Source organism: Pseudomonas sp. Con_6 (assembly GCF_059379395.1).
The window spans coordinates 4,645,208-4,702,231 of the sequence record NZ_CM182011.1; the positions used below are offsets into that span (position 1 = coordinate 4,645,208).

The 57,024-nt window shown below is 63.8% G+C and carries 48 protein-coding genes (1 of these 48 running past the window's edge); 30 read left to right on the forward strand and 18 right to left on the reverse strand.

What is annotated here, in order from left to right:
- Positions 1–344, reverse strand: partial view of a GNAT family N-acetyltransferase gene (locus AC5QPF_RS20580; RefSeq protein ID WP_494959642.1) — the 5' portion only. The gene continues 88 nt to the left of window position 1, outside the view; only the first 344 of its 432 coding nucleotides appear in the window; it begins with the start codon at positions 342–344; the stop codon falls past the left edge of the window.
- A 213-nt stretch (positions 345–557) separates the two neighbouring features.
- Here AC5QPF_RS20580 and AC5QPF_RS20585 point away from each other — a divergent pair, with 213 nt between their 5' ends.
- The gene (locus AC5QPF_RS20585; protein WP_494959643.1) at positions 558–2,171 is read left to right on the forward strand and encodes an inorganic phosphate transporter; all 1,614 of its coding nucleotides are present in this window, start codon (positions 558–560) and stop codon (positions 2,169–2,171) included.
- On the opposite strand, the gene AC5QPF_RS20590 is transcribed toward AC5QPF_RS20585, so the two are convergent.
- Positions 2,168–3,238, reverse strand: coding sequence for a sigma 54-interacting transcriptional regulator (locus AC5QPF_RS20590; RefSeq protein ID WP_494959644.1), 1,071 nt, complete (start codon positions 3,236–3,238; stop codon positions 2,168–2,170). The genes AC5QPF_RS20585 and AC5QPF_RS20590 overlap by 4 nt on opposite strands.
- Positions 3,239–3,515: 277 nt before the next feature.
- On the opposite strand from AC5QPF_RS20590, the gene AC5QPF_RS20595 reads away from it, so the two are divergent.
- Both AC5QPF_RS20595 and AC5QPF_RS20600 read left to right on the forward strand, forming a co-directional pair.
- The gene (locus AC5QPF_RS20595) at positions 3,516–4,739 is read left to right on the forward strand and encodes a lipase family protein (protein WP_494959645.1); all 1,224 of its coding nucleotides are present in this window, start codon (positions 3,516–3,518) and stop codon (positions 4,737–4,739) included.
- Between the two features lie 12 nt (positions 4,740–4,751).
- A complete protein-coding gene (locus AC5QPF_RS20600; protein WP_494959646.1) occupies positions 4,752–5,942 on the forward strand; it encodes an LLM class flavin-dependent oxidoreductase in 1,191 nt (396 codons plus the stop codon).
- A 64-nt stretch (positions 5,943–6,006) separates the two neighbouring features.
- Here AC5QPF_RS20600 and hpaA read toward each other — a convergent pair whose 3' ends face one another.
- Positions 6,007–6,894 carry a 4-hydroxyphenylacetate catabolism regulatory protein HpaA gene (gene hpaA, locus AC5QPF_RS20605; RefSeq protein ID WP_494959647.1) on the reverse strand — a complete coding sequence of 296 codons (888 nt, stop codon included), beginning with the start codon at positions 6,892–6,894 and terminating at the stop codon, positions 6,007–6,009.
- A 163-nt stretch (positions 6,895–7,057) separates the two neighbouring features.
- Between hpaA and AC5QPF_RS20610 the strand changes: the two genes are divergently transcribed.
- The 8 genes from AC5QPF_RS20610 (at position 7,058) to hpaI (ending at position 14,365) form a co-directional block, all read left to right on the forward strand.
- Positions 7,058–7,726: a fumarylacetoacetate hydrolase family protein gene (locus AC5QPF_RS20610; protein WP_494959648.1), complete on the forward strand. Its 669-nt coding sequence runs from the start codon at positions 7,058–7,060 to the stop codon at positions 7,724–7,726.
- Entirely contained in the window at positions 7,726–8,502 is a 777-nt protein-coding gene (locus AC5QPF_RS20615) for a fumarylacetoacetate hydrolase family protein (protein WP_494959649.1), read from the forward strand. Before AC5QPF_RS20610 ends, AC5QPF_RS20615 begins: the two co-directional genes overlap by 1 nt.
- A gap of 5 nt (positions 8,503–8,507) precedes the next feature.
- Positions 8,508–9,968 carry a 5-carboxymethyl-2-hydroxymuconate semialdehyde dehydrogenase gene (gene hpaE / locus AC5QPF_RS20620; protein ID WP_494964219.1) on the forward strand — a complete coding sequence of 487 codons (1,461 nt, stop codon included), beginning with the start codon at positions 8,508–8,510 and terminating at the stop codon, positions 9,966–9,968.
- A gap of 141 nt (positions 9,969–10,109) precedes the next feature.
- Entirely contained in the window at positions 10,110–10,967 is an 858-nt protein-coding gene (gene hpaD, locus AC5QPF_RS20625; protein ID WP_494959650.1) for a 3,4-dihydroxyphenylacetate 2,3-dioxygenase, read from the forward strand.
- 15 nt (positions 10,968–10,982) lie between these two features.
- On the forward strand, positions 10,983–11,375 hold the full coding sequence (locus tag AC5QPF_RS20630) for a tautomerase family protein (RefSeq protein ID WP_489013381.1): 393 nt from the start codon (positions 10,983–10,985) through the stop codon (positions 11,373–11,375).
- Between the two features lie 52 nt (positions 11,376–11,427).
- Positions 11,428–12,732 carry an MFS transporter gene (locus AC5QPF_RS20635; RefSeq protein ID WP_494959651.1) on the forward strand — a complete coding sequence of 435 codons (1,305 nt, stop codon included), beginning with the start codon at positions 11,428–11,430 and terminating at the stop codon, positions 12,730–12,732.
- A 12-nt stretch (positions 12,733–12,744) separates the two neighbouring features.
- A complete protein-coding gene (hpaH, locus tag AC5QPF_RS20640; RefSeq protein WP_458978046.1) occupies positions 12,745–13,548 on the forward strand; it encodes a 2-oxo-hept-4-ene-1,7-dioate hydratase in 804 nt (267 codons plus the stop codon).
- Positions 13,549–13,561: 13 nt separating this feature from the next.
- Complete coding sequence (hpaI, locus tag AC5QPF_RS20645) at positions 13,562–14,365, forward strand: 4-hydroxy-2-oxoheptanedioate aldolase (protein ID WP_494959652.1); 804 nt, start codon at positions 13,562–13,564, stop codon at positions 14,363–14,365.
- A gap of 93 nt (positions 14,366–14,458) precedes the next feature.
- Here the strand turns inward: hpaI and hpaR are convergent, their stop codons facing one another.
- Positions 14,459–14,884: a homoprotocatechuate degradation operon regulator HpaR gene (gene hpaR, locus AC5QPF_RS20650; protein ID WP_494959653.1), complete on the reverse strand. Its 426-nt coding sequence runs from the start codon at positions 14,882–14,884 to the stop codon at positions 14,459–14,461.
- Positions 14,885–15,061: 177 nt separating this feature from the next.
- Between hpaR and AC5QPF_RS20655 the strand changes: the two genes are divergently transcribed.
- Positions 15,062–15,427 (forward strand): cupin domain-containing protein, encoded by a 366-nt coding sequence (locus tag AC5QPF_RS20655; RefSeq protein ID WP_089266669.1) that lies wholly within the window; start codon positions 15,062–15,064, stop codon positions 15,425–15,427.
- Between the two features lie 116 nt (positions 15,428–15,543).
- On the opposite strand, the gene AC5QPF_RS20660 is transcribed toward AC5QPF_RS20655, so the two are convergent.
- The 6 genes from AC5QPF_RS20660 to AC5QPF_RS20685 all read right to left on the reverse strand — a co-directional run bounded on the left by AC5QPF_RS20660 (position 15,544) and on the right by AC5QPF_RS20685 (position 21,475).
- A complete protein-coding gene (locus AC5QPF_RS20660; protein WP_494959654.1) occupies positions 15,544–16,122 on the reverse strand; it encodes a TetR family transcriptional regulator in 579 nt (192 codons plus the stop codon).
- 28 nt (positions 16,123–16,150) lie between these two features.
- Positions 16,151–17,374, reverse strand: a complete 1,224-nt coding sequence (locus AC5QPF_RS20665; RefSeq protein WP_494959655.1) for a Bcr/CflA family efflux MFS transporter — start codon at positions 17,372–17,374, stop codon at positions 16,151–16,153.
- A gap of 142 nt (positions 17,375–17,516) precedes the next feature.
- A complete protein-coding gene (feaR, locus tag AC5QPF_RS20670; RefSeq protein ID WP_494959656.1) occupies positions 17,517–18,476 on the reverse strand; it encodes a transcriptional regulator FeaR in 960 nt (319 codons plus the stop codon).
- 186 nt (positions 18,477–18,662) lie between these two features.
- On the reverse strand, positions 18,663–19,250 hold the full coding sequence (locus AC5QPF_RS20675; RefSeq protein ID WP_494959657.1) for a DUF3156 family protein: 588 nt from the start codon (positions 19,248–19,250) through the stop codon (positions 18,663–18,665).
- A complete protein-coding gene (locus AC5QPF_RS20680; RefSeq protein WP_458978053.1) occupies positions 19,210–20,712 on the reverse strand; it encodes an APC family permease in 1,503 nt (500 codons plus the stop codon). Before AC5QPF_RS20680 ends, AC5QPF_RS20675 begins: the two co-directional genes overlap by 41 nt.
- Before the next feature lie 277 nt (positions 20,713–20,989).
- On the reverse strand, positions 20,990–21,475 hold the full coding sequence (locus AC5QPF_RS20685; RefSeq protein WP_494959658.1) for a hotdog domain-containing protein: 486 nt from the start codon (positions 21,473–21,475) through the stop codon (positions 20,990–20,992).
- Between the two features lie 183 nt (positions 21,476–21,658).
- Between AC5QPF_RS20685 and AC5QPF_RS20690 the strand changes: the two genes are divergently transcribed.
- Positions 21,659–22,063 carry a DUF7832 domain-containing protein gene (locus AC5QPF_RS20690; protein ID WP_494959659.1) on the forward strand — a complete coding sequence of 135 codons (405 nt, stop codon included), beginning with the start codon at positions 21,659–21,661 and terminating at the stop codon, positions 22,061–22,063.
- Positions 22,064–22,275: 212 nt separating this feature from the next.
- A complete protein-coding gene (locus tag AC5QPF_RS20695) occupies positions 22,276–22,854 on the forward strand; it encodes a TIGR04211 family SH3 domain-containing protein (RefSeq protein WP_494964220.1) in 579 nt (192 codons plus the stop codon).
- On the opposite strand, the gene AC5QPF_RS20700 is transcribed toward AC5QPF_RS20695, so the two are convergent.
- Positions 22,851–23,795 (reverse strand): LysR substrate-binding domain-containing protein, encoded by a 945-nt coding sequence (locus AC5QPF_RS20700; RefSeq protein WP_494959660.1) that lies wholly within the window; start codon positions 23,793–23,795, stop codon positions 22,851–22,853. The two genes, AC5QPF_RS20695 and AC5QPF_RS20700, sit on opposite strands and share 4 nt — an antisense overlap.
- Positions 23,796–23,886: 91 nt before the next feature.
- Between AC5QPF_RS20700 and AC5QPF_RS20705 the strand changes: the two genes are divergently transcribed.
- The 10 genes from AC5QPF_RS20705 to fusA all read left to right on the forward strand — a co-directional run bounded on the left by AC5QPF_RS20705 (position 23,887) and on the right by fusA (position 38,246).
- Positions 23,887–24,939, forward strand: coding sequence for a Gfo/Idh/MocA family oxidoreductase (locus tag AC5QPF_RS20705; RefSeq protein ID WP_494959661.1), 1,053 nt, complete (start codon positions 23,887–23,889; stop codon positions 24,937–24,939).
- Positions 24,940–25,151: 212 nt separating this feature from the next.
- Positions 25,152–26,528 carry an MFS transporter gene (locus AC5QPF_RS20710; protein ID WP_494959662.1) on the forward strand — a complete coding sequence of 459 codons (1,377 nt, stop codon included), beginning with the start codon at positions 25,152–25,154 and terminating at the stop codon, positions 26,526–26,528.
- Positions 26,529–26,543: 15 nt separating this feature from the next.
- Positions 26,544–26,990, forward strand: coding sequence for a type II 3-dehydroquinate dehydratase (gene aroQ / locus AC5QPF_RS20715; RefSeq protein WP_494959663.1), 447 nt, complete (start codon positions 26,544–26,546; stop codon positions 26,988–26,990).
- Positions 26,987–28,153 (forward strand): Gfo/Idh/MocA family protein, encoded by a 1,167-nt coding sequence (locus tag AC5QPF_RS20720; RefSeq protein WP_494959664.1) that lies wholly within the window; start codon positions 26,987–26,989, stop codon positions 28,151–28,153. The genes aroQ and AC5QPF_RS20720 overlap by 4 nt, the downstream gene beginning before the upstream one ends.
- Positions 28,154–28,373: 220 nt before the next feature.
- A complete protein-coding gene (locus tag AC5QPF_RS20725; RefSeq protein WP_494959665.1) occupies positions 28,374–30,497 on the forward strand; it encodes a type VI secretion system tip protein TssI/VgrG in 2,124 nt (707 codons plus the stop codon).
- Positions 30,494–31,402: a DUF4123 domain-containing protein gene (locus tag AC5QPF_RS20730; RefSeq protein WP_494959666.1), complete on the forward strand. Its 909-nt coding sequence runs from the start codon at positions 30,494–30,496 to the stop codon at positions 31,400–31,402. The genes AC5QPF_RS20725 and AC5QPF_RS20730 overlap by 4 nt, the downstream gene beginning before the upstream one ends.
- A complete protein-coding gene (locus AC5QPF_RS20735) occupies positions 31,395–33,956 on the forward strand; it encodes a T6SS effector BTH_I2691 family protein (protein WP_494959667.1) in 2,562 nt (853 codons plus the stop codon). Before AC5QPF_RS20730 ends, AC5QPF_RS20735 begins: the two co-directional genes overlap by 8 nt.
- Positions 33,956–34,951 (forward strand): DUF6708 domain-containing protein, encoded by a 996-nt coding sequence (locus AC5QPF_RS20740; protein WP_494959668.1) that lies wholly within the window; start codon positions 33,956–33,958, stop codon positions 34,949–34,951. Before AC5QPF_RS20735 ends, AC5QPF_RS20740 begins: the two co-directional genes overlap by 1 nt.
- Before the next feature lie 49 nt (positions 34,952–35,000).
- On the forward strand, positions 35,001–35,993 hold the full coding sequence (locus AC5QPF_RS20745) for a DUF6708 domain-containing protein (RefSeq protein WP_494959669.1): 993 nt from the start codon (positions 35,001–35,003) through the stop codon (positions 35,991–35,993).
- A gap of 147 nt (positions 35,994–36,140) precedes the next feature.
- Entirely contained in the window at positions 36,141–38,246 is a 2,106-nt protein-coding gene (fusA, locus tag AC5QPF_RS20750) for an elongation factor G (protein WP_494959670.1), read from the forward strand.
- Between the two features lie 54 nt (positions 38,247–38,300).
- On the opposite strand, the gene AC5QPF_RS20755 is transcribed toward fusA, so the two are convergent.
- Positions 38,301–39,503: a hypothetical protein gene (locus AC5QPF_RS20755; RefSeq protein WP_494959671.1), complete on the reverse strand. Its 1,203-nt coding sequence runs from the start codon at positions 39,501–39,503 to the stop codon at positions 38,301–38,303.
- A 127-nt stretch (positions 39,504–39,630) separates the two neighbouring features.
- The gene (locus tag AC5QPF_RS20760) at positions 39,631–41,094 is read right to left on the reverse strand and encodes a SulP family inorganic anion transporter (RefSeq protein ID WP_494959672.1); all 1,464 of its coding nucleotides are present in this window, start codon (positions 41,092–41,094) and stop codon (positions 39,631–39,633) included.
- Positions 41,095–41,286: 192 nt separating this feature from the next.
- Between AC5QPF_RS20760 and AC5QPF_RS20765 the strand changes: the two genes are divergently transcribed.
- From AC5QPF_RS20765 to AC5QPF_RS20785, 5 genes are all read left to right on the forward strand, one after another.
- The gene (locus AC5QPF_RS20765; protein ID WP_494959673.1) at positions 41,287–42,564 is read left to right on the forward strand and encodes a bifunctional O-acetylhomoserine aminocarboxypropyltransferase/cysteine synthase; all 1,278 of its coding nucleotides are present in this window, start codon (positions 41,287–41,289) and stop codon (positions 42,562–42,564) included.
- A 240-nt stretch (positions 42,565–42,804) separates the two neighbouring features.
- The gene (locus tag AC5QPF_RS20770; RefSeq protein WP_494959674.1) at positions 42,805–44,574 is read left to right on the forward strand and encodes an FAD-dependent oxidoreductase; all 1,770 of its coding nucleotides are present in this window, start codon (positions 42,805–42,807) and stop codon (positions 44,572–44,574) included.
- Positions 44,571–46,256 (forward strand): thiamine pyrophosphate-binding protein, encoded by a 1,686-nt coding sequence (locus AC5QPF_RS20775; protein ID WP_494959675.1) that lies wholly within the window; start codon positions 44,571–44,573, stop codon positions 46,254–46,256. Before AC5QPF_RS20770 ends, AC5QPF_RS20775 begins: the two co-directional genes overlap by 4 nt.
- 12 nt (positions 46,257–46,268) lie before the next feature.
- Positions 46,269–48,263, forward strand: coding sequence for a hypothetical protein (locus AC5QPF_RS20780; protein WP_494959676.1), 1,995 nt, complete (start codon positions 46,269–46,271; stop codon positions 48,261–48,263).
- Positions 48,264–48,398: 135 nt separating this feature from the next.
- Positions 48,399–50,354 (forward strand): DNA topoisomerase 3, encoded by a 1,956-nt coding sequence (locus tag AC5QPF_RS20785; protein WP_494964221.1) that lies wholly within the window; start codon positions 48,399–48,401, stop codon positions 50,352–50,354.
- Between the two features lie 142 nt (positions 50,355–50,496).
- Here the strand turns inward: AC5QPF_RS20785 and AC5QPF_RS20790 are convergent, their stop codons facing one another.
- Positions 50,497–51,318, reverse strand: coding sequence for a methyltransferase (locus tag AC5QPF_RS20790; RefSeq protein ID WP_494959677.1), 822 nt, complete (start codon positions 51,316–51,318; stop codon positions 50,497–50,499).
- Positions 51,319–51,434: 116 nt separating this feature from the next.
- On the opposite strand from AC5QPF_RS20790, the gene AC5QPF_RS20795 reads away from it, so the two are divergent.
- Positions 51,435–51,824 carry a VOC family protein gene (locus AC5QPF_RS20795; protein ID WP_494959678.1) on the forward strand — a complete coding sequence of 130 codons (390 nt, stop codon included), beginning with the start codon at positions 51,435–51,437 and terminating at the stop codon, positions 51,822–51,824.
- A gap of 36 nt (positions 51,825–51,860) precedes the next feature.
- Here AC5QPF_RS20795 and AC5QPF_RS20800 read toward each other — a convergent pair whose 3' ends face one another.
- The 4 genes from AC5QPF_RS20800 to AC5QPF_RS20815 form a co-directional block, all read right to left on the reverse strand.
- Positions 51,861–52,586 carry a DUF4198 domain-containing protein gene (locus AC5QPF_RS20800; RefSeq protein ID WP_494959679.1) on the reverse strand — a complete coding sequence of 242 codons (726 nt, stop codon included), beginning with the start codon at positions 52,584–52,586 and terminating at the stop codon, positions 51,861–51,863.
- 18 nt (positions 52,587–52,604) lie between these two features.
- Complete coding sequence (locus AC5QPF_RS20805) at positions 52,605–54,698, reverse strand: TonB-dependent siderophore receptor (RefSeq protein WP_494959680.1); 2,094 nt, start codon at positions 54,696–54,698, stop codon at positions 52,605–52,607.
- 123 nt (positions 54,699–54,821) lie between these two features.
- On the reverse strand, positions 54,822–55,766 hold the full coding sequence (locus AC5QPF_RS20810) for a p-hydroxyphenylacetate 3-hydroxylase reductase component (protein WP_494959681.1): 945 nt from the start codon (positions 55,764–55,766) through the stop codon (positions 54,822–54,824).
- Between the two features lie 71 nt (positions 55,767–55,837).
- On the reverse strand, positions 55,838–57,007 hold the full coding sequence (locus tag AC5QPF_RS20815; RefSeq protein ID WP_494959682.1) for a p-hydroxyphenylacetate 3-hydroxylase oxygenase component: 1,170 nt from the start codon (positions 57,005–57,007) through the stop codon (positions 55,838–55,840).
- Positions 57,008–57,024 lie beyond the last annotated feature (17 nt).

The following is a 57,024-nucleotide window of genomic DNA, read 5'->3' on the forward strand; positions in this document are numbered from 1 at the left end:
TTGGACTTGAACACTGTCAGTCGCAACAGCGGCAATCGGCGCTGCCCCGCCCAACCATTCAATTCACGCAACACCCAGGTGCCCATCCCACGATTGCGCGCTTCGTCGGATATATGCAATTCGCGGATATACAACGCACGACTGTCCTGGCTCAAGCTGCAGAATCCCGCCAGCTGTTCACCGTCCATCACCCGCCATTGCTCGCGCCAGCCCCAGGCCTGGTCGAAGGCTTCGTCCAGCCAGAGCAGGTCGTACTGGCAGTAGTAACGCAGCATGCCGCGGCGGGTGAGATCGCGGGCGAAGGGCAGGTCCTGGTCGGTGGCGGGGGTCAGGTGCGGAGGCACGGTGGGGTCTCTTGGCGAACGAGTGGTTGTGTTTTTGAAGTCTGGCAGGAAATCGCATGAGGGTGGCGATGCGCCGCACGCTCTCCCCAATAAGCCCCGTGAATAAAACAAACCACCCGTATTCATTGACTGGCGTCATGGTCGCCCGCGCCTATGCTAGTACGCTGCACTGGTACAGGCAGGAGCCTGAAAATGTCACCCCCGGACCCTTTCATGACTACCCAGACCAGCGCCGTCCCGTCTTCGGACGCGCTTGCAACATCCCCCTCCGACTCGCGCGCGAGCCGTACCCCCGCCGTGGTCTTCTGCAGCCTGCTGATCGGCGCACTGCTCTATACCGCCTGGAGCGTGATCAGCGATATCCACGCCAGCGGCACGGTGATCACCACCTGGACCCCCTTCCTGCTGCTCGGCCTGGCACTGCTGATCGCCCTCGGCTTCGAGTTCGTCAACGGCTTCCACGACACCGCCAACGCGGTGGCGACGGTGATCTACACCCACTCCTTGCCGGCGCGCTTCGCGGTGGTCTGGTCGGGGTTGTGGAATTTCCTCGGCGTGCTGTTCTCCAGCGGCGCGGTGGCCTTCGGCATCATCGCTCTGCTACCGGTGGAACTGATTCTCCAGGTCGGTTCCTCCGCCGGTTTCGCCATGGTCTTCGCCCTGCTGCTGGCGGCGATCATCTGGAACCTCGGCACCTGGTGGCTGGGCCTGCCCGCCTCGTCCTCGCACACCCTGATCGGCTCGATCATCGGCGTCGGCGTGGCCAATGCCCTGATGCATGGCCGCGACGGCACCGCCGGGGTGGACTGGGCCCAGGCCAGCAAGGTCGGCTACGCCCTGCTCTTCTCGCCGCTGCTGGGCTTTGCCTGCGCCGCCCTCCTGTTGCTCGGCCTGCGCAAGCTGGTGAAGAACCGCGCGCTGTACCAGGCCCCCGTGGGCAACCAGCCACCGCCCCTGTGGATCCGCAGTCTGCTGATCGTCACTTGCACTGGCGTGTCCTTCGCCCACGGCTCCAACGATGGCCAGAAAGGCATGGGCCTGATCATGCTGATCCTGGTCGGCACCCTGCCCATGGCCTACGCGCTGAACCGCAGCGTGCCAGCCGACCACGCCCAGCAGTTCGCCATCGTTGCCGAAGACACCCGCCAGGCACTCTCTGCCTACACGACCCAGCCGCTGTTGCAGGCCCAGCCGCGGGAGGTGCTGACCACGTTCATCCGCGAACCCGAAGACAATCCGCTGCTGATTCCAGCCCTCGCCGAACTGGCCGGTACCATCGGCCAGCAGGTCGGCGGCTACGGTTCGCTGGCTGCGATTCCCGCCGAAGCGGTGGGCAACGTGCGCAACGACATGTACCTGACCAGCGAGGCGATACGCCTCATGGACAAGCACAAGCTGCTGGAGGTCGATGCGAAGACGCGACAGACGGTGCAGGCCTTCAAGCAGGAAATCGACAACGCCACGCGTTTCATCCCGGTCTGGGTCAAGGTCGCCGTGGCCCTGGCCCTCGGCCTGGGCACCATGGTCGGCTGGAAACGCATCGTCGTGACCGTCGGCGAGAAGATCGGCAAGACCCACCTGACCTACGCCCAGGGCGCCTCGGCAGAGCTGGTGGCAATGTTCACCATCGGCGCGGCAGACCATTTCGGCTTGCCGGTATCGACCACTCACGTCCTGTCGTCCGGAGTGGCCGGGACCATGGTCGCCAATGGCTCCGGCCTGCAGATGCGGACCATCCGCAACCTGGCGCTGGCCTGGGTGCTGACCCTGCCGATGTCGATCCTGCTGGCAGGCGGGCTCTACTGGTTCCTGACCCTGTTCATCTAGGCGCTGCTACTGCTGCGTAACTCGCCGATCTTCTCCAGCCGGGCCCGCACGATATTGCGGCTGATGTTCAGCAGGCGCCCGGTCTGCAGCTGGTTGCCATGGCAGAAGCGGTAGGCGGTGCGGAACACGGCTTCCTCGATGTGCTCGTAGAGGTCAGGGATGTTCTGCTCGAACAACGCGGTCAGCGCCGCCTCCAGGTCCGGCGGCGCGGCCGGCAGGCGCGGCGCGGCGAACACCGGTTCGTCCTGGCGCACGCCGGACGGGCGCATGTCCACCAGGTGCAGGTCGCCCGGCTGCACCAACTGCTGCCGGCACACCAGCAAGGCATGGTGGATGGCGTTTTCAAGTTCGCGAATGTTGCCTGGCCAACTGTGCGCCAACAGCTTGCGCTCGCTTTCCAGGCTCAAACTGGCGCGGTTGTAGCCCAGGCGCTGGCAATGCTCTTCGAGGAAAAACTCGGCCAGCGGCAGGATATCTCCCGGCCGCTCGCGCAGCGGCGGCAGGCGGATGGTCGCGACATGCAGGCGATAGAACAGGTCCTCGCGGAAATTCCCCGCTACCACGGCATCCGCCAGGTTGACGTTGGTCGCCGCCACCAGGCGCACGTTGATCGGTACCGGCGTGCGCGAACCGAGACGCACCACCTCGCGTTCCTGCAGTACCCGCAGCAGCTTGACCTGCATGTTCAGCGGCAGGTCGCCGATCTCGTCGAGGAACAGCGTGCCGCCGTTGGCCGCCTCGAACCAGCCAGCCTTGGCATTGGTGGCGCCGGTGAAGGCGCCCTTCTCGTGACCGAACAGCTCGCTCTCCACCAGGGTCTCGGCGAAGGCGCCGCAGTTCACCGCCACGAACGGCTCGCGGCCACGGCGGCTCAATTGATGGATATGGCGCGCCACCAGCTCCTTGCCGGTACCGGTCTCGCCGATGATCAGCGTATTGGCTTCACTGGGTGCCAGGCGCTCGATGCGGTTGAGCAGTTCCTGGGAGCGCGGGTCCTTGAACACCAGGACGGTGGCGCGGACCGACTTGGTCAGCTCGCGGGCGTTGGGATGGGTAATCAGCGACATGAGGGCATTCCTGGCAAGGGTGGCGCGCCTTCATAGTGCACGAAACAAATTAGAACAAATAATTATTAATTTGCATTTGTATATTCCAAAAACAGCAGTGCTGCTCCAGCAGCAACCCGGCAACAACCGTTGCGTGGCGATCAGCATGGCGGCCTGCACCCGGTAACGGCTGATTCTGCCGTAAGCCAAGCCGAACAAGGCCTGTAGCGCTTTTCCGCACATTTGGCATGGCTTTCGCTCAAGGGCTCTCGACCGTCGTTTCGTTCAAGGACCCCTCATGAAACTGCCTCGCCCCCTCGTCGTCGGCCTCAGCCTGCTGACCCTCTCCATCACTGCCCTGGCCGCTGAAACCCACGCGCCGAAACCCGACCCGCTGCAAGGCGACGGCCGGGTCTCGGCCTTCTACACCTGGGACAAGGCCATCCCCGCCACCCCGGGCAAGCTGCTGCGCAGCGAACCGCTGGAGCAGACCCTGAGCCTGCCCGGCGCCGCCTCACAGTTGCGCATCCTCTACAGCTCCACCGATGGCATCGATGACAAGACCCCGATCGCGGTATCCGGCGCGCTGTTCATTCCCCAAGGCAAGGCGCCGGAAGGCGGCTGGCCGGTGGTCACCTGGGGCCACGGCACCGTGGGCGTGGCGGATGTCTGCGCGCCGTCCTGGGCCGGCCGTTCCTACCGCGACGTGCAGTACCTGGCGCGCTGGCTGAGCGAGGGCTACGCCATCGTCGCCACCGACTACCAGGGCCTCGGCACCCCAGGCGGCCATCCGTTGCTGAACAACCGCATGGCCGCCTACGGCATCCTCGACGCCGCGCGGGCGGTGATTGGCGGCGTGCCCGGCCTGGCCAACAAGGTCCTGGTGCTCGGCCAGTCGCAAGGTGGCGCCGGCGCCTTCGCCTCGGCCGCCTACGCGCCGACCTACGCCCCGGACCTGGGCCTGAAAGGCAGCGTCGGTACCGGGGTGATCTACACCGTCGGCAGCAAGAATGTCGGCGAGCAGGATCCGGACAAGGTCGATGCCTCCCTCGCCTACGGCTTCTACACCCTGCTCGCCGCCCAGCAGTACAACCCGAAGATCGACCCGCGCGACTACTACACCGACAAGGCCCTACCGCTGTTCGAGCAGGCCCGTACCAGTTGCCTGGCGGCGCTCACCGCCGACGTCATCGGCACCGGCCTGACCCCGGCCAACACCCGCAAGGCCAATGACGGCGAACAGCTCAAGGCCTGGCAGGCCCAGGTCAGCTACCCGACGCTGAAGCTGGCGCAGCCGATCTTCATCGGCACCGGCGCGGAAGACAAGACACCCGCCGCCTCGACCCAGGTCGCCCTGATGCAGGACGCCTGCAAGGCCGGCTCCGTGGTGGAAGGCCACCTGTACAAGGGCCTCGGTCACAGCGAGACGGTCAACGCCTCGCTCAAGGACTCCCTGCCCTTCGCCCGCAAGGTCTTCAGCGGCCAGGCGGTCGCGCCGATCTGCAATCCCACCGTGCAATAAGGACATCGCCCCATGAGCATCGAATTCTTCACCCGCCTGCCGCTGCACGGCGAGACCCAGTTCCTCCCAGGGGATCCGCGTAACCGCGGCGACTGGCATCCCGGCGGCGACAGCACCGGCGCCGTCTCCGGCTTCCGTGTCGGCGACCACTTCACCTACATCGACTACCTCGGGCAGATCGCCAAGGCGGCCGAGATCAATGGCTTCGGCGGCGTGCTGATGGTCAACGCGCCCTATGGCGAGGAGCCTTGGACCGTGTGTTCGCTGCTGGCTCGGGAAACCCGCACACTCAACTACGTGGCGGCATTCCAGCCTTACCACTACACCCCGTGGGTGGCGGTGCAGCAGGCCGCGACCTACCAGCGCGCCACCGGTAACCGGCTGATCTGGAACATCATCAATGGTGGCTCGGACGCGGTACAGCGCCAGGTCGGCGATTTCTTCGAGCATGACGACCGTTATGAACGCGCCACCGAGTTCATGGATGTGGTGCGTGGTTACTGGGGCTCGGAGAACTTCCACTACGACGGGCGCTTCTTCAAGGCCGAGGGCGGTGGCTTGCGTGGTCCGCAGAAGAAGGCCGAACTGCCGCTGATCTGCACCGCCGGCTCGTCGATCCCGGCGCGGGAGTTCGCCGCCAAGCATGCAGACTTCTACCTGATGCGCGCCGAGCATCCGGACAAGATTCGCGAACTGATCGCCGATATCCGCGAGCGCGCGCTGAAGCATGGGCGCAGCGAAGTGATCCGCTTCGGCCTGTCAATCGACGTGATCACCCGCGAGACCGAGGAACTGGCGCTGGCTGAGGCCAAGCGTTTCTTCGACGAAGGTGTGGCGAAGAACACCATCAAGGCCGCAGCGGCCCATGCCGGGCTGCGTAGCGCGCGCAAGCTGAGCTACGAGGAAGAGTACGGCAGTCGCGAAGAGAGCAAGCGCTTCGATGAGTTCTTCATCTATCCGAATGTCTGGGCCGGGTTCGGCTATATCGGCATTCCGCCGGGGCTGGCGCTGGTGGGGAGCTACGAGAACGTGGTGGCGCGGATTCGCGAGTACAACGACCTGGGGATTGATGTGTTCTTCCTGGCGGGGTATCCGCACCTGGAAGAGGCTTATCGGCTTGGGGAGCATATCCTTCCGCATTTTCGCGGGGAGCGGGAGGCTTTGAAGCGGGCGGCTTTGCCTGGGTTTAAAGTGGCGGGCTGATCCCCTTCATTGCTCTTTCGGGCCTCATCGCTGGCAAGCCAGCGATAGGGCCCGAGAGAACCCCCTAGCGCAACCCGCCCTGGCGCAACCGATACTCCCCCGGCGTCACCTGCGCATAGCGCAAAAAGAACCGGCTGAAATACGCCGGATCCTTGAACCCCAGGCTATAGCAGATCTCGTTCGCCGAACTCCCGGTGAACAGCAGCAACCGCTTGGCCTCCTGCATCACCCTCTCCAGCACCAGGCGCTTGGACGGCAGGTCGGCGATGCGCCGGCACACGTCGTTCAGCCGTGCCTCGGTCACTCCGATCCCTTCGGCATAGCGCGACAGCGGCCAATGCTCCAGGTAATGCGCCTCGATCAGTTCGTTGAAGCGATGGAAAATCTGCAGGTCCTCATGCCGCGTGGTCCGCGCTGGCAGTGAACGGGCACATAGGCGCAGCAGGTTGATCATCAGCAACCGCGTCAGGCTGTGCAACGCCGCGTCCCTGCCCGCCTCCGTCCCTTCCACTTCCCCGCGCAACAGATCGAAAAGCATCTCCAGCCGCTGCGCCTCGACCAGCCCATCCAGCGCCACGCACGCCGGCGCCACCTGCGCACCCGGCGCCAAACCGGGATCGGCTTCGAGCAACTGCCACACCAGTTGCTGGCGCACCGTCAGCACATGCCCGTCGGCATCCGGCTCGGTGACGAAGGAATGAGGAATGGTCGGCGGGGTGAGGAAGAACATCGGCCCGGATTCGACGTACTGCTGGTCGTCCAGGTACACCCGCACCGTACCCGACTTGACGTAGTGCACCTGGAAGAACCGGTCATGCCGGTGCACCGGCATGTTGCGGCCGAAGAACCCGGCCAGGTTGCCGAGCTTGTCGTAGTGGACTTCCGAGTCGCTGTAGCGCTGGTCGTAGACCTGGCCGATGTTGATGTTGGGGATCGGCGTGCGATCGCTCATGTGCCCTTACCTCGTACCGCTTCTTGTTCTGCCCGCCAGCTTACCGCGCCGTCGAACACACGGCAGCTTGCATTTCGTTAACATCTTAATTATAACGTTAACACATTAACAATTATCCCCGCGGGGCACCCTGTGTCGTCCCGCCCACTGCCAGGAGAAGAGCATGAGCCGTGCCCTGCATGACGCTGCCACCGGCACCCTGTTCGGCGTCGCGCTGAACTACAAGGGGCTGCTGGAACAGCGTCTCGCCGAATTCGAACAGGCGCCGTACCAGAAGCCACCGGTCAAGCCGGTGCTGTTCATCAAGACCCCTAACACCCGCAATGGCCACGGCCAGCCGGTGGTCTACCCGCAGGGCGTCGAACGCCTGCAGGCCGGCCCGGCACTCGGTGTAGTGATCGGCAAGCGCGCCAGCCGTGTCAGCGCCGAACAGGCCCTGGAGCATGTCGCTGGTTTCACCATCGTCAACGAATTCAGCCTGCCGGAAGAGAGCTACTACCGCCCGGCGGTCAAGGCCAAATGCCGCGACGGCTTCTGCGTGATCGGCCCTGAGCTGGTGCCTGTCGCACAGGTCGCCGACCCGCACGCCCTGGACATCCGCCTGTTCATCAACGGCGAAGTCCGCCAGCAGAACAGCACCGCCAACCTGGTGCGCGGTATCCCGCAACTGATCGCGGAAATCACCGAGTTCATGACCCTGCATGAAGGCGACGTGCTGATCACCGGCACCCCGGAAGGCCGTGCCGACGTCAAGCCGGGCGACCAGGTCGAAATCGAAATCACCGGGCTCGGCCGTCTGGCCAACCCGATCGTCGCCGAGGAGGCTCACTGATGAAACACGCTCGTATCCGTTTCCAGGGTGACGTCCACGCGGTGACCGTGGAGGCCGACAACGCCGTGCGCCTGGCCGATGGCCGCCTGATCGCCGAAGACCAGGTCGAGTGGCTGCCGCCCGCCATCGGCAGCATGTTCGCCCTCGGCCTGAACTATGCCGACCACGCCGCCGAGCTGGCCTTCGCGCCGCCGACCGAGCCGCTGGCCTTCGTCAAGTCGCCGGGCACCTACACCGGCCACAACGCCATCACCTGGCGCCCGGACAACATCAAGTACATGCACTACGAGTGCGAGCTGGTGGCCGTGATCGGCAAGCCGGCGCGCAACGTCAAGCGCGAGGACGCCCTGGAGTACCTGGCGGGCTACACGGTCTGCAACGACTACGCCATCCGCGACTACCTCGAGAACTACTACCGCCCCAACCTGCGGGTGAAGAACCGCGACTGCACCACCCCGGTCGGTCCGTGGATCGTCGACGTGGCCGACGTGCCGGATCCGTCCAACCTGACCCTGCGCACCTGGATCAACGGTGAGCTGAAGCAGGAAGGCTCGACCCGCGACATGATCTTCGACATCCCCTACCTGATCGAATACCTGTCCAGCTTCATGACCCTGCAACCGGGCGACATGATCGCCACCGGCACTCCGGAAGGCCTGGCCGACGTGGTGCCGGGCGATGAAGTGGTGGTGGAAGTGGAAGGTGTCGGCCGCCTGGTCAACCGCATCGTCAGCGAAGCCGAGTTCTTCGCTCACTACAACAAAACCGAGGCATGAACAGCATGATCAAGCACTGGATCAACGGCCGCGAGGTCGAGAGCAAGGACACCTTCATCAACTACAACCCGGCCACCGGCGAAGCCATCGGCGAAGTCGCCAGCGGCGGTGCCGAGGAAGTCGCCCAGGCCGTTGCCGCGGCCAAGGAAGCCTTCCCGAAATGGGCCAACACCCCGGCCAAGGAACGTGCCCGCCTGATGCGCAAGCTGGGTGAACTGATCGATCAGAACGTGCCGAAGCTGGCCGAACTGGAGACCCTGGACACCGGCCTGCCGATCCACCAGACCAAGAACGTGCTGATCCCGCGTGCCTCGCACAACTTCGACTTCTTCGCCGAAGTCTGCACGCGCATGGACGGCCACACCTACCCGGTCGACGACCAGATGCTCAACTACACCCTGTACCAGCCGGTCGGCGTGTGTGGCCTGGTATCGCCGTGGAACGTGCCGTTCATGACCGCCACCTGGAAGACCGCGCCGTGCCTGGCCCTGGGCAACACCGCGGTACTGAAGATGAGCGAACTGTCGCCGCTGACCGCCAACGAGCTGGGTCGCCTGGCCGTCGAGGCCGGTATCCCGAATGGCGTGCTCAACGTGATCCAGGGCTACGGCGCCACCGCTGGCGACGCCCTGGTGCGCCACCCGGACGTACGCGCGATCTCCTTCACCGGCGGCACCGCCACCGGCAAGAAGATCATGCAGACCGCCGGCCTGAAGAAGTACTCGATGGAACTGGGCGGCAAGTCGCCGGTGCTGATCTTCGAGGACGCCGACCTGGAACGCGCGCTGGACGCCGCGCTGTTCACCATCTTCTCGCTGAACGGCGAGCGTTGCACCGCCGGTAGCCGGATCTTCATCCAGGAAAGCGTGTACCCGCAGTTCGTCGCCGAGTTCGCAGCCCGTGCCAAGCGTCTGATCGTGGGCGATCCGACCGACCCGAAAACCCAGGTCGGCTCGATGATCACCCAGGCGCACTACGACAAGGTCACCGGCTACATCCGCATCGGTATCGAGGAAGGCGCAACCCTGCTCGCGGGCGGCCTGGAGCGTCCGGCCAACCTGCCGGCGCACCTGTCCAAGGGCCAGTTCATCCAGCCGACCGTGTTCGCCAACGTGAACAACAAGATGCGCATCGCCCAGGAAGAGATCTTCGGCCCCGTGGTGTGCCTGATCCCGTTCAAGGACGAGGCCGAGGCGCTGCAACTGGCCAACGACACCGAGTACGGCCTGGCCTCGTACATCTGGACCCAGGACATCGGCAAGGCGCATCGCCTGGCCCGTGGCATCGAAGCAGGCATGGTCTTCATCAACAGCCAGAACGTGCGCGACCTGCGCCAGCCGTTCGGCGGCGTGAAGGGCTCGGGTACCGGTCGCGAAGGTGGTCAGTACAGCTTCGAAGTGTTCGCCGAGATCAAGAACGTGTGCATCTCGATGGGCAGCCACCACATTCCGCGCTGGGGTGTCTGATAGCCGGTGAACCCGGGACTTGCACCGAACCTGTGGGAGCGGGTTCACCCGCGATTGCAATAGTGGATTCACCACCGCAATCGCGGGTAAACCCGCTCCCACAGGGGTCCGCGTAACGAACAAGAAACCAGGAGTTCCATCATGGGCGAAATCGTCCTGGCAGCCAAAGTCTGCCACGTCCCCTCGATGTACCTGTCCGAGCTGCCAGGCAAGCACCACGGTTGCCGCGAAGCGGCCATCGCCGGTCACAAGGAAATCGGCCGCCGCGCCCGCGAGCTGGGTGCCGACACCGCCGTGGTGTTCGACGTGCACTGGCTGGTCAACAGCGCCTACCACATCAACTGTGGCGAACACTTCGAAGGCATCTACACCAGCAACGAACTGCCCCATTTCATCAAGGACATGGCCTACGAATATCCCGGCTGCCCCGAGCTGGGCGAGCTGATCGCCGCCGAGGCCAACGCTGCCGGAGTACGCACCCAGGCCCACAACATCCCGAGCCTGGAGCTGGAATACGGCACCCTGGTACCGATGCGCTACATGCACATGGGCGTGCCGGACGAAGAAAAACTGCAGGTCGTGTCCATCGCCGCCTGGTGCGCCTGGCACCGCCTGGAAGACAGCCTGGCCTTCGGCGCCGCCGTGCGCCGCGCCATCGAGAAGAGCGACCGCAAGGTCCTGGTGCTGGCCTCCGGTTCCCTCTCCCACCGCTTCTCCGATGACCGCAACGCCGAAGCCAACATCCACAACTGGACCCGCGAATTCGACAAGCAGGTCGATATGCGCGTCGTCGAGCTGTGGAAGCAAGGTCGCTTCAAGGAGTTCTGCGCGATGCTCCCCGACTACGCCGCGCACTGCTACGGCGAAGGCGGCATGCACGACACCGCGATGCTCCTCGGCCTGCTCGGCGGCGCCGACTACGACAAGCCGGTCGAGGTCCTGACCGAAGCCTTCGGCAGCTCCGGTACCGGCCAGATCAACGCGATCTTCCCGCTCTGATTCCCAGGAGTCCCCATGCCTCACTTCATCGCTGAAATCACCGACAACATCGAACAGCAAGCCGACCTGCCCGGCCTGTTCGAGAAAGTCCACGCCACCCTCGGCGCCAGCGGCGTGTTCCCCCTCGGCGGCATCCGCAGCCGCGCGGTGCGCCTCGACACCTGGCGCATGGCCGACGGCAAGCACGACTACGCCTTCGTCCACATGACCCTCAAGGTCGGCCACGGCCGCGACCTGGAAACCCGCACCCAGGTTGCCGAGCAACTGTTCGCGGTGATCACCGAGCACTTCGCCGCGCTGCAGGCCGAACGCCTGCTGGCCCTGTCGTTCGAGATGACCGAGCTGCACCCGCAGTTGAACTTCAAGCAGAACAACGTCCATGCATTCCTGAAAAACCAGGCGGGTTGACCTCCCCGCCTTTCCCTTCAACGGCCCCACTCTGACCAAAAAGAACAAGATCATGAGCACAGCCCATACCGCAGAACCCGTCGCGCTTGCCCGTCAACAATCGACCCACTCCACCGTCACCTGGCGGCTGATGCCGCTGCTGCTGGTGTGTTACCTGTTCGCCCACCTCGACCGCATCAACATCGGCTTCGCCAAGATGCAGATGAGCACCGACCTGCACTTCAGCGACACGGTGTATGGCCTGGGCGCCGGCCTGTTCTTCATCGCCTACGCCATGTTCGGCGTGCCGAGCAACATGGCCCTGGACCGCGTCGGCCCGCGGCGCTGGATCGCCACCCTGATGGTGGTCTGGGGCGCGCTGTCGACCAGCATGCTGCTGGTGGAAAGCGCCAGCGGCTTCTACGTGCTGCGCTTCCTCCTGGGCGTGGCCGAGGCCGGCTTCTTCCCGGGCATCCTGGTCTACCTCAACCGCTGGTACCCGGCCCGTCGCCGTGCCGGCATCACCGCGCTGTTCGCCATTGCCGTGCCCATGGCCGGCGTGGTTGGCGGCCCGCTGTCCGGTGGCATCCTCGAACTCTTCCATGACGCCGCCGGCCTGCGCGGCTGGCAGTGGATGTTCCTGCTCGAAGGCGCGCCGGTGATCCTGCTCGGCCTGGTGGTCCTCAAGTGCCTGCCGGACAACTTCGACAACGTCAGCTGGCTCAGCGCCGAACAGAAACGCGACCTGCGCGAGCAACTGGCCCAGGAAGAAACCCGCAAGCCGATCAACTCCTTCGGCGGCATCCTCAGCGATGCCCGCGTGTGGCTGCTGGTGGCGGTGTACTGCGCGGTGATGCTGGCGGTGAACACCCTGGCCTTCTGGATGCCGACCCTGATCCACGGCGCCGGCATTGGTAGCGACGGCCGCGTCGGCCTGCTCAGCGCCGTGCCGTACCTGGCCGGCTGCTTCTTCATGATCGCCTGCGGGCGTTCCTCGGACCGTCGCCGCGAACGCCGCTGGCACCTGTGCGTGCCGCTGCTGATGTCGGCCGCCGGCATCGCCGTGGCCGGTATCGCCCCGGACAACGCGACCCTGGTCATGAGCGGCCTGATCGTCGCCGGCATGGGCGCCAGCGCCGCGCTGCCGATGTTCTGGCAACTGCCGCCGGCCTTCCTGTCCAACACCACCCAGGCCGCCGGTATCGGCCTGATCAGTTCGCTGGGCAGCATCGCCTCGTTCGCCGCGCCCTACCTGATCGGCTGGATGCGCGACACCACCCACAGCGCCAGCCTCGCCCTGTACGTGCTGGCCGTCTTCATCACGCTCGGAGGCCTGCTGGTGCTGCGCACCCAGGCCGCCACCGTCAACCCTCAGTAAGAGATTCCGACCATGCTCGACCACAGCCAGATCCTCGCCGCCGCGGCCCAACTGGACCGCGCCGAACGCAGCCGCGAACAGGTACGCCAGTTCTCCCTGGAACACCCCGGCATCACCATCGAGGACGCCTACGCCATCCAGCGCGCCTGGGTGGAACAGAAGATCAAGGACGGGCGCAAGCTGGTCGGCCACAAGATCGGCCTGACCTCCCGTGCCATGCAGGTGTCATCGAACATCACCGAGCCGGACTACGGCGCCCTGCTCGACGACATGCTCTTCGACGAAGGCACCGACATCCCGTTCGAGCGCTTCATCGTGCCGCGGGTTGAAGTGGAGCTGGCGTTCATCCTCGGCAAGCCGCTGAAAGGCCCGAACGTCACCGTCTTCGACGTGCTCGACGCCACCGAGTGGGTGATCCCGGCGCTGGAAATCATCGACGCACGGATCCAGCAGGTCGACCCGCAGACCCAGGCCACCCGCAAGGTCTTCGACACCATCTCGGACAACGCCGCCAACGCCGGCGTGGTCATGGGCGGGCGCCCGGTGCGGCCGACCGACATCGACCTGCGCAAGGTCCCGGCGGTGCTCTACCGCAATGGCGTGATCGAGGAATCCGGTGTCTCCGCCGCCGTGCTCAACCACCCGGCCAAGGGCGTGGCGTGGCTGGCCAACAAGCTGGCGCCGTACGACGTCACTCTGGAAGCCGGGCAGATCATCCTCGGCGGCTCCTTCACCCGTCCGGTGGCGGCGCGTCCGGGCGACACCTTCCATGTCGACTACGACATGCTCGGCTCTATCGCCTGCCGTTTCGTCTGATCAGGAGGTTTTCATGGACATGCCCGTCAACCGCTTCAAACAACGCCTGCAGCAGGATCAGGCGCAGATCGGCCTGTGGCTCGGCCTGGCCAACGCCTACTGCGCGGAGCTGGCGGCCAACGCCGGCTTCGACTGGCTGCTGATCGACGGCGAACACGCGCCCAACGACCTGCGCGGCATGCTCTCGCAACTGCAGGCCGTGGCGCCCTACGCCAGCGAGGCGATCATCCGTCCGGTGATCGGCGATACCGCGCTGATCAAGCAGATTCTGGATATCGGCGCGCAGACGCTGCTGGTGCCGATGGTCGACAGCGCCGAACAAGCCCGTCAGCTGGTGCGTGCCGTGCACTACCCGCCCAAGGGCGTGCGTGGCGTGGGTAGCGCGCTGGCGCGGGCGTCGCGCTGGAACAGCATTCCGGGCTACCTGGACCACGCCGATGCGCAGATGTGCCTGCTGGTGCAGATCGAGAATCTGGAAGCGCTGGCCAATCTCGACGAGATCGTTGCGGTAGACGGCGTGGACGGTGTGTTCATCGGGCCGGCGGACCTGAGTGCATCCATGGGGCATCGCGGCAATCCGGGCCACCCGGACGTGCAGGCGGCGATCGAGGACGCGATCCTGCGGATCAACAAGGCTGGCAAGGCGGCGGGGATTCTCAGTGCCGACGAGAAGCTGGCGCGGCGTTATATCGAGCTGGGGGCGAAGTTCGTCGCCGTTGGCGTCGATACCACAGTGCTGATGCGCGGGCTGCAGGGGTTGGCGGCGAAGTTCAAGGAAGGTGAGGTGGTACAACCCACTACCGGCGGCGTCTACTAGTCCGTCATCGCGGGCAACGCCCGCTCCCACAAGGTTCTGCGGTGCACGCAATCCTTGTGGGAGCGGGCGTTGCCCGCGATGAGGCCCTCAAGATCACCGCCGAACCTGCTTCAGCTCATCCAATAGCCCAAGCAACTGCTTCAGCTTTTCCTCCCCAAACTGTCCCTGCAACGCCTGGTAATTGGCCTCCATGCACTGGCTCATCGAGGCAAAGCTCTCCTCGCCCTTCTCCGCCAGTTCCACCAGCACCCGACGTTGGTCATTCTCGGCCTTGCGCCGCTTCACCAGGCCGGCGGCCTCCATGCGCACCAGCACGCCGGTCATGCTCGGCTTGAGGATGCAGGCCTGGTCGGCCAGACGATAGATCTCCATTTCGCCCTGCTGGCGCAGTATGCGGATCACCCGCCACTGCTGCTCGGTCAGGCCGTGTTCGTTGAGGGAAGGTCGGAAGAAGCGCATGGCGGCTTCACGTGCTTGCAAAAGGGTCAGAGTCAGGGACTGACGTGGACGACTGGACATGGAAACTCGGGGTTCTCAGGCTATTTGTTAATACTTTAACAAAAACCGTACCACGCAACAGTGCCCTGCTTCTTCTGGCAACCCGGAACAAATGCCGCGGCACGGGCGATCAAGACTTCATTTCGGCCACGGGTCTTAATGAGCGCATCTTCATTCCCTTGTTCAAGGAACACTGCCATGACCCTTATTGCCAGCCAGCAGAACATCCAGCTCAGCGACCTCGACGCCTGGGGCACCGTTGCCGACCTGGGCTCGGAAATTCTCGAAGGCGAAGTGCGCGCCTTCGGCAAGATGACGTTCGGTGCGCCGACCGATGCGGTTAGCAGCGCCTACTTCGGCGTCACCCAGGGCAAGTTCCGCATGGTCTACCCGTTCAACGAACAGGCCGTGGTGGTGACGGGCGCGGTGCGCCTGACCGATGAGAGCACCGGCCAGGTGACCGAGTACAAGGTGGGTGACAGCTGGTTCGTGACCAAGGGCACGCCGGTGCTGTGGGAGATCCTGAGCGAGAGCTTCGTGAAGCATTACTTCGCAGTCGCCTGATAGCTTTATTTCAGCCTTCAGGGCCTCATCGCAGGCTGTCGCCAGCTCCCACAGGTTTCGCGGTGCACGCGGTCCTTGTGGGAGCTGGCGACAGCCTGCGATGAGGCCCTGAAGCCTTAAACAGCCGCGTCCAGCGAAGCCGCAAAGATCGTCCACATCGCCTTCAGGCGCCGCTCATACGCCGCCTGCCCCGCATAGATCAGCTCAACCGTCAGGCTGTCGATCACCCCCAGATAGGCATCGACGAACAGCTGCCGCCGTGCCGCGTTCAACTGCGGGAACTGCTCTGCCAACTCCTTGCCAAACACCTCGCCCATGCGCAGCAGATAGGCCTCGAAGCCCGAGGAAATCATCGGCCGCAGATCCGCCGGCGGGAAGAACGCCGCCCGCAGCAGAAAACGCAGGTGCGCCGACTCCTGGAAGCGCTCCGCCAGCCGCTGACCGTACAAGGCCCCGGGCAAGCCGGTATCCGCGGCAAAACAACCATCCACATACAGGCGCTCGGCCTCGATGGCGCGCTCGAACACCGCCTCGAACAAATCCACCTTGCTGCTGAAATGCGCATACAGCGACGGCTTGCGCATGCCCACCGCCACCGCGATGTCGTTGAGCGAGGCGGCGTCGTAGCCGGACTCAGCGAACTGCTCGACCGCCACCACGCAAATCTTCTCCGCCGAAGGCGACAGGACTCTCATGCAACACTTCTCCAGGCAAACGGGTGAATCAATGACCGGCCAGGCTGTTCAGTTCAGCCGGCGCATGACAGGTGCTGGCATGTACCAGCGCAGCGACCAGCAAGGCCGCCAGACTCAACAACAAGGCCCAATGCGCCGCGCCCAGGGGCGCCATGATGCCTGACAACGGCGTGGCCGACGACGAAATGATCAACTGCAGGGCACCCAGCAACGCGGCGGTGGAACCCAGGGCGCGGCTCTGCGAAGACATCACCAGCGACATCAGGGTCGCCTCGCACACACCCAGGCCAAACATTGCCAGGGCCATGCCGGCGACGATACCCCACAGCCCCGCCCCCAGCTGGACACCGAGCACGGCAATCAGTGCACCGACCAGCATCGAGCCAGCGCCCCAACGTGCCAGACGCACCAGGCCCTTGCGCGCCACCAGGCGGCCGGCGGTGATCGCACCGAGCAGGATGGCCACGCCGGTGGCGCCGAACAGCGCACCGAAGGCTTCTACCGAAAGACCGAAATGGTGCTGGTAGACGAACGCCGCCCCACCGATATAGGCGAACAGGAAGAAGAACACCGCCGACAGCGCCAGCGCCGGGCGCAGGAAGGCGCCATCACGAGCGATACGGGCGTAGGTCCGCGCAAACTCCGCCGGCTGCCAGGCCATGCGCTTATCCAGCGGCAGGGTTTCCTTGAGCACCAGGGCCGAATTCAGCAGTACCAGCAGGCCCAGGCCGGCCAGGGTCAGCATGATCGCCCGCCAGCCGAAATGGGCACCGATAAAGCCGCCCAGCGCCGGGGCGATCACCGGGGCCAGGCCCTCGATGGTCATCAGCAGGGCGAAGATCTGCGCCGCCCGCGCACCCGAGGCAACATCGCGGACCATGCTCATGATCACTACCAGGGTCAGGGCGCTGCCCAGGCCCTGGACGAACCGTGCCAGCAACAGCGCTTCAAGACTGCTGGCCTGGGCCGCGGCCAGGGAACTGACGACGAACACCACCAGCCCGACGAGCAACGGCCGACGGCGGCCCAAGGTATCCACCACCGGCCCGAACAGCAGCTGTCCGGCGCCCATGGCGAGGAGGAAGACGGTCAGGGTCAGTTGCACCCTGGCATAGGACGCCCCGTACTCCTCGGCGATACCGGGCATGCTAGCCAGGTACATGTCGACCGCCGACGGACCGAGGGCACCGATCAGGGCCAGGGCGACGGCGAATCCGACATGAGGGGTCGGGGCGGATTCCGGGATTTGCATAAACTCGCGTCCAAGTGGGGGTAGAACGAGAAACCGATCGCCAGGTGATTCATTCACCTAACGACCGGTAGGTAGAAAACTTGGGCGAGCCTAAAGGCAACCTTTCATAGGGTCAAGTCAACGACAGATCAAATTCCTTTTCTCAGCTCAGGACCAGGCCCGCGAGACTGCTGCTGCGGAAGTCTTTGGGCGACTGCTCGAACTGCTTCTTGAACGAACGACTGAAGTGCGCCGAATCGGTGAAACCCCATTTGTAGGCAATGGTGGTGATGGACTCGGTCTTGTGGATCGGATTGGACAGGTCATCGGCACTGCGTTGCAGGCGGGCGCGCTGGATATAGCGGCAGACGCTGTCGCCCTGCTCCTCGAACAGGCGGTAAAGATGGCGCACCGAGATGTTCAGGCGGTTGGCCAGGCTGACCGGGGTCAGGCCCGGTTGGCCGAGGGATTCGTCAATGACCTTCTGCACGTAGCTGCGCAGGTCGGCCCCCTGCAACGATGCCGGCAGGCGCGCATCCTCGTCGCTGCCCTCGAGGGCCGAGCCGAGCAGCGACAGGAAGGCACTGTGCAGTGCATCACCCTCGGCCTGTTCGCCTTCGCCGGCCGCAGTCTCCTTGCACAACTGATCCATCAGCAGGTGAAGCATGCGCCCGCAGGCCTTGCTCTGGGAGATCTTGCCGAAGATCTTCTGGTCGCCGCCCAGTTGCCGGCTGACCTGGTCCCGCGACAGCGACAGCGAGGCATGCTCGATCAGGCCGAAGGGCATGATTTCGCAGGCGCCCACGGCGTCCATGAGCAGCATCTCGCCGGGGGCCAGTTGCAGGCTGGTGCCATGTTGGGTGATCTGGGAAAAGCCGGTGCGCTGGCTGACCAGGAAGCAATGCTGGTCGTTGTCGCGGTCGGCCTTGAGGCCATTGCGCCGGATCACCCCGGCGTTGGTGCGCAGGTTGGCCATGCCCAGGCCTCCCCGTGACCAGGTGGAAATCTCGCCGATGAACAGCGAGCGGTTGAACGCAAGTTCGGTTTCGAAACACCCGCACGTTGCCTGCATCGCCGCGTTCCAGCGATCCAGGGCCGAGCCGGTAGCCTGATGGATACTCATACGTACCTCCACAGTGGCATCTTGTTTTTGTCGGGCAATAGTTAACATGTTATCTATATGCGCGCAACAATTCCGTAAGCACAGCTGTGAAAGCATATTGAGTGCCAACCTTTCGTTAGGTTGGTTTGCACCGATCCTGTAGGAGCTGGCTTGCCAGCTCCTACAGGGTTTTGCAGTGTTTTCGGATCAGTGGTCTTCCAGCAGTCTCTTGAAGCCAATCAAAGTGGTCAGCAACAACTCCTTCTGCTGCGAATCCAGGCGGATATAGCGCCGAAACGCCGGCATCCTGTTAACAACTTCACTACCGCCCATATGCTCCAGGACCACCGTCCACTGCCCCTCGGCACGCGCCAGGCGCAGGCGTTTGAAGTCCAGCGGCATCAGCGCCTGGTACAGCGTGGCGTCCTGCTCCAGCCGCTGGCGGACGCTTTCCAGCAAGCCCGCTTCCCCGCCCTTCTGCTTCCAGCCCAGGCCACTGCGGCGAATCGCGCCAGTGTGGTGCAGTTCCAGGGTCGCAGTGCCCTCGGAAGCGGCATCGCACTGCAAGCGAAATTCACAAACCACGATATGCATCAGCAACTGCGATTCGGTCCGCTCGCGCACCTCGAACTCCACCCCGCCGGCCAGGCTGAAACGCGCCCGGCCGGGCTCCAGGACCTGGCACCCGGCCAGGCCCAGGTTGCGCCGCAGGTGTTCCAGGGTCACCCCCGGGCGGTAGCCCGAAGGTGCGCGGTCAAACAGTCTTTGCCAGAGGTTCGGCGTAGTGGCTGCCATGATGCACTCCAGGTTCGTTGGCAAACTCCTTCGCCAGGACTTCCTCGACCACGGCTGGCTTGAACGGGTTGACCCGCTGTACCACCAAAGTCCAGAACAACGCGTAGGCTGCGGTACCGCCAAGCATCCAGGCAAATGGCACATAAACGTCGGCAGGATTCATACCTGGCGGGGTGATGAACCACATGCCCAGCAGGATGCCGGCGCTCGATACGATCTGCGGCAGCGGGAAGAACGGCGAGCGGTAGGCCCGTGGCAGGTCCGGACGGCGGATGCGCAAGATCACCACCGACAGGGTCACCAACAGATAGGCCGTACTCCAGGCACAAACCGCAGCCAGCACCAGGTGCATGATGTTATCGGTGTTGCCGCCCAGGTACAGGGCGTGCAGGCACGGGATCAGCATGGCAACGAGGATGCACACCAGCGGTGTCTTGAAGCGCGGGTGCAGGTAGGTGAAGACCTTCGGCAGCGCGCCGTCCACGGCCATGCCGTAGAGGATCCGCGGCACGCCGGCCATCAGAGTGTTGATGGTCGCAGCGCCAGCGAAGAGGAAGCCGATGCCCAGCCACAGCGGGCCGATGTCGCCCATCACCTGCTCGGCGAATTTCGGGATGGCCATCGGTGTGTCCAGCAGGTGCACACCGCTGGCGGCGTCCAGCACCACGTTTTCCACCTGGCGCTTCATCGCCGCGCCGTAGATGAACATGCAGCTGGCCACGCCCAGCAGGCCGAGGGCCATGGCCCGGGGCATGGTCCGCGCCGAACGGCGCAGGTCCGGGGCCAGCGGGGTGACGAATTCGCAGCCGACGAACATGAACATCGCCATGCCCACCAGGGACAGCACGGTGATCAGGTCGGTGCCAACCATCGATTCGCCGAACCAGCCGTCCAGTTGTACCGCCGGCGCGGCGATCAGGCCGAGCACGCCAAAGATCATCAGGGTGGTCCACATGCCGAAGGTGAGGATGATCTCGGCCTTGCCGAACACGCTGACGCCAAAGGCATTGAGGATGGCGAACACCACCACGAAGCCGACGCCGAGCAGCCAGGAGCCGCCGGCGGATTCGGCCAGGGTGTTGAGGTGTTCGAAGTTCACCAGGGCCATCACCCCGGAAAGAATGGTTTCCGCGGTGCCGGCAAAGACATGGACGATCAGGTACGCCGAGAGGGTGCCGGTGATGGCGAAGAAGCGACCCATGCCGCAGTTGATGTAGTCGTAGACCGAGCCGGTGGTCGGCAGGATCGCCGCGGCTTCAGCGAAGGTGGTCGATTGCGCCAGCATCAGCAACACCGCGATCAGCATCGCCACGGCAAAGGCACTGCCGCCGATGCCGAAGCCCATGGTCGCGGTGAGGATGACAGGGCTGGCCATGATCAGGCCGATGGTACTGGCAAGGGCGGTGGGGAACCCGATCGTGCCCCGGTTCAGGTGCGCGCTGAGTGAGTCATCGAGTGACATGGTGAAGACCTCAAGTGCCGTTGTTATTGGTTGTGCGTCACTCTGCGCCGCGCAACCCTTCTCGTCTTGCCCCAGGCTGCCGGGGATTTTGTTGCTGGCTGCCAGGCGGCTGCCAGAGGCAAATCCTTGTGCCTTGGTCGTCGGAGGACGGTCCTTGATGGTGTCTGGTGTTCTTTCGGGCCTCATCGCTGGCAAGCCAGCTCCCACAAGGTTCTCCACTGTTCTGGAGAGCGGCGCCATACCTGTGGAAGCTGGCTTGCCAGCGATAGAAGCCCCCTCAACCCTGCCCGTGCGCCTGCAATTTCAGCTTCTCGGTATCCACCCTGACAAACACCGAATCCGCCACCACCGTCAGCACATCCCCGGCCCACACCTCGCAGATCACCCGGCTCTTGCGCCCCACCTCGCCCTCGACCCGCGCCTTGAGGGTCAGTTCCAAGCCCATCGGCGTCGGCTTCAGGTAGGTCAGCCCCAGATGCCCGGTCACGCAATCGATACGCGGCAACGAACCCGCCTCGCGCCCTTCGGCACGGTAGTGATAGGCCATCGCCGTCCAGTTGGAATGGCAATCCACCAGCATCGCCAGCAGGCCGCCATAGACCAGGCCGGGCCAGCCGCAGAAGGTGCTGTCGGGAGAATGGGTGCACACCACATGGACGCCATCGTCGGCCCACTGGCTTTTCAGGTGCAGGCCGCTCGGATGGGCCGAGCCGCAGCCGTAGCAGACACCATCGGGTGCTGCCAGGTCTTGAAGGGAAGTCATAGGTTTCCTTTTGTGCTTTTGTAGGAAAGTTCAGATGTTAACGCTCTCGCTCATCCGATACCAATTCCTACCAAAGAACGAGAAATCTCGTGCGGCATTCGGTCTCAGATGGCTACGCGCCAGTGCAGGAAGGAGTAAGCTAGACAACCAGCAAGGCCCCACATCAGAACAAGGACTGCTGCGATGACTGCTCAAGCTGCCGGTTGGCACTATGCCGATGACGGATCCCCGCGCCATGCGCCCTACACCGGCTTGTTCCTCGCCTGGAGCGCGACCCGCGACCTGCTCAGCCGCGACTTCAAGGCCGACTACGACGCCGAGATCCAGGCCCTCGGCGAACGCCTGCTGACCCCTGCCCGTTTCTTCCAGCTGTGCTGCGACAGCCTGTTGGTGGACGAAGACCTCAACCGTCTGGGCAATGCCTTCGCCGCCCACTACCTGGGCCAGCGCACACCATCACTCCCCGAAGATCTGACACAATTGCTCGGCATGGTCGGCATCGACGAACCCGGCGCCAGTTGGGAACACTACGACCTGCTCGCTCCCCGTCTCGACCAACGGTTTGCCCAATGGCGGGCCGCCCAGTGAACCTGATGCGATAAAAACGGTCTTTGCGCTGGTGGCTTGTTCAAGACGAGCCACCGGGGACGTCCAATGGTTATCCCCTTTTTCGTTGCGTCGAGGGCAGGCATGCGCTCGGCGGTGTTCATTTTTTCTTCTCGGGGAAGATAACCATGCGCCTGCTTCGCCCTCTCCGCGCACGCTCCGCCGTGCTTCCCGCGCTGCTTGCCAGCTTGTTCATGCACACCCTCGCCCACGCCGAGGAACCCGCCAGCGACGAGCGCTGGGTCAGCGACAGCCTCACCACCTACGTACGCAGTGGCCCCACCGACGGCCACCGCCTGGTCGGCACCCTGAAATCCGGGCAGAAGGTCAAGCTGCTGACCACCCAGGGCAACTACAGCCAGGTCCGTGGCGAGTCCGGCGACACCGTGTGGATCGCCAGCAGCGACCTGCAGGACGTCCCCGGCCAGGCCGAGCGCCTGCCGCAGCTGACCGAGCGCGTCGCACAACTGGAAGAGCAGCTCAAGGGCATCGACGACAGTTGGAAGACCAAGGTCCAGGGCATGCAGGAAACCCTGGACTCGCGCAAGAACCTGGTGGACGAGCTGCAGGCCCGCAACCAGTCCCTCAATGAAGAGCTGACCCAGGCCCAGTCGCAACTGCGCGACACCCAGGCGCGCCTTGGCGACGAGAACAAACAGGTGCTGATGCGCTACATGGTCTATGGCGGTGGCATCGCCGGGGCCGGGCTGCTGGCCGGGTTGATCCTGCCGATGCTGACCCGCGGCCGTAAACGCAATAGCGGCTGGGCCTAACCCTCGCTGTTCAAGGCGTACGGGCCGCTGGCCAACTGCTCGCGCAGGAAGGCTACGCAGGCCCGCACCTTGGCCGAACTGGACGAGCGCACCGCCGTCACCGCCCAGATATCCGCCGGCTGATGCCACCCCGGCAACACCCGCACCAGCGCCCCGCTGGCCAGGCTGCCGGCGATATCCCAGGCCGAGGCCATGATGATGCCGTGACCATCGTGGGCCCACTGGCGCACGATATCGCTGTGGTTGGACGCCATGGGCCCGGTCACCTTGACCGTCTCCGCCCCGTTGGGCCCCACCAGCCGCCACACCCCGAAACGATCGTCGCGACTGCGAAACAGCAGGCAATCGTGCTGCGCCAGGTCCGCCGCCACCTTGGGCGTCCCTCGCCGGGCCAGGTACTCCGGCGCCGCCGCCAGCACCCGGGTGCTCTCGGCGATGCGGTGGGCGATCAGGTGCTTCTCCTGCACCTCGCCGACGCGGATATCGATATCGAAGTTGTCGGCGATCAGGTCGGCCCGCCGGTCGAGCAGTTCCAGCCACACCTCCAGCGCCGGGTACTGGTGGCGCAATAGCGAGAGGATCGGCGCGATATGCTCGCGCCCAAGGCGCAGGCTGGTGCACAGGCGCAAGGTCCCTTGCGGTTCGCGCTGCCCGCCGGACAAGGCATCCACCATCGCCCCCACGTCTTCGAGGATCTTCTGCGCCCAGGCGAAGGCCGCCTCGCCATCGCTGGTGATATTGACCCGCCGCGTGGTGCGGTTGAACAGCTTGACCCCCAACTGCTCTTCCAGGGTCGCGATGCGCTTGCTGACATGCGCCGGCGACAGCCCGGTCTCGCTGGCCGCCGCGATGAAACTGGAGCGCCGGGCCACTTCACAGAACAGCTGGAGGTCACGCAGCAACGGCTCATTATTCGCTGTGAGCACATTCTGATTCTTCATTACGCCCGATTATCTCCTGGGACTTTTTATTTAGCCTCTCATACAACCTGCCTTGCCTTGAAGCAGGACCTCAAAAGAACAAGAGAGACCTATGAAGAAGACCCGCATTGCCGTGGCCGGCGCCGGGCTGATCGGCCGCCGCCATATCGAACTGATCCAGGCCAGTGCCGAGTGCGAGCTGGCCGCCATCGTCGACCCCCTGCCGGACACCGCCGCCTTCGCCGACAGCCTCGGCGTGCCGCTCTACACCGACCTGGTCACCCTGCTCAGCGAGCAGCGTGCGGACGGCGTGATCCTCGCCACCCCCAATCAACTGCATGTCGAAGGCGCCCTCGCCTGCGTCGCCCATGGTGTCCCGGCGCTGATCGAGAAGCCGGTGGCGCACACCCTGGACGAAGGCAAGCGCCTGCTGGCCATCGCCGAACAGGCCGGCGCGAAGTTGCTGGTGGGTCATCACCGCGCCCATAGCGCGATCCTGGAAAAGGCCCGGGAAGTGATCGCCGAAGGCGTGCTGGGCAACCTGGTGGCGGTGATGGGCAGCGCGCTGTTCTACAAGCCCGACGACTACTTCGACGCTGCCCCCTGGCGCCGCGAGGCCGGTGGCGGGCCGGTGCTGATCAACATGATCCACGAGATCGGCAACCTGCGTTCGCTGTGTGGCGAGATCGTCGCGGTGCAGGCCCAGGCATCCAATGCCAGCCGGGGCTTCGCCGTGGAGGACACGGTGTCCATCAGCCTGCGCTTCGCCAGTGGTGCCCTGGGCACCTTCATGCTTTCCGACAGCGCCGCCTGTGCCCGCAGTTGGGAACAGACCGCGCGGGAAAACCACGACTACCCAAGCTATGCCGACGAGGACTGCTACGTGCTGGCCGGGACGCAGGGCTCGCTGTCGATCCCGACCATGCGCTTGAAGTACTACGCGCGGCGCGAGGACCGGTCGTGGTGGAAGCCGTTCGAGACCGGCGTGGCCGCGTTGCAGGAGGCCGATCCGCTGGCGCGGCAACTGGCGCATTTCTGCCGGGTGATCCGCGGCGAGGTCGAGCCGCTGGTGAGCGTGCGCGACGGGTTGCGCAACCTGCAGATCGTCGAGGCGATCAGCGAGGCGGCGCGGACCGGGCAGATCGTTTCGACCGAACAACTGTAGAGCGCTTTCAAAGAACAACACATATCTCATTGATTAGCAGGGACGGCGTGGGAGCGGATTCATCCGCGATTGGGCGCGAAGCGTCCATAAAACCTGTATCTGCGGTGTGTCAGGAAAACTCGGGACTCAGGTTTTACGACGGCTGCGCCGCCGATCGCGGATGAATCCGCTTCCACGCCGATCGCGACATAACAACAACAAGAGAAAAGCCCATGGCCACACACGACAATACCCGGCAAACCCGCAAGGCCACCGCCAGCGGCTGGGTCGGATCCGCCCTCGAATACTACGACTTCTTCATCTACGCCCAGGCCGCCGCGCTGATCTTCCCGCAGATCTTCTTCCCCGCCGGCGACCCCAAGCTGGCGATCATCGCCTCCCTCGCCACCTACGGCGTCGGCTACCTGGCACGCCCGGTCGGCGCCTTCGTCCTCGGTCACTGGGGTGACACCCGCGGGCGCAAGCACGTCCTGCTGCTGTGCATGTTCCTCATGGGCATCGCCACCTTCGCCGTCGGCCTGCTGCCCACCTTCAGCCAGATCGGCTACTGGGCCCCGGCCCTGCTGGTGGTGCTGCGCCTGATCCAGGGCTTCGCCGTGGCCGGCGAGATCGCCGGGGCCAGCTCGATGATCCTCGAACACGCACCACCGGGACGCCGCGGCTTCTTCGCCAGCTTCACCCTGCAGGGCGTGCAGGCCGGCCAGGTGCTGGCGGCGGCGATCTTCCTGCCTTTGGCCTACTTCATGCCGGAAGAGGCGTTCAACAGCTGGGGCTGGCGCATCCCGTTCCTGCTCAGTGCCGCGGTGCTGCTGGCCGCCTTCATCATCCGTCGCGAGGTCAAGGAACCCGAGGCCTTCGTGCAGAAGGTGGAAAACGTCACCCGCACCCGCTCGCCGATCCGCGAGGCCTTCAAGTACAGCTGGCACGGCATGCTGGTGGTGTTCGGCGTGTCGCTGATGAACGTGATCCCGGTGGTGACCACCGTCTTCGGCGCCGCCTACGCGGTACAGCCGGCCTACGGCGTGGGCTTCGACAAGAGCGTGTACCTGTGGATCCCGGTGGTCGGCAATATCGTCGCGGTGCTGGTGATCCCCTTCGTCGGCAACCTCTCCGACCGCATCGGCCGGCGTCCGCTGATCATTGGCGCAGCCATCGGTTGCGGGCTGATGTCCTTCGCCTACCTGTACGCCATCAGCATTCACAGCGTGCCACTGGCCTTCGCCGCCTCGCTGCTGATGTGGGGCATGGTCTACCAGGGCTACAACGCGATCTTCCCGAGCTTCTTCCCCGAGCAGTTCCAGACCCACTACCGGGTCTCGGCGATGGCCGTGGCGCAGAACATCGGCTACATGATCACCGCCCTGCTGCCGGCGCTGTTCACCGCCGTGGCCCCGCCCGGCGCGGACAACGTACCGCTGATGATCGGCGCGATCACCTGCGTGGTCACCGCCATCTCCGCCCTCGCCGCCTGGAGCGCCCCGGAAACCTACCGCACGCCCCTGGACCAGCTCGGCAAGCCCGACGCCGTGGCCCTCGACAAACCCACCTACGACGCGCTGCGGGCCCAGGCCCTGCGCACCACCGCCTGAACGGAAACCCTGACCATGCAAACCCTACTCGTCCTCAACGGCCCCAACCTCAACATGCTCGGCCTGCGCCAGCCCGAGGTGTATGGCCGCGAGACCCTGGCCGATGTCGAGGCGCTGTGCCGCGCCACTGGCGCCAGCCATGACCTGGCCATCGAGTTCCAGCAGACCAACCACGAAGGCCAGATGATCGACTGGATCCACCAGGCCCGCGGCCGGGTCGCCGGCATCGTCATCAATCCCGGCGCCTGGACCCACACCTCGGTGGCGATCCACGACGCGCTGATCGCGGCCGAAGTGCCGGTGATCGAGGTGCACATTTCCAACGTGCACCGCCGCGAGGCCTTCCGTCACCACTCCTACGTGTCGCTGGTGGCGCAGTCGGTGCTGGCCGGTTTCGGCACCCACGGCTATGCCCTGGCGATCACTCACTTCGCCCGTCAACTGCAAGGAAGCAAGGCATGAAGACCCTCGCAAACCCTACCCAACGCCTGCGCCTGGGTTTCGTCGGCGGCGGCCTGGAGTCGTCCATCGGCTCCACCCACCGCTACGCTGCCCAGCTGGACGGTCACTTCGACCTGGTGGCCGGCGTGTTCGCCCGCGACCCGGCGCGCAACCGCGCGGCCGGCGAGGCCTACGGTATCGCTGCCGACCGGGTCTACCCGGACTTCCAGACCATGGCCGTGGCCGAAGCCGCCCGTGAAGACGGCATCCACGCCGCCGCGATCATGGCGCCGAACGCCGTGCACGTGCCGGCCAGCCTGGCGTTTCTCGACCAGGGCATCGACGTCATCAGCGACAAGCCGCTGGCGGTCAACATCGAGGAAGCCAACGTGCTGCTGGAACGTGTCCGTCGCGGACCTGCCCTGCACCTGCTGACCCACAACTACAGCGGCTACCCGCTGATCCGCGAAGCCCGCGAACTGATCGCCAAGGGTGTCATCGGCGACGTGCGCCTGGTCCAGGTCGAGCACGCCACCGGCTTCGGCACCCACCCGCTGGAACAGCAAGGCGCCAAGGCCCTGATGTGGCGCACTGACCCGGCGCAGTCCGGGCAGTCGTCGGTGCTGGCGGATGTCGGCGTGCATGCGCACCAGTTGCTGCGCTTCGTCACTGGCCAGGAAATCAGCGAAGTCTCGGCCGAACTCAGCACCCTGGTGCCGGGCCGCGCCAGCGACGACAACGCCCATGTCAAGCTGCGCCTGGACAGCGGCGCGCGGGGCATGCTCTGGGCCAGCTTCGTTGCAGCCGGGCACCGGCATGGCCTGCAGTTGCGGGTGTTCGGCTCGAAGGGGTCGCTGTATTGGCATCAGGAAGATCCGGAGCGCCTGGAAGTGCGTTACCAGGACCAGCCGCACCAGATCCTGCGCCGTGGCGAGGCGTGGCTGAGCGAGTCGGCGCGGTTGTCGACGCGGATCAAGGCAGGGCAGCCGGAGGGGTTGCTGGAGGCGTTCGCCAATATCTACAGCGAAGCGGCGGAACGGATTCGGGCCCGGCGTGAAGGGCGCGAGCCGGGGGCGCAGGCGTTGTTGTGCCCGACGGCGGAAGATGGGTTGAAGGGGATGAACTTCATCGATGCTTGTGTGCGCTCGGATCGCGCCGAAGGGCGCTGGACGGAAGTCGCCTGATCCGACGCGGTCGGTGTGGGAAAGCGTTCACTCGCGAAAGAGCGCGAAGCGGCCGCAAAGCCTGAGTCCTCAGTCTTCCGGACACGCTTCGCACTTGGGTTGCTGCTTTATCAGCGCCCCAAGCTCGGACATTTCATCCGTTCTCTTCAGATTTCTCCTATATATCGACCTCTGAATGGCATGCAGGATCGCTCGGGAATTCTTTCCATGGCGATCCCGCATGTCTGCCCAATCCGATCTGCGCTTCACCTTCACCGCCGGTTCCGGCGCGTTCGAAGTCGTCGAATTCCACCTCGTCGAAGGCCTCAGTGAAACCTTCCGTCTCGACGTCCAGCTGAGCAGCACCAACGCCGCCGTCGACTTCGGTGAAGTCCTCGACCGCCCCGCCCTGTTCACCATCTGGCAAGGCGAGAAGCCCGTGCGCTACGTGCACGGCTCCATCAGTGCCTTCCAGCAAGGCGAAACCGGCTTTCGCCGCACCCGCTACCGAGCCATCGTCGAGCCGCGCCTGGCCCGCCTGAACCTGTGCTCCGACTGGCGCATCTTCCAGACCCTCAGCGTCACCGACATCGTCACGACGATGCTTGAGAAGCACGCCCTCACACTCGACTACGAGCAACGAGTCACCCATCCCCATCCCACCCGGGAATATTGTGTCCAGGCGGGGGAGACCGACTACGACTTTGTGGAACGCCTCGCCCGCGAAGAGGGCTTCTTCTACGGCTTCCTGCACAGCGCCGAGGGCCACCGCCTGGTCCACTGCGACCGCTTGTTGATCTTCGGCAAGCAGCAGGGCAATCCGGTGGAGTACAACCCGACTCCCGGAGGCGACCGCCCGGGCCCGGCGCTGCACCGCTTCACCTACGACGAGAACGTGCGCAGCGCCCGCCAGGTGCAACGGGACTACAGCTTCAAGCACCCGCAGTACAGCCATCAGACCCGGATCGAGGCCTCGGACCTCAAGCACCAGGCTCGAAGCTACGAACGCTACGACTACCCCGGACGCTACAAGGAGGATGATACGGGCAAGGCCTTCACTCGCGACCGCCTGCGCGGGCTGCGTGGCGATGCCTGCCAGGTCATCGCCGAGGGCGACGATGCGCGGCTGGTGCCGGGTATCTACTTCGACCTCGTCGGCCACCCGCGCGAGGACCTGAACCGCGGTTGGCGCCCGATCCACCTGGAGCATCGCGGCAAACAGCACGTCAGCCAGGGCGAGGACAGCGCCGGCGCCGAAACGGGCACCCACTACAACAACATCGCCACCCTGGTACCCGACGACACCGAATGGCGCCCCGAGCCGCTGCCCAAACCCTGTATCGATGGCCCGCAAGCGGCCCGTGTCGTGGGTCCGCCAGGCGAGGAAATCTACTGCGACGAGTATGGCCGGGTGAAGGTGCAGTTCCCTTGGGACCGTGAAGACAGCGACAACGAGCACAGCTCCTGCTGGATCCGTGTATCGCAGGACATCGCCGGGGCGCTGTGGGGGCATATGGCGATCCCGCGTATTGGTCAGCAAGTGTTCGTCTCCTACGTAGACGGCGACGCGGACCAGCCGATTGTGACGGGCCGCGCCTACAACGCGCTGCAGCGGCCGCCCTACGAGCTGCCCAGGCACAAGACGAAAATGACGATAAAGAGCGAGACCCACAAAGGGAACGGATTCAACGAGCTGTGCTTCGAGGACGAGGCAGGGCTTGAAGAGGTATTCATCCATGCCCAGCGGGACCGCAACAACATCGTCAGGAACGACGAGACCACCTTCGTCGGGCATGACAGAAGCGAGCAGGTGGACAACGACGAAACCCTGACCGTCGGCCACGACCGCAAGGACACCGTGGGCAATGACGAGCACGTGCTCATCGGACGTAACCGACGGCATGAGATCGCTCAGAAAGACGAGTTGATCATCGGACGTCACCACACCATCACCACGGCCCTGGACCGTACCGAAGAGGTCGGCGGAAACCGCCAGGACACCACGGCCGCCAATCACCGGGTGGTGATCGGCGGACATCTGCAGCAACAGGTACAAGGGGCCGTCAGCCTGCAAGCAGGGCAGCGCATCGTCCAGCACACCAGGGTCTTCGAAATCCTTTGCGCCGACGCGCTGGACATCAAGGGGCCAGGGGGCTTACTGCGTATCGACGCTGCGGGCATCACCCTGGATGGCATCACGATCCAGCAACGAGGGTCACTGACGCTCGACCCACGGGGAAACAGCAACAGTATCGCCATGTCCGGCGTTGCGGACGTGAGCGAACCGGTGTGTGTGGGATGTCTGCTCAAGGCTATCGCCGAGGGGAGCAACCTGATCCCGATGGAAGGAGCACCTGCCGCATGACGACAACCTTCGCACGTGGACTGGTGGAGCAACTCCGGCCGCTACCAGACCATCGCCTGACAGCCATCGTGGAAATGGCTCGCCTGTCGCCTCCCGAGCGGCAGCAGGTTTTCGATACGTTCGGCAACGCCGGCTATCCGATCCTGCATCAGCAAGACTTCGCCAATCTTCGGGACATCGGTCCCTGGTTGTTCTGCTCCGGGGAGCACACCAGCCTGCAACGCCAGTTCGACTTCCATCATTACCTGAGCAAAGCGGCAGGCGATGCACCGACCAGTTGGCTGATTAGTGCCCTGGAACCCTCCCGGCTCGCTTTCCATCTTGGTGAGGCCGCCATTGCCCGAAGCCCGGACGGAAGCACCCACCTGCTGCGCTTCTACAGCGAGAAAGCCTTTCCCGTGCTGTATTCCCGCCAGGACCTGCCCGGCATCGTGCACCTGCTTGCCCCCATCCACTCATGGTGGCTCAGGGAGCCCGAGTCTGACTTCGGTGATGGAGAAAAAGTCTGGCGACGCTATCCGGGCAAGGACCGGGCGGACTACTGCGGCGTTCCGCCGATCCACCTTGACCAGCTCAGTTGGGATGACCTGACGGGTGACAGGCTCAGCTACCAGTTGGTCGACCTGATCGACAAGCTGCAGGTAACCCCGGCCAGCGGGATCTGCCGCGGCAAGCGTCTGGCACAAGTCCGCAGGCTGCTGGCCGAGGCGCGCCGGCTGGGTTTGAGGCAGCAAGCGGACCAGAGCGACTACGCCCTCCTCCTGGCCCTGCATGACCGGGCCTTGCGCGGCGGCCTTCCATGGATAGACGCACTGAAAGACGCCCTTGAAGGCAAGCAGCCCCTCGCCCAGGCGCTGAAACGGCACATCTCCCAGAAAATGCTGACGAGTCCCCAAAATGTCTGACTTGGAAAAAACCTTCGAACTCTGCGAGCAGATGCGTACGTGGCTGCAAAGCCAGGGACCGGGCTCGGCCACGACCTGCACCCGCACTCTCTCTTTCCTCCCGCTGCGCCATGGCGCAGTGGGCGGCAGCGCGAGCCAGAGGGGACAACTGCCCTTCCTGCCGCCACACCTGAGCCACCCCACAAAGGTCGGTCGGCTCAGCGAATCCGGCTATGCCCTGCGCCCCCTGCGCGAGGGTTTCCTCTATGTCCTCGTCAAGCGCAAGCAAGCAGCCTACGCCTGGCATAGCCAGTACCGCGTCTCGGATATCGGCACACTCGACTTCATCGAGGCCGACCAACCCTGGGCCCCATCGGCTCCGGCCTTTGGCCCAGGCGGAGTGAAGGGCCTGACCTGGATGCTGCGGCTGCACGACATGGACGACATCGATGACCTGCGCTTTCTCTACAGCCCCGCGCCCCTCACCCAGACAGTGCGCGACAGGTTCCGCCAGCTTGGCAAGTACCGCGACACCATGACCTCGGTGGATATCGCCGGACTGCTCTCGGCAGAGCCAGCCGTCATGCCCAACGTGCTCACCCGCGATGCCCTCGACCTGATCGCGGACTTCGCGGCGGACAGCAAGCCCGCGCTCAAGGAGCACCTCAAGACTCAAGCCTTCCTGCCCTTCCCGCCGCCCCGGCAGGCGGTCTCCGCAGAAATGCGGCCTGCTGCCGGACGCAACACTCCAGGCGGAATCGCCATCGTCCTGAACGATGCCCTCGGCATGGTGCAGGAACTCAATGCCTGGCGTAACGCGAGCAGCGACTCGTTCGACGCCTTCATGGCCGAAGAGGATGAAGAAAAGGTCGACAACCAGCGCAAGTTCACCATCGCCTTCGCCATCGACAACATCAGGAAGCTGGTGGAAGACGAGGCCGAGGCCAGCTATCGCAATCATCAGAAAAATCTCGGCGTGCGCTACACCGACCCGGAGTACCAGGCGGGCAACAGGTATGCAGTGGTGCAGTCCTCCGGCAACTACCAGAGCTTCCGCAATCCGACGCACCAACGGCAGGTGCAGGAAGCCGCGGTCAAAGCCGCACGCGCCGGCAGTTGGGACAAGTACGAACCCTATATCGACGAGCAACGGCGCCAGGACTTCCTCAAGCGCTATCAAGCGGAGGCTGCCAAGGCCGATGCGGCTCGCGATGCACGCACGGCGGATCACCTGCTCTGGCTACAGAGCGAACAACTGCTCGATGCGCTCGAAGTATTCGACCGTGACGACACGGAACAAGCACTGTTGTTCGAAGACCAGATAGGCAAGGCCATCGCCGGAATGAATGCCACCGAAGCTGGCCAGGCGTTGCTGGAGCGCTGGCGCGAAGCGGAGGTCTCACGGGAAAACCTGTACTGGCGGTCGCTGGCGCAGAACCAGCAGGATGCCGAAGAAGAAGTGGCTGCGTTGTACGAGGCCCGCAGCACGCTGGAGGACATCGACCCTGCTGCCCTGCAGGACCGCCTGAAAAAGCTGGCCTTCCTCTACGACCGTGCGCATGCCTTCATGGACGCGCTGGCCGAGGGCACGGGCGGACCACCGTCCAGCTACCTGGTGGGCGGGGCCATGTTGATCAACACCCTTGGCAACTCCCTGCTCCAGAACAAGCCCGCGACCCTTCTGGACAAGGCCGCCAACAAGGTTGCGGCAGCGGTGCTGCAGGCGCAACTGGGGAGCTATGCACAGAGCATCCAGCTCGAAATGCGTGGAGGGAAACCCCTCAGTCGCGGCGCGGCAGCGCGCATCGATCGGGCTGCGCAGCGTAGCTTCGAAGATGCACTTCAGGGAGGAAGCCGGGGGCCGATGGTAGAGATGAGGCTTGGCGGGGTCCTGGCGGTGCTGGATGTCTGGAATCTGCTCAACAAGCTGGCGGTCGAGGACAAAGGCGGCAGGCAATATGCCGAGTTGGTAGCCGCGATTCTGGCGGTGACGGCTGCTGGGGTCGAGATTGGCGCGGCGGCGGTGGCGTTTAGTGCGCGGAGTGGGAATGCTGCTGTTCGGCAGGGAGCCAAGGTATTCGGTGGTGGCTTGAGGTTGGGGGCGGGGATTCTGGTGGGGGCGGCTGGGCTGGTGGGGGCTTGGTATGACGTCGAGGATTTTCGTGAGAACTGGAATGCCGGTAAGTACTCGATCGCGAGTTTGTACTTCTTACGTGCAGCAACCCAACTGGGCGGAGCAGCCCTGTCAGTTACTGTTGGTTTAGCCTATGCAAAACCATATTTGGAATACCTTCTCAAAAAATATAGCGCTCGCCCGATTCTTGGTGCGACCGTTAGATCAGGATTGCATGTTTCTACCGCATTGGCCTTGCGCATGACTCCAATGCTTCGAATATTTTTCGGTTTGAACATTGTCATCATGGCACTACTACTAGCCGAGCTATTCCTTTTCCCTAATCAATTACAGCGCTACCTCGACACTTGCACATTCCGCAAGGAGCGCACAAATGACGCCATTGAGTCTGAAGAAGCTGAACTAAAAACCATGCAGAACGCACTGACAGGAACACTCTAATGTATTTTTTGGAGCGCGGCTTTCAATGGTCGAAGACGTTGACCACCTATGAAGAGGTCATGGAGGAATACAGTAGCCAACAGCCCCAACCAGGTCAGGCCGAAATACAAGCTCCAGAAGGGGTAGGCGAATCTGTTTCACGTGAGACATTCGAAAACTCTTCCGTCTATGCACATAGCGATAGCCATATCGATGTTCGCACCCCCAATGACGAGAAGCGCGGAATAATTACTATATTTTGCGCTTGTATTTATGGAATGCTCATCTATGCATTTATCATGACACTACTAGCTCCTATCATTCAAATTCATAGAGGGCGTGGTTACTACGCAGAAACCGAACTAACATTTGTTGACTATTTCTTCATCACACTATTCCCACTTCTATGGCTGGTAGTCCTTGGCTTTTTCTTGAAGTACACATTCCGATTTTTTCGTCTGGAATCGCTTACCGCCCGCCGCATCATCGTTCGCTTCAACCGCATCACCCGAAAAGTCTACCTCCTCCGTCCCCAGCACTTGGGCGGTGTTCGCATCATGGATTGGGACAAGACCGAAATCCTTATCGACAAGAAAATGAGCGAACTGGAAGGCACCGGAGGTTTCGTCATTCTGGTCTGGGACAAAGGCGATGGCGTTGATTTGCAAGGCACCCCCACCGACAACATCGAAGTCACTTTCATCGGCAAACCCACCCGCAACGCCAGCGAACTGTTGGCGTTTTGGGAATACATCCGACGCTACATGGAAGACGGCCCCGCCGCCGCACCAGCCCCGAAGAAACTCATCTGCAAATTCCCCTGGCCCTGGCTTTCGCTCAAGGCCGCCTGGGGGTTGGATACCAGCTTCTTCCGCCAGAGTGAACTACGGGTATTCGTGTTGCTCAACCTGCTGCTATGGCCCGTCATCCTGATCCACGCCACCGGCCACTGGTTGTCACTACTGCTTTGCTATGAGCCAAGGTTTCCGAAGGTCATCGAAGAAGCCGGGCATTGATCGACCCCTCCTCCGGCAACTTGTAGAACGCACTAAAAGGCACACTTTGATGTTTTTTCTTGAGCGCGGATTTCAATGGTCTAAAAAATTAACCACCTACGAGGAGGCCATGGATGAATTCAATAAGCAGCAACGCCAACCTGGGCAGTCAGAACTACATGCGCCTAACGGAATAAGTGATTCGGTTTCGAAACAGACTCGTGACAATTCTTCAATTTACGAATACAACAATAGTCACATTGACATTCGGACCCCTAACGATGAAAAACGAGGACTAATTAGCATTTTCTTCTTCTGCACATGCGCCATTATATTGAAAGGATTGCTCGGCACATTGTATCTAGCCATAAAAATAATAGCCTCCGGCTATCGCCACGATGGAGAACCAATCGCAGCAACAGATTATTTCTTCCTGATAGCGTTTCCGTTATTTTGGCTTGTTGTACTCGGAATCTATCTGAAGTACACACTTCGATTCATCCGCCTAGAGTCTCTCACCGCCCGCCGCATCATCGTCCGCTTCAACCGAATCACCCGAAAAGTCTACATCCTCCGTCCCAAGCACTTGGGCGGTATCCGCATCATGGACTGGGACAAGACCGAAATCATGATCGACAAGAAAATGAGCGAACTGGAAGGCACCGGAGGTTTCGTCATCCTGGTCTGGGACAAAGGCGATGGCGTGGATCTACAGGGCACCCCCACCGACAACATCGAAGTCACCTTCATCGGCAAACCCACCCGCAACGCCAGCGAACTGCTCGCTTTCTGGGAATACATCCGCCGCTACATGGAAGACGGCCCCGCCGCCGCGCCAGCCCCGAAGAAACTCATCTGCAAATTCCCATGGCCCTGGCTTTCGCTCAAGGCCGCCTGGGGTTTGGATACCAGCTTCTTCCGCCAGAGCGAGCTACGGGTATTCGTGTTACTCAACCTGCTGCTATGGCCCGTCATCCTGATCCACGCCACCGGCCACTGGTTGTCACTACTGCTTTGCTATGAACCAAGGTTTCCGAAGGTCATCGAAGAAGCTGGACGTTGATTCACGAACGGCTTCGCGCCCATTCGCGAGCAAGCCCACCCCCACATCCGTCTCGCGCCGTTCATCTGTCCGCCGACCCGGCAATCCCCCCAGCCTCTGCTACCGTGGAAATACCTCCCACAAACACCGCAACACAGGTGACCCCTCATGGCGCGCACCACTCCCATCGAGCTCTACCGCAACATCGGCATCGTCGCCCACGTCGACGCGGGCAAGACCACCACCACCGAGCGCATCCTGTTCTACACCGGGGTCAACCACAAGATGGGCGAGGTCCATGACGGCGCCGCGACCATGGACTGGATGGCCCAGGAACAGGAACGCGGTATCACCATCACCTCGGCGGCGACCACGGCCTTCTGGCAGGGCTCGACCAAGCAGTTCGCCGACAAGTACCGCTTCAACATCATCGACACCCCCGGCCACGTCGATTTCACCATCGAGGTGGAACGCTCGCTGCGCGTGCTCGACGGCGCAGTGGTGGTGTTCAGCGGCGCCGACGGGGTCGAGCCGCAGTCCGAGACGGTCTGGCGCCAGGCCAACAAGTACCACGTGCCGCGCCTGGCCTACGTGAACAAGATGGACCGCCAGGGCGCCGACTTCCTGCGCGTGGTCAAGCAGATCGACCAGCGCCTCGGCCACCATCCGGTCCCCATCCAGCTGGCCATCGGCGCCGAGGAAAACTTCGCCGGGCAGATCGACCTGGTGAAGATGAAGGCCATCTACTGGAACGATGACGACCAGGGCACCAGCTACCGCGAAGAAGACATCCCCGCCGAGCTGCTGGAGCAGGCCCGCGAGTGGCGCGCGCACATGATCGAGGCCGCCGCCGAGGCCAACGACGAGTTCATGAGCCTGTACCTGGACGGCACCGAACTGAGTAACGAGCAGATCAAGGCCGGCCTGCGCCAGCGCACCCTGGCCAACGAAATCGTGCCGGCGATCCTCGGTTCTTCCTTCAAGAACAAAGGCGTGCCGCTGATGCTCGACGCGGTGATCGACTACCTCCCCGCCCCCTCGGAAATCCCGGCGATCAACGGCACCGACCCGGACCACGAGGACAAGCACCTGGAGCGCCACGCCGACGACAACGAACCCTTCTCGGCCCTGGCCTTCAAGATCGCCACCGATCCCTTTGTGGGGACCCTCACTTTTGCCCGGGTCTACTCCGGCGTGCTCAGCTCGGGCGACGCGGTGCTCAACTCGGTCAAGGGCAAGAAGGAACGGGTCGGGCGCATGGTGCAGATGCACGCCAACCAGCGCGCCGAAATCAAGGCGGTGTGCGCCGGCGACATCGCCGCGCTGATCGGCATGAAGGACGTCACCACCGGCGACACCCTGTGCTCCATGGACAAGCCGATCATCCTCGAGCGCATGGACTTCCCCGACCCGGTGATTTCCGTGGCGGTGGAACCCAAGACCAAGGCCGACCAGGAAAAGATGGGTATCGCCCTCGGCAAACTTGCCCAGGAAGATCCATCGTTCCGGGTCAAGACCGACGAGGAAACCGGACAGACCATCATCTCCGGCATGGGTGAGCTGCACCTGGACATCATCGTCGACCGCATGCGCCGCGAGTTCGGCGTCGAGGCCAATATCGGCAAGCCGCAGGTGGCCTACCGCGAGAAGATCCGCAACACCTGCGAGATCGAAGGCAAGTTCGTCCGCCAGTCCGGCGGGCGCGGCCAGTACGGCCATTGCTGGATCCGCTTCGCCCCGGGCGACGAAGGCAAGGAAGGCCTGGAGTTCATCAACGAGATCGTCGGCGGCGTGGTGCCGCGGGAATACATCCCGGCGATCCAGAAAGGCATCGAGGAACAGATGCAGAACGGCGTGGTGGCCGGCTATCCGCTGATCAGCCTCAAGGCCGCGGTGTTCGACGGCTCGTACCACGACGTCGACTCCAACGAAATGGCGTTCAAGGTCGCCGCGTCCATGGCCACCAAGCAACTGGCGCAGAAAGGCGGCGCGGTGTTGCTGGAGCCGGTGATGAAGGTGGAAGTGGTGATGCCCGAGGAGTTCATGGGCGACATCATGGGCGACCTGAGCCGTCGTCGCGGCCTGATTCAGGGCAGCGAGGACACCCCGGCGGGCAAGGTGGTGCGGGCCGAGGTGCCGCTGGGCGAGATGTTCGGCTATTCAACGGAAATGCGCTCGATGACCCAGGGCCGGGCCAGCTATTCCATGGAGTTCACCCGCTACGCCGAGGCGCCGGCGAGCATCGCCGACGTAATCATCAAGAAGCAGGGTTGAAGCACGTTCAAGCAGCGGCGATGGTCCGGACAACCGGCCATCACCGCTGTGCGCTCAGACCAGCAGTCGTGTCACCGTCAGCCCCGCCTGCTGCTTGCTCGCATCACGCACGGTCGCGGCGGCCAGCACCTTGTCCGCGGCCTGGGCCAGCAAGCGTGGTTGCACCTGCTCAACGAAGCCGCCATCAAGTCCGGCACTGCCGGACGCGAACGTGCCATCCACTATGCCGTTGGCAGTGACCCGCCTGACGATCAACTGCTGCGTCTGGCTATCCAGTTCAAGGGTCAATATGCGGCCGGCGGCATCGAGCAGCAGGTCGCGTGGCGTGGTCTGACCCAGTTCGACAGGCTTGCCTGCGTTGAACGTGCTGTCGACGACGCCATTGAGCAGGAACCTGGTCAGGAACCCGCGATCGGCAAAGCCTGCGTCGTTGCCTTGTCCAAGCGCCAGAATCCCGCCATCGACTTGCAACAGCAGGCGTTCGATCGTCATCTCCGCCAGCGAACCCAGCGGCAGACTGACGAACGAGGTCGAACCCAGGGAGAGATCAGGTTCTCCCGTGTCATAGAAGCGCTCCAGGCTTGCCTGCGATTTGCAGCTCCCACCGAACAGCAGACGCGCATCCTTGTCACAGGCAGCGGCATGCAGGCTGGTGTTCTTGCCGAGCCCCAGGCTGCCACCCTTGGCGAAGGTCGAATCCAGCTGGCCCTTGCCCGTGACCCGGACAGCGCAGCTCAGGTCCTGGCTCGAGGGCGCACCTTCGCACACAGCGACCAGCTTGCCGTCCTTCTGTACCAGCAGCGCACGGGCAAAGCGATTGTCCGCCAGCGGCGCGAATACCAGCGTGCCGCCGCTGCCAAAACTGCTATCCAGACGCCCATCGGCCAGGAAACAGGCCAGGAAGAATTCCTCCTTGGCCTCCCGTACGTTCGGTTTACGCCGCGAGCCCAGTGCGACAAGGCGTGCGTCCGGTAGCAGCGCGCATTCCGCCAGGGATATCTCGAACCCCGGGAACAGCTCGCGCACCGCCACGCCCTTGTCACCGAACCCCGTGTCGAGCAAGCCATTGGCGGTGAAGCGAACCAGGGTCAGGGCATCGGGTTTGAGCGATCCGACGCCGATGGCGACGATTTCCTTGCCGGGGCCGAGAATGGCTTGCGCCACATAGTCCTGGCCGGGTAACTCGAAACGCAGTTTGCCGTCCTTGCCGAAAGCAACATCCAGCTTGGCCACCGACGGCCGGGTTTGTACGTTCATCAGGTCATCTCCATCGACACTATGAGGGGCGGATGAGCCACCGCCTCAGCGCGGTGTCACCCGAACCCCTATTCAATGCTTGTCGACGGTTTTGCGCACCTGACAGAAATATCAGGTACGCGGCCGGTCAGTGGTCCGCGCCGGCGCGTTTGAGCAGTTGTTTGCAACGCTCCGAGAGGTGCACCACGCGCAGGTGTTTCCCGGCCTTGGCGTAGCGTTCGCGCAAGGTCTTGAGGGCGGCGATGGCCGAGTAGTCGACGAAACTGAGGTGCTGGCAATCCAGCGTCACCTGCATCGGGTCATTGACCGGATCGAACTGGTTGAGAAAGGGGGCGCTGGACGCGAAGAACAGTGTGCCGTGGACCCGGTACAGCTTGCTGCCGTCAGCCTGCAACTGGCCATCGGCGTACAGCTCGCGGGCGTGCTGCCAGGCGAAGTTGATCGCGGCGATGACGATGCCGAAGAGCACTGCGGTGGCCAGGTCGGTGAACACCGTCACAACGGTCACCGCGATAATCGCCAGCACATCGCTCAGCGGCACCTTGTGCAGTACCCGCAAGGACGCCCAGGCGAAGGTCTGCTGGGCCACCACGAACATCACCCCGACCAGTGCCGCCAGGGGAATCTTCTCGATCAACGGCGAGAGGAACAGCACGAAGAGCAGGATCATCACCCCCGCCACTACCCCGGACAGCCGTCCGCGGCCGTTGGAACTGAGGTTGATCACAGTCTGCCCGATCATCGCGCAGCCGCCCATGCCACCGCACAGGCCGGAAACCATGTTGGCCGCACCAAGGGCCACGCATTCGCGGTCGGGGTGGCCGCGGCTCTCGGTGATCTCGTCGGTGAGGTTGAGGGTCAGCAGGGTTTCCAGAAGCCCGACCAGGGCCATCAGCACCGCGTAGGGGGCGATGATGCGCAGGGTCTCGAGGTTCCACGGGATGTCCGGCAGGGCCAGGGACGGCATTCCGCCGGCGATATGGGCCATGTCGCCGAGGGTACGGGTCGGCAGGTCGAGCAGGTACACCAGCACGCCGACACCGAGGATCGCCACCAGTGCCGGCGGTACGGCGCGGGTCAGTTTCGGCAGGACGTAAACCACCAGCATGGTCAGACCGACCAGGCCAAGCATCAGCCACAGCGCCGGGCCCTGCAGCCAGCTCTCGCCGTCCTTGAAGTGTTCCAGCTGGGCCATGGCGATGACGATGGCAAGGCCGTTGACGAAACCGAGCATCACCGGATGCGGCACCAGCCGCACCAGCTTGCCCAGGCGCAACAGGCCGAAGGCGATCATCAGCAGTCCCCCCAGCAGCACCGTGGCCAGCAGGTACTGCACCCCGTGCTGCACCACCAGGGCGACGATCACCACCGCCATCGAGCCGGCGGCACCGGAGATCATCCCGGGCCGGCCACCGAACAGCGCAGTCAGGGTGCAAATGATGAAAGCACCGTACAGCCCCATCAGCGGGTTGAGGTGGGCGACCAGGGCGAAGGCGATGCATTCCGGCACCAGGGCGAACGAGGTGGTCAAACCGGCGAGGACGTCGCTGCGCACGCGCAGGGCCCGGTTCTTGGTGGGGGTCTGGGACATCGGGGATTCCGTGGGGGTGAGGCGGGAAAAACGTTAGCAAGCTTACCGGATTCACATGACAGCCGCGAATCCCCTGGCCCCCACAAGGTTCGCGGTGCGTCGGTTATTTCCATATGCCAAACAGGGCTATTGACCGCCCGATGCCCCCACTCCATGCTGCGCGCCTCTCCCCATCGCGCAAGGAACGACTGCATGAAGCTGGAAACCCTGGCCATCCACGCGGGCTTCAGCCCGGACCCGACCACCAAGGCCGTGGCCGTGCCGATCTACCAGACCACCTCCTTCGCCTTCGACGACACCCAGCACGGTGCCGACCTGTTCGACCTGAAGGTCGCCGGCAATATCTACTCGCGGATCATGAACCCCACCAACGATGTGCTCGAGCAGCGCATGGCCGCCCTCGAAGGCGGGGTCGGGGCGCTGGCGGTGGCCTCGGGCATGGCGGCGATCACCTACGCGATCCAGACCGTGGCCGAAGTCGGTGACAACATCGTCTCGGTGGCCAAGCTCTATGGCGGCACCTACAACCTGCTGGCCCACACCCTGCCGCGCATCGGCATCCAGACCCGCTTCGCGCCGCACGACGACATCGCCGCCCTCGAAGCGCTGATCGACGAGCGCACCAAGGCGGTGTTCTGCGAGTCCATTGGCAACCCGGCGGGCAATATCGTCGACCTCCAGGCCCTGGCCGACGCCGCGCACCGCCATGGCGTGCCGCTGATCGTCGACAACACAGTCGCCACCCCGGTGCTGTGCCGTCCCATCGAACACGGCGCCGATATCGTCGTGCACTCGCTGACCAAATACATCGGCGGCCATGGCACCAGCATCGGCGGCATCGTCATCGACTCGGGCAAGTTCCCCTGGGCCGAGAACAAGGCGCGCTTCGCCCTGCTCAACACCCCCGACCCGTCCTACCACGGCGTGACCTATACCGAGGCCTTCGGCCCGGCGGCGTTCATCGGCCGTTGCCGGGTGGTGCCGCTGCGCAACACCGGTGCCGCGCTGTCGCCGTTCAACGCCTTCCTGATCCTGCAAGGCCTGGAGACCCTGGCCCTGCGCATGGAGCGCCATACCGAGAACGCGCTGAAGGTCGCCCGCTACCTGCAGGAGCATGAGCAAGTGGCCTGGGTCAAGTACGCCGGCCTGGCGGACCACCCCGAGCACGAACTGGCGCAGCGTTATACCCAGGGCAAACCGGCGTCGATCCTGTCCTTCGGCATCAAGGGCGGCCAGGAGGCCGGCGCGCGCTTCATCGATGCGCTGAAGCTGGTGGTGCGGCTGGTGAATATTGGTGATGCCAAGTCGCTGGCTTGCCACCCCGCTTCGACTACCCACCGGCAGTTGAACGACGAAGAGCTGGAGAAGGCTGGAGTACCGCGGGACATGGTGCGGTTGTCCATTGGTATCGAGCACAGCGACGACATCATCGCCGACCTGCAACAGGCCCTGGCTGCCAGTCGCGGTTGATCCTTTCCGGGGCCGCAAAGCGGCCCCAGATTCCAACACCAGCCGCAGGCTTGAGCGCCCCGCCCAGATTGCCTTGCGCACACACCTTTTCTCCGCTGAACCCCTTGTAATCCGCGACCTTCACCGATTCAGCCATCACCTTCAAAAAAATCAGTGATGGCAGATTGGCACTGACACAATCCTCGTCAATACTGCCTCCCGCATGGAATTCCTTGCCAACACAACATAAGGATATTTGCGATGAGCCAGACCCAGCCATTGGATGTCGCCATCATCGGCGGCGGCGTATCGGGGACCTACAGCGCCTGGCGCCTGCAAGAGGCAAACGGCGCCAATCAACGCATCCAGTTGTTCGAATACAGCGACCGCATCGGCGGCCGTCTCTTCAGTATCAATCTCCCCGGTCTGCCCAACGTCGTCGCCGAAGTCGGTGGCATGCGCTGGATGCCAGCCGCCGACAAGGACACCAGCGGCCACGTGATGGTCGACAAGCTGGTCGACTACCTCAAGCTGCCGACCAAAGACTTCCCCATGGGCAGCAACCTGCCGGAAGAACACCCGGTAGGCTCCAAGGACAACCTGTTCTACCTGCGCGGCGAGCGTTTCCGCCAGCGTGACTTCACCGAGGCTCCGGACAAGATCCCCTACAAGCTGGCCTGGTCCGAGCGCGGTTTCGGTCCCGAGGACCTGCAGGTCAAGGTGATGAACAGCATCTACCCGGGCTTCGCCGATCTCAGCCTGGCCGAGCAAATGCAGGTCAAGGTATTCGGCAAGGAAATCTGGCGCTACGGCTTCTGGGACCTGCTCTACCGCGTGCTGAGCAACGAGGGCTACCAGTTCATGAAGGACGCCGGCGGCTATGAGGCCAACGTCGCCAACGCCAGCGCCGTGACCCAGTTGCCCGCAACCGAGTACAGCGACGAGACGGTGTTCCTGACCCTCAAGACCGGCTTCCAGACCCTGCCGCTGACCCTGGCAAAGCTCTTCGCCGAAGCCGCCGGTGGCCTGGTCCCCGCCGACCAGCGAGTGAAGATGAACCGTCGCCTGGCCTCGCTGCAATACAGCGACGACACCGAATACCCGTATCGACTGCACTTCCAGCCCACCGTGACCGTCGACGGCAACACCAGCGACCTCGATGCGCCGGAAGAAATCATCCACGCCCGCCAGGTGATCCTGGCCATGCCGCGCCGCTCGCTGGAGTTGATCGAATCGCCGCTGTTCGAAGACAAGTGGCTGAAGGAAAACCTCGACTCGGTGCTGGTGCAGTCCGCGTTCAAGCTGTTCCTCGCCTACGAACAACCCTGGTGGCGTGCCCAGGGCCTGGTGGCCGGGCGCTCGGTCACCGACCTGCCGATCCGCCAGTGCTACTACATGGGCACCGAGTGCGAGCAGGACGGCGGCGAGAAGACCCTTAACTCGCTGTTGATGGCGTCCTACAACGACATCGGCACCGTGCCATTCTGGAAAGGCCTGGAAGGCGGCGTACCGTTCGAGGGCTACGCGCCCAAGAGCCTGCAAGGCCGTATCGACAGCAACGAAGTCGTGCCGAAGATGCAGTACCAGATCAGCGAGGAAATGGTGCGCATCGCCCAGCGCCAGGTCACCTCTCTGCACGATCAGATCGAACTGCCGGCCCCCTACTCCGCCGTCTACCACGCCTGGGATGCCAACCCGTACGGTGGCGGCTGGCACGAGTGGAAAGCCAACTACCGCCTCGACCTGATCATCCAGCGCATGCGCCATCCGGTGCAGGAGCAGGAGGTGTACATCGTTGGTGAAGCCTATTCCTATGGCCAGGGCTGGGTCGAAGGCGCGCTGACCACCGCCGAGTCCACCCTGCAGGACTTCTTCGGCCTGCCTCGTCCGCAATGGCTGCCGGAGGCCTATCAATTGCTGCCGACCCCGGCGCCGATCGATATCGACAATCCGCCGTCCCTTGCCTGCACCGACTGCAAGAAGACCCTGGCAGATGTCACCGAGTTCGCCTACACGGGGATCAAGGCATGAACAGCACAGCTTTCACCGTTGCCGACTACCTGCTGACCCGTCTCAAGGAACTGGGCCTGACCAAGATCTTCCAGGTCCCGGGGGACTACGTGTCCAACTTCATGGATGCCCTGGAGAACTTCGACGGCATCGACGCCGTGGGCGAGGTCTACGAAATGGGCGCGGCCTACGCCGCCGACGGCTATGCCCGGGTGCATGGCCTGGGTGCGGTGTCGCTGCAATATGGCGTGGGCACCTTCAGTGCGGTCAACGCCATCGCCGGCTCGTTCGTCGAACGCGCCCCGGTGGTGGTGATTTCCGCCAGCCCGTCCACCAAGAACCGTGAACTGGCACGCAGCCAACACGTGCTGTTCCACCACTCCACCGGCGACTTCGAGGCCGACCGCAATGTGCTGGAGCAGGTGACCGTGGCCTGCGAGATCATCTCCGACGCCCACCAGGCGCCGTGGCAGATCGACAGTGCGCTGATCGCCGCCCTCACCCATCGCCAGCCGATCTACCTGGAAGCCTGGAAGGATGTCTGGGGCGAGCCATGCTCGCGGCCCGTGGGCCAACTGGCACCGGCGCCGACCCCGTCCAATGCATACAACCTCGACCTGCTGGTAAAGAACAGCCTGGAGCGCCTGGCCAAGGCGAAGAAACCACTGGTGCTGCTGGGCGTGGAAGTCATGCGCTACGGCCTGCAGGACGCGGTGCAGCGCCTGATCGACGGCTGCAAGCTGCCGTTCAGCACCACCCTCGACGCCAAGACCGTGCTCGACGAAAGCCAGGCGCCGTTCATCGGCACCTACGCCGGCCCGGCCTCGCGCCTGGAGACCTCGCCGCTGGTGCTGGACGCCGACTGCATCCTGGCCATCGGGGTGATCTTCACCGATGACTACCTGGACCTGCTGCAGGACCGCTTCGACCAGATCATCCAGGTCAACTGTGACCTGGCCCGCACCGGCGCCGAGTACTACCCCAACGTGCGCCTGCCGGACTACGTCGATGGCCTGGTCAAGGCCCTCGGCCTGGACCCGCGCTTCCCCCGTACCGATGTGGCTCTGCCCAAACACCCTGGGCTGCTCGCGGCGTGCGGCGCGGACACGGCGCTGAGCTACGCGAACTTCTTCGCCACCTTCACCGAGTACGCCCGGGAGCATCGCCTGTGGGACAGCAGCACGCTGATCCTCGGCGAAAGCTCGTCGCTGTACGTGGCCAGCAATATCCAGGGCATGCCGCGCAACAGCTTCCTCTCCGACGCCATCTGGGGCTCCCTCGGCCACGAGACCGGTTGCGCCCTCGGCGTGGCCCTGGGCAGTGGCCGGCGGCCGATCGTGGTGGCCGGGGACGGCGGCTTCATGATGGTCAGCCAGTCCCTGGCGGCGCTGACGCGCAACAGGATCAACGCGATCGTCTTCGTGATGAGCAACCAGGTGTATGCCATCGAGCAGGCCTTCGTCGATATCAACGCGTTCAAGCCGGATGGCCAGTTCGCCCCGTTCGACACCCTGCCGACGCTGAACTACAAGGCGCTGGCCGAAGGCTACGGCGCCCTGGGCTACCAGGTACGCACCGAAGGCGAGTTGCAGCAGTTGCTGCCGACGCTGCTGGCGGTGGCTGACAGGCCAGTGCTGGTGGAAGTGAAGATCCCCGAGAAGGACCTGGCGGTACAGATCGAACGCCTGGCTACAACCCCATAAGGAAAACCTTTCATGGAAAGAACGACCAGCATGCGCATGGCCATCGCCTGCGCACTGCTGGCCTCGTTGCCGCTCAATGCCATGGGTCATGGCGGACACGGCGACGCAGGCTCGCAAGGCAAGACCTTCAAGAAACTCCCCGACGACACTACCCTGGAGACCGCGCTGAAGCTGTGCGTCAGCGACAAGGACACCCAGGCAGATCGCCTCCTTTCCGGTCTCGGCGGCACCCGCTACGACCTGGTCTCGGTGGGTGACAGCGAAAAGATCCAGGCCTTCTACAGCCAGGGCATGGCCCTGCAGTACGGTTTCAACTTCAGCGAGGCGATCCGCGCCTTCTACCAGGCGTACCAGCTCGACAACGGCTCGGCGATGCCGCTGTGGGGCATCGCCCTGTCAGCCAGTTCGAACATCAATACCGATGCCACCGAGGGGTGCGACCAGTTGGCGTACCTGGCGGTGAACCTGGCGCAGAAGAACGCGAACCAGCGCGTGAACAGCGTTCCGTCCGGCTTCACCAAGGCGCAGGTCGACCGTGAAGCGGAATACGCCAGCGCCTTCCTCAGCCAGTACGACGTCAACGGCAACGACATCACCCTGTCGATGGACGGCAAGAAGCGCTACGTGACGGAGATGAAAAAGCTCTCCAACAACTACTTCGACGACCTCGACGCCGCCGCCCTGTACGCTGACGCCCTGCTCAACATCGACCCGTGGAAGTGGTGGAAAGGCACCGAGGCCACGTCTGATGCGGTCAAGCCGACCGCCGAAGCGGCCGACGCCCTGGAAGTGCTCAATCGCGTGCTGGTGCAAGACCAGAACCACTCCGGCGCCAACCACTTCTTCATCCATGCCATCGAGGAATCGCCCTTCCCCGACAGCGGCATGCCCATGGCCGAGCGGTTCCGCACCCTCAACCCGGCAGTGGGCCACCTGATCCACATGGCCTCGCACATCTACCAGCGCACCGGCAACAACGCGCTGTCCAGCGCCACCAACTACGCGGCGATCTCGGTGGACCGTGCCTATGCCAACCAGGTCCAGCCGCAAAGCCCTTACCTGCTGCACTACCTGGGACATAACATCCACTTTCTGACCTGGACCCTGTCCATCGAAGGGCGCAAGAACGAAGCCCTGAACATGGCCAGCGAGCTGGTGGACAACACCACTACCAATGCCTCGGTGAAGTTCCTCTGCGAGAAGTATCCGGCGGAGTTGAAGACCAAGTCCGACTACTTCTATGCAGTGCCCTATTACTACGCCGTGCGCTTCCAGGCGTGGGACGAACTGAAAGCGATCGAACCGAAGATCACCGCGGGGTTGGCGCAGATCAACGAGACCTGCAAGGACGCCAAGGGCTGGGAAACACTGACCATGCCCTACACCCGGATCATGCAAAGCTATGCCTCGGCGTATCAGACGCTAGGCGAGAAGCAGGACAGCGCGGCGGCGGTCAAGGCCTTGGGCGGTTTCTGGAGCACCACCGGCAGCGTACTGGCGGAGTCCGGGAAGACTGACCTGACCTATGGCAACAACAAGGCCGTAGACCTGCTGCGCCTGGCCAACCTGATCCTGTTCACCCAGGCCCAGGCTGCCACCGACGGCCAGCTGGTCTTGAAAGACGTGCAGCAAGCCAGTGCCAAGGCCGTGGGTGCGAAGGGCAAGGTGCTGGCGGACGACCTCGCGGCCCTGAAGGACGACGACAAAGCCCAGGTTATCGCGGCCTGGCGCAAAGCGGTCGAGGTGCAGGACGGGCTCTGGTACAACGAGCCGCCGGACTGGTACTACACCGTTCGCGAGTCGCTGGGGTATGCCTTGCTGGCGCAGGGTAAAGCCGAGGAAGCGGAGCGGGTGTTTACCCAGGACCTCAGTGAAAACCGTCTGAGCGGGCGTTCACTGAATGGATTGAAGCTGAGCCTTGAAGCACAGAAGAAGCCGGTGAGTACCGATCTGGAGCAGAAGCTGCAGCAAGCGTGGCGCAATGCCACGGTGAGTGCGAAGCCTTAGCTGGAGTCGGGGCTGCTTTGCAGCCCAGTCACCCAAGAAAGCAAAAACCTGTACATCCATACAGATAAAACTTGCCAGCCATCCTTATCCTGCGCATCCTAGGGAACCTCTTTCCCCAGGATGCCCACCCTCCCCATGCGCCTGTTCCTCTGCGAAAAACCCTCCCAGGCCAAGGATATCGCCAAGGTCCTCGGCGCCAGTCGCCGTGGCGATGGCTGCTGGGTCGGGACCGGGGTGACGGTGACCTGGTGCATCGGCCACCTGCTGGAAACCGCACCGCCCGACGCCTACGACGCGCGCTACAAGCGCTGGGTGCTGGCCGACCTGCCGATCATTCCCGGGCAATGGAAGATGCAGGTCAAGCCGAAGACCGCCAGCCAGTACAAGGCGGTCAAGCGTCTGCTCGGCGAGGCGGCGGAACTGGTGATCGCCACCGACGCCGACCGCGAAGGGGAAATGATCGCCCGCGAACTGGTGGAACACTGCCGCTACCGTGGGCCGATCCGCCGCCTTTGGCTGTCGGCGCTGGACGACGCCTCGATCCGCAAGGCCCTGGCCAGCCTCAAGCCCGGTGCCGAAACCTTCAGCCTGTACCACTCGGCCCTCGGCCGCTCCCGCGCCGACTGGCTGATCGGCATGAACATGAGCCGCCTGTTCACCCTGCTCGGCCGCCAGTCCGGCTACCAGGGCGTGCTGCCGGTGGGCCGGGTGCAGACCCCGACCCTGCGCCTGGTGGTGGACCGCGACCGCAGCATCGCCGACTTCGTACCAGTGCCGTTCTGGGCCATCGATGTGCAGCTGGACAGCGATGGCACGGTATTCACCGCACAATGGCGTGCACCGGACGACGCCTGTGATGAACAGGGTCGCTGCCTGAAGCAGGAACTGGCGCAACAAGCTGCGGGGGCGATGCAAGCGGCGGGTTCGGCGCAGGTAGTCGAAGTGAAGACCGAGCGCATGCGCGAGGTGGCACCGCTGCCCTTCGACCTGGGTACCCTGCAGGAAGTCTGCTCGAAGAAGCTCGGCCTCGGCGCCCAGGAAACCCTGGATATCGCCCAGTCGCTGTACGAAACCCACAAGGTCATCACCTATCCGCGCAGCGATTGCGGCTACCTGCCGCTGAGCCAGCACGGCGAGGCGCCGGCGATCCTCGCCGCCCTGCACCGCGCCGACCCGAGCCTGGCGCCCTTGCAGCCGCACCTGCAGGCACAGCGGCGCTCGCGGGCGTGGAACGACGCCAAGGTCAGCGCCCACCACGGCATCATCCCTACTGCTGCGGCCGTCACCCCGGATCGTCTGCCGCGCAAGGCCAAGGCGGTCTACACCCTGATTCGCGCGCGCTACCTGGCGCAGTTCCTGCCCAACCACGAGTACGACCGTACCCAGGCCGACTTCGATTGCGCAGGCCAGGCGCTACGCGCGGTGGGCAAGCAGATCGTCGAGCCGGGCTGGCGGCGTGCCCTGCCGGAAGCACTGACCCCGCCGAAAGGCCGCGAGGCTCCGGCGCCGCAGGTGTTGCCGGCGTTGAGCAAGGGCCAGTGGTGCGCGCTGCACGACCTCGCCCTGAAAGACCTGTGGACCCAGCCACCCAAGCCCTTCACCGAAGGCGACCTGATCAAGGCGATGAAGAACGTCGCCAGGCTGGTGGACGACCCCCGGCTCAAGCAGAAGCTCAAGGACACCACCGGCATTGGCACCGAGGCGACCCGGGCGGGGATCATCCAGGGGTTGCTGGACCGCGGTTACCTGGTGAAGAACGGCAAGGCCCTGAGTGCCACCCCGGCGGCCTTCAGCCTGATCGATGCCGTGCCCCGAGCCATCGCCGACCCAGGCACCACGGCGATCTGGGAGCAGGCGCTGGATATGGTGCAGAGTGGAGAAATGAGCCTGGAGACCTTCGTCGAGAAGCAGTCAGCCTGGATGAGCAAGCAGGTGGAGCGTTGCTCGGGGTTGAGCCTGACGATTTCAGGGCCGGCGACACCGGCGGGACGGGGTGGGTCGCCTTGGAAGAAGAAGCGCAAGAGCAGTGCAGCAGCAGGGGCCGGGGCGAAGCGAGTGCGCAAGCCGCAGGCGAAGAAATCAGGAAGTTGATGTCGGTCTCAAGGGCCTCATCGCAGGCTTCGCCAGCTCCCACAGGTTTCGCGTCGAGCCGGAATGCTGTGGCTTGCAGTGATACTGTGGGAGCGGGCGTTACCCGCGATGAGGCCATCAGCAACACCATCAGGCCAGAGCCCTACTCTTTTACTGCCTGCAGGGTATAGCTCAACGGCAACCGCCAAGGCTGGCTGTCCAGTTGCCATTCCCCATTGTCCCGCCGGCTCATCTGCCCGGGCAGAGCCTCCCAGGGAATGCTGTCATGCTCCACCAGGCCGCTGATGCGCAGACCCTGGCTGAGCAAGGCACTCACCACTTCACCCAGGCCATGGTTCCATTCATGGGTCTCGGTATGGGTGAGGCTGGTATCAGTGGTCACATAGGTCTGGTCACTGATCCATACCGTCGGCTCCGGTCGTTCGAAATACGGGTACTCAACCACCAGCCGGTCGCTGTGATCCTCGTTGATCGCCATCAGCATAGGGTGCCCGTCACGCAGGAACAGGCGCCCACCCGGCTTGAGCAAGGTGGCCACGGTGCCCGCCCAGCGCTGGATATCCGGCAGCCAGCACAAGGCGCCGATGCCGGTATAGATCAGGTCGAACGAGGCGGCCGGCAGGGTCGAGCAGGCAGCGTAGACATCCGCCTCGACATACTCGATGGCCACCTCGCAGCGCTCGGCCAACTCCCGGGCCTGCTCGAGCGAGCGCGCGGAAAAATCCAGCCCGGTCATGTTCGCCCCGAGGCGGGCCAGGGACAGCGTGTCGGTACCGATATGGCACTGCAGGTGCAGGCCGCGCTGGCCTTCGATATCGCCCAGCAGCGGCAGGTCGAAACGCACCACCTCGGACAGGTGCGCAGGATCGGCGACGAAGGTCGCCACTTCATAGTCGCCAGACGCAGCATGCAGCGGCGCGCGTTCGTCCCAGCTGGCTTTGTTGAGGGCAAGTGAATCGGCCATGGTCAGCTCCTTTGGTCCAGGTCCGCGATCACCTTAGTGTGGCCCATCGGCGCTGGCAATGTGCCGGTTGCCGAATTGCGGTATAACGGCAGCTTCGTCACTCAAGGAAGACCTGCATGAAACTGGGATACACCATTGCCTATGTCGCGGATGTCGCGGCCTCGCTGAACTTTTTCGAACGTGCCTTTGGCCTGCGACAGCGCTTTCTGCATGAGTCCGGGGACTATGGCGAGCTGGAGACCGGAGCGACGACCCTGGCTTTTGCCTCGCTGGAACTGGGTGAAGTGAATTTCGAAGGTGGCGTACTGGCAGCCAGCGAGAGTGCACGGCCGTTGGGTATGGAACTCGGGCTGGTGACCGATGATGTGCCGGCGGCGCACGCCCGGGCGGTGAACGCCGGAGCGCAGGAGTTGAAGGCGCCGCAGGTGAAGCCGTGGGGGCAGACGGTGTCGTGGGTCAGGTGCCCGGCGGGGATTCTCGTGGAGTTGTGTACGCCGGTGGGATAAGTGGCTGCACGCCGTCCACCCGCCCCCACAGCAATCTCACTCGTGATGCGGTTCACCCAGGAACGTCAGCGAAGTGAACAACCCCTCCTCCGCCGTCGGCGCATCCTTGGCCAGCGGCCGGGTGACGCTGGCGGCGAGGATGTTCAGGCCTTCGTTGCGCACTACGACGCTGGCCCGTCCTTCATGGTCGGTGATGGCCGATACCTGGTGTGGCGCGCCACGATAATCGCCAATCACGTCCACCCCGGCCAGCGGCTTGCCATCCAGCAGCACCTGCACCGGCAACGCCTGGCCCGGCCCGACCTTGAGCGGATCGACCTGCGGCACGATCACCAAACGCAGCGCCTTCAGGTCCGGCAGCCTGGCGCCTTGCTGATACAGCGCCACGCTGTACTTCCAGGTATGAATCGAGCTGACCGCATCACGCACCTTGGTCCGGTCATCGTTCACCCACTTTTTCTCCGGCGTCTGCGACCATGCGCCATTGTCCAGCGCCACCGCCACGCCTGCCGGCGTACGCAGAGGTTGCAGACGAGCATGGTCGGCCAGGCGTTCGACCGTCACCGGGATCTGCCCGCCGCGCACATCCCAGGCCCAGGCGCGCTTGATCTTCTGCGCCTTGAACGCGGAGTCCTCGGCACCATGCCCATACACCACCTCGATCGCACCGCGACGTTGTTCGGTCCACAACCCATGGCCTTGCGCACTGCCGGCGGCAGCGAAAAGACCGGCCAGCAGCCAGGGGGTCAGTCGCTTTTTCATTGCATGTCCTTATCGTGATCAGAGGGAATAGGTCAGGCTGAGGCTGAGGTTTCGCGGATCGCCCGGCAGGTTCCAGGCGGCGTTGTAACCCCGCTCGTAGTACTTGCGGTCGAACAGGTTGTTCAGGTTCAGGCCGAAGCTGAGCTGCTCGCTGGCCTTGTAGTGGGCGAGCAGGTCGACGGTGCTGTAGGACGGCAAGCGGAAACTGCTGCCGGCCTGGCCCGAGCGTTCGCCGACATAGTTGGCCGCAGCGCCAAAATCGGACCCGCGCAAGGCGCCGTCCTGAAACTCGTAGACCGCCATCAGGCTGCCGCTGTGGCGAGGCACGCCGAGCAGGTCGCTGCCCTTGGGCAAGGCCGCATCGCCCTTGGTCACCTCGGCATCGATGTACGCGTAGGCGCCGATCACCCGTACCGCATCGGTCATCTGGCCGCTGAACTGCAGATCCAGCCCCTGGCTGCGCGCCTTGCCGGCGGCGATGCTGTCGCCGAGGGCATCGGTGGTGATGACGTTTTCCTTGTCGATATGGAACAGCGCCAGGGTCGCACCGATACGGCTGTCGAACAGGTCGAGCTTGAGCCCGGTTTCATAGCCGATGCCCTTCTCCGGCTTGTACACCTGGCCGCGGGTGCCGATGGCGTTGGGCTTGAACGACGTGGAGGCGTTGGCGAACACGCCGACTGCTGGCGTCAGTTGATACAGCAGGCCGATCCTCGGCGTGGCCACGTCCTTTTGCTGGGTGTTGCTGACCCGGGTGCTGCGGTTCAGTGCGGTCTGCTCGACCCGCTCCAGGCGTACCCCGACCAAACCGCGCAGGCGCTCGGTAAAGGCGATCTGGTCCTGCAGGTTGAGAGCATGGCTCTCGGTGCGCTCGAAGAAGTCGTTGGGGTTGACGATCGCAGGCTTCGGCTGACCGTACACCGGGTTGTAGATGTCCAGCCCGTAGCCGAGGCCGGTAACGCTTTGCGGGTACTTCTGGCTGTTGCGGTAGTTCTCGTACTCCAGGCCTACCAGGGTCTGGTGCTGCCAGCCAGCCCAGTCGAAGTGACCGTGCAGCTCGACCTGAGTGATGTTGTCGTTCCACTCGAAGTCGCGCTCGCGGTAGAACCGACTGATGCGATCCCCCACTACCCGGGAGGTTTCCGAGCTGGCACCGCGCAGGGTGCCCTGGGTGTAGTGGTTGGCCAGACGCAGTTTCCAGTTGTCGTCGAGGTAATGCTCCAGGGCCACGTCGAGGGTCTGGTTGTCGTTGCGGATATGGCCGTCGTTGGGCTCGCCGAGGAAGGTCGAACGGGATACCGGGCCCAGTTCGCCATTCACTGCCGGTATGCCGCGGTCGAACACCGATTCGGTGCGGGAAAACTCGGTGTCGATGGACAGCAGGGTGTCCGGGCTCAGTTGCCAGCTCAGCGACGGACTGACGATAGCGCGGCGACCGTCGACGTGATCGCGGAAGCTGCCGTTGTCTTCCACGGCCAGGTTCACCCGCGACAGCACGCGGCCGTCCTCGTCCAGCGGTGTGTTGACGTCGAGGCTGCTGCGGTAGCGGTCCCAACTGCCGGCGCTGGCCTTGAGGGTGGTGAAGGCCTCGGCCTGGGGTTTCTTGCCAACGATGTTCACCAGCCCGCCAGGATCGCCACGGCCGTAGAGGCTGGCGGCGGGTCCCTTGAGCACCTCGATGCGCTCGATGGACGAAGCATCCGGGGCGCTGTAGCTGCCGCGGTTGATAGCGAAGCCGTTCTTGTACAGTTCGCCGGTGGTGAAGCCCCGCACGCTGTAGTTGAGGAAGGTCAGGCCGCCGAAGTTGTTCTGCCGCGAGACGCCGCCGGCAAAGTCGAGGGCGCGATCGATGCGGGTGGTGTTGAGGTCTTCGATGACCTGGGCCGGGACCACGCTGATGGCTTGCGGGGTATCGCGGATATCGGTGTCGGTGCGGGTCGCGGTGGCCGAGCGAGTGGCACGATAACCCTGTACGGGGCCGTCGGCGCGTTCTTCGAGGCGGCGTTCGGTGACGGTGACAGCGTCCAGCAGGACGGCGTCTTCGGCCAGGGCGGGGACAGCGAGCAGGCCGGCAGACAGGCCGAGGTACAACCTTCCAATGGGGCGGTTCATGGGGGCTCCCGAGTTATTTATGTAATAACATAACAACTTAAAAGCAGAATGACACCATCGGGTTTGTAGGGAATTGAGATTTGGCTTGAATGGATTTGGGGCCGCTTTGCGGCCCCAATCAGGTCAGCCGCGAATCACAGCCTTGAGCACGGTCTTGAAGGTCTCGATCTGCTCTTCGCTGAACTCACCGAACACCTTGTCCTGCTGCTCCCGGGCAATGGTCCACAGCGCCTCGGTCTGGTCGACGCCACTGACGGTCAGGCGCACATGTCCCTGCGCCTCGCTGTCGCACACCAACCCCTTGCGTTTGAGATTGGCCACCGCCTCGTCGATCTCCCGCGCCGGCATCGCCACTTCGCGCTGCAGGTCGGCAAGGTTCAGCCCGGCGTCGTTCTCCAGCACCATCAGCATCCGCGCCTCGCTGGTGCGCAGGCCGCTGGACAGCTGGCGTGGCTGGTAGCTGGTCTGGTACGCCCGCAGCGCCTGGGTCATCAGGTAGTACAGGTTGTGGCTCAGGCGCCCCTGGAAATTGCTGCTCGGCGGCTGGCCTTCCTCGCGACGGGTCATGCGCGTATGCGGTAGCACCATGGAATACGCACCCTGGTGATACAACAGCGGCGAACGCCCGCAATCCTCGAAGCACACCACCTTGCCGATCATGATCCAGTGGTCGCCACCGTCGAGGATCTGGTACTTCTCGCACTGGAAGTTGGCCGAGCAGTCCAGCAGGATCGGCGCCCCGCCCGCCCCCGCCTGGTGCGCAATACCGGCGAAGCGGTCTTCCCGTGGTTTGGCGAAGTTGTTGGACAGGTCGATCTGGTCGGCGGCAAGGATGTTCACCGCGAAGTGGCTGGCCGCCTCGAAGGTGGCCAGGCTGGTGGAACGTTTGTCGAGGCTCCAGAGGATCAGCGCCGGGTCCAGGGACACCGAGTTGAAGCTGTTGGCGGTGACGCCTACCTTGTTGCCCTGGCCATCATCGGCGGTGACCACGGTGACGCCGGTGGCGAAGTTGCCCAAGGCGCGGCGGAAGGCGCGGCTGTCGAAAGCCGCGGTGGTTTCATTGGACATGCAAGACTCCCCGGCTGCCCCGTTGGGCAACCGTGATTTGTTGTTATGCAAGAGAGAAGAACGGTCGCGGATCAGACCATGCTCGGATCAGGCTCCAGGCCCATCAGCTCACGGCCGAGGATCTGCGCGCAGACGTCGTAGTCGGTATAGGCATGGGCGCCGGTCATGTGCGAGTCGCGCCACAGTCGTTGCAGCTCGTTGCTCTCGAACCAGGCGGTGCCGCCTGCGGCTTCGTACAGACGGTCGACGGCCTGGATGCACATCTTCACCGCGTAGGCCTGGTTGGTGCGCCAGAAGGCCAGGGTTTCGCGGCTCGGGTATTCTTTGCGCGCGCCATGGTCGGCGTGGTCCTGCCAGGTCTTTTCGAGGAAAGCGCGGGCGGCGGCAACCTGGTGGGTCGACTCGGCCAGGCGCATCAACGCCGGAGTGGCTGCACCGACGCTGACACCGGTGTAGGCGCGCACGCGGTTCTTGGTCTTCTCGCGGAAGGCTTCCAGCATGCGCTCGGCGATGCCCAGGCTGATGGTGGCGAAACCGACGGCGAAGTACGGACGGTACGGGGTGTAGAAGATCTTGCTGTCCGGATACAGACCGAAGCCGGCGGACTTGCCTTCCATCATGTCCTTGGCTTTCTGGATGCGGTGCTCGGGAACGAAGGCCTTGTCGATGATCAGGGTCTTGGTGCCGCTGCCCTTCATGCCGGCGGCGTACCAGTCGTCACGGATCTCGTAGTCGCTGCGTGGCAGCACGGCGAAGCAGTAGTCCTGGGTGCCTTCGGCATTGGCCCGGCGGCAGCCGACGATGGCCCATTCGGCGTGGTCGCAACCGCTGCTCCAGCCCATTTCGCCACTGAACAGCAGGCCACCTTCAACCTCTTCGACACGGCCGAATGGCGCGATGCTGCTAGAGGCAGTGTGGTCCGGGTTCTCGCCCCAGATTTCTTCCTGCAGCTTGGCCGGGAACATCGCCAACTGATGATTGTGGGTGCACAGCAGGCTCATGGCCCAAGCAGTACTGGCACAAGCACCGGCCAACAGGGCGATGCAATCAGTGAATTCCGGCAGGGAGATCTCCATGCCGCCGTAGGCTTTCGGCAGGAACGCGCGGTGCAGGCCGATGCCCTTGAGCAGAGCGATGTTCTCGGCAGGGACCATGCGGTCCTTCTCGGCACGGGAGGCATTGGCGGCGATGGCCGGCAGTACCGACTTGAGGTCTTCGAGCAGCGGGTTTGGCTTTTTCATGGGAGGCCCTGCTTATT

Excerpts from the sequence above, each read along its gene's own strand:
- AC5QPF_RS20585 (WP_494959643.1), top strand. The coding sequence starts at position 558 with ATGACTACCCAGACCAGCGCCGTCCCGTCTTCGGACGCGCTTGCAACA.
- AC5QPF_RS20590 (WP_494959644.1), bottom strand. The coding sequence starts at position 3,238 with ATGTCGCTGATTACCCATCCCAACGCCCGCGAGCTGACCAAGTCGGTC.
- AC5QPF_RS20595 (WP_494959645.1), top strand. The coding sequence starts at position 3,516 with ATGAAACTGCCTCGCCCCCTCGTCGTCGGCCTCAGCCTGCTGACCCTC.
- AC5QPF_RS20600 (WP_494959646.1), top strand. The coding sequence starts at position 4,752 with ATGAGCATCGAATTCTTCACCCGCCTGCCGCTGCACGGCGAGACCCAG.
- hpaA (WP_494959647.1), bottom strand. The coding sequence starts at position 6,894 with ATGAGCGATCGCACGCCGATCCCCAACATCAACATCGGCCAGGTCTAC.
- AC5QPF_RS20610 (WP_494959648.1), top strand. The coding sequence starts at position 7,058 with ATGAGCCGTGCCCTGCATGACGCTGCCACCGGCACCCTGTTCGGCGTC.
- AC5QPF_RS20615 (WP_494959649.1), top strand. The coding sequence starts at position 7,726 with ATGAAACACGCTCGTATCCGTTTCCAGGGTGACGTCCACGCGGTGACC.
- hpaE (WP_494964219.1), top strand. The coding sequence starts at position 8,508 with ATGATCAAGCACTGGATCAACGGCCGCGAGGTCGAGAGCAAGGACACC.
- hpaD (WP_494959650.1), top strand. The coding sequence starts at position 10,110 with ATGGGCGAAATCGTCCTGGCAGCCAAAGTCTGCCACGTCCCCTCGATG.
- AC5QPF_RS20630 (WP_489013381.1), top strand. The coding sequence starts at position 10,983 with ATGCCTCACTTCATCGCTGAAATCACCGACAACATCGAACAGCAAGCC.
- AC5QPF_RS20635 (WP_494959651.1), top strand. The coding sequence starts at position 11,428 with ATGAGCACAGCCCATACCGCAGAACCCGTCGCGCTTGCCCGTCAACAA.
- hpaH (WP_458978046.1), top strand. The coding sequence starts at position 12,745 with ATGCTCGACCACAGCCAGATCCTCGCCGCCGCGGCCCAACTGGACCGC.
- hpaI (WP_494959652.1), top strand. The coding sequence starts at position 13,562 with ATGGACATGCCCGTCAACCGCTTCAAACAACGCCTGCAGCAGGATCAG.
- hpaR (WP_494959653.1), bottom strand. The coding sequence starts at position 14,884 with ATGTCCAGTCGTCCACGTCAGTCCCTGACTCTGACCCTTTTGCAAGCA.
- AC5QPF_RS20655 (WP_089266669.1), top strand. The coding sequence starts at position 15,062 with ATGACCCTTATTGCCAGCCAGCAGAACATCCAGCTCAGCGACCTCGAC.
- AC5QPF_RS20660 (WP_494959654.1), bottom strand. The coding sequence starts at position 16,122 with ATGAGAGTCCTGTCGCCTTCGGCGGAGAAGATTTGCGTGGTGGCGGTC.
- AC5QPF_RS20665 (WP_494959655.1), bottom strand. The coding sequence starts at position 17,374 with ATGCAAATCCCGGAATCCGCCCCGACCCCTCATGTCGGATTCGCCGTC.
- feaR (WP_494959656.1), bottom strand. The coding sequence starts at position 18,476 with ATGAGTATCCATCAGGCTACCGGCTCGGCCCTGGATCGCTGGAACGCG.
- AC5QPF_RS20675 (WP_494959657.1), bottom strand. The coding sequence starts at position 19,250 with ATGGCAGCCACTACGCCGAACCTCTGGCAAAGACTGTTTGACCGCGCA.
- AC5QPF_RS20680 (WP_458978053.1), bottom strand. The coding sequence starts at position 20,712 with ATGTCACTCGATGACTCACTCAGCGCGCACCTGAACCGGGGCACGATC.
- AC5QPF_RS20685 (WP_494959658.1), bottom strand. The coding sequence starts at position 21,475 with ATGACTTCCCTTCAAGACCTGGCAGCACCCGATGGTGTCTGCTACGGC.
- AC5QPF_RS20690 (WP_494959659.1), top strand. The coding sequence starts at position 21,659 with ATGACTGCTCAAGCTGCCGGTTGGCACTATGCCGATGACGGATCCCCG.
- AC5QPF_RS20695 (WP_494964220.1), top strand. The coding sequence starts at position 22,276 with ATGCACACCCTCGCCCACGCCGAGGAACCCGCCAGCGACGAGCGCTGG.
- AC5QPF_RS20700 (WP_494959660.1), bottom strand. The coding sequence starts at position 23,795 with ATGAAGAATCAGAATGTGCTCACAGCGAATAATGAGCCGTTGCTGCGT.
- AC5QPF_RS20705 (WP_494959661.1), top strand. The coding sequence starts at position 23,887 with ATGAAGAAGACCCGCATTGCCGTGGCCGGCGCCGGGCTGATCGGCCGC.
- AC5QPF_RS20710 (WP_494959662.1), top strand. The coding sequence starts at position 25,152 with ATGGCCACACACGACAATACCCGGCAAACCCGCAAGGCCACCGCCAGC.
- aroQ (WP_494959663.1), top strand. The coding sequence starts at position 26,544 with ATGCAAACCCTACTCGTCCTCAACGGCCCCAACCTCAACATGCTCGGC.
- AC5QPF_RS20720 (WP_494959664.1), top strand. The coding sequence starts at position 26,987 with ATGAAGACCCTCGCAAACCCTACCCAACGCCTGCGCCTGGGTTTCGTC.
- AC5QPF_RS20725 (WP_494959665.1), top strand. The coding sequence starts at position 28,374 with ATGTCTGCCCAATCCGATCTGCGCTTCACCTTCACCGCCGGTTCCGGC.
- AC5QPF_RS20730 (WP_494959666.1), top strand. The coding sequence starts at position 30,494 with ATGACGACAACCTTCGCACGTGGACTGGTGGAGCAACTCCGGCCGCTA.
- AC5QPF_RS20735 (WP_494959667.1), top strand. The coding sequence starts at position 31,395 with ATGTCTGACTTGGAAAAAACCTTCGAACTCTGCGAGCAGATGCGTACG.
- AC5QPF_RS20740 (WP_494959668.1), top strand. The coding sequence starts at position 33,956 with ATGTATTTTTTGGAGCGCGGCTTTCAATGGTCGAAGACGTTGACCACC.
- AC5QPF_RS20745 (WP_494959669.1), top strand. The coding sequence starts at position 35,001 with ATGTTTTTTCTTGAGCGCGGATTTCAATGGTCTAAAAAATTAACCACC.
- fusA (WP_494959670.1), top strand. The coding sequence starts at position 36,141 with ATGGCGCGCACCACTCCCATCGAGCTCTACCGCAACATCGGCATCGTC.
- AC5QPF_RS20755 (WP_494959671.1), bottom strand. The coding sequence starts at position 39,503 with ATGAACGTACAAACCCGGCCGTCGGTGGCCAAGCTGGATGTTGCTTTC.
- AC5QPF_RS20760 (WP_494959672.1), bottom strand. The coding sequence starts at position 41,094 with ATGTCCCAGACCCCCACCAAGAACCGGGCCCTGCGCGTGCGCAGCGAC.
- AC5QPF_RS20765 (WP_494959673.1), top strand. The coding sequence starts at position 41,287 with ATGAAGCTGGAAACCCTGGCCATCCACGCGGGCTTCAGCCCGGACCCG.
- AC5QPF_RS20770 (WP_494959674.1), top strand. The coding sequence starts at position 42,805 with ATGAGCCAGACCCAGCCATTGGATGTCGCCATCATCGGCGGCGGCGTA.
- AC5QPF_RS20775 (WP_494959675.1), top strand. The coding sequence starts at position 44,571 with ATGAACAGCACAGCTTTCACCGTTGCCGACTACCTGCTGACCCGTCTC.
- AC5QPF_RS20780 (WP_494959676.1), top strand. The coding sequence starts at position 46,269 with ATGGAAAGAACGACCAGCATGCGCATGGCCATCGCCTGCGCACTGCTG.
- AC5QPF_RS20785 (WP_494964221.1), top strand. The coding sequence starts at position 48,399 with ATGCGCCTGTTCCTCTGCGAAAAACCCTCCCAGGCCAAGGATATCGCC.
- AC5QPF_RS20790 (WP_494959677.1), bottom strand. The coding sequence starts at position 51,318 with ATGGCCGATTCACTTGCCCTCAACAAAGCCAGCTGGGACGAACGCGCG.
- AC5QPF_RS20795 (WP_494959678.1), top strand. The coding sequence starts at position 51,435 with ATGAAACTGGGATACACCATTGCCTATGTCGCGGATGTCGCGGCCTCG.
- AC5QPF_RS20800 (WP_494959679.1), bottom strand. The coding sequence starts at position 52,586 with ATGAAAAAGCGACTGACCCCCTGGCTGCTGGCCGGTCTTTTCGCTGCC.
- AC5QPF_RS20805 (WP_494959680.1), bottom strand. The coding sequence starts at position 54,698 with ATGAACCGCCCCATTGGAAGGTTGTACCTCGGCCTGTCTGCCGGCCTG.
- AC5QPF_RS20810 (WP_494959681.1), bottom strand. The coding sequence starts at position 55,766 with ATGTCCAATGAAACCACCGCGGCTTTCGACAGCCGCGCCTTCCGCCGC.
- AC5QPF_RS20815 (WP_494959682.1), bottom strand. The coding sequence starts at position 57,007 with ATGAAAAAGCCAAACCCGCTGCTCGAAGACCTCAAGTCGGTACTGCCG.